Below are 40800 nucleotides of genomic sequence, written 5' to 3'. Positions count from 1 at the left end.
GTGACTTCGACCGGCTCCCACGCTCGCGGGGGTGGGGTTAGACCGGGTCGGTTACCGGGGCGGCGGGGCCGGCGGTGCCGGGGGAGGCGGTCGGGGGCTTGGGCTTGGCGTCGATGCCGGCCTCGGTGCGTTGCTGGGTGGTGATCGGGGTGGGGGCGCCGGTCAGCGGGTCGAAGCCGCCCCGGGTCTTCGGGAAGGCGATCACCTCGCGGATCGAGTCGGCCCCGGCCAGCAGCATGCAGACCCGGTCCCACCCGAAGGCGATGCCGCCGTGCGGCGGGGCGCCGTACTTGAACGCCTCCAGCAGGAAGCCGAACTTGTCCTGCGCCTCGGTGGGGGTGATGCCCAGCAGGTCGAAGACGCGCTGCTGCACGTCGCCCCGGTGGATACGGATCGAGCCGCCGCCGATCTCGTTGCCGTTGCAGACGATGTCGTACGCGTACGCCAACGCGCGGTCGGGGGCCTCCTCGAACCGGTCGACCCACTCGGCGTTCGGCGAGGTGAACGGGTGGTGCACCGCGGTCCAGCCCTCGTCGTCAGTGCGTTCGAACATCGGGGCGTCGACCACCCAGCAGAACGCCCAGGCGCTCTCGTCGATCAGCTTCGCCCGCTTGGCGATCTCGATCCGGGCCGCGCCGAGCAGCTCCTGCGCCTCCCGGGCGTTCGTGCTGGCGGCGAAGAACACCGCGTCACCGGGCTTGGCCCCGACCGCGTCGGCCAGCCCGCCCAGGTGCTCGGCGGACAGGTTCTTCGCCACCGGCCCGCGCGCCTCACCGGTCTCCGCGTCCAGCACCACGTACGCCAGGCCACGCGCGCCACGCGCCTTGGCCCAGTCCTGCCAGCCGTCCAGCTCCTTGCGGGTCTGCGCCGCACCGCCCGGCATGACCACCGCGCCGACGTAGCCGCCCGCGTCGATCGCCCCGGCGAAGACCCGGAAGGCGGTGCCGCGCAGGTAGTCGGTCAGCTCGGTCAGCTCCAGGCCGTAGCGCAGGTCGGGCTTGTCGGAGCCGTACCGGGCCATCGCGTCGTGCCAGGTGATCCGGGGAATCGGCCGGGAGATCTCATGGTCGGCCAGGTCCTTCCAGAGCGCCGAGACGATCGCCTCGCCGAGGTCGATCACGTCGTCCTCGGTGACGAAGGACATCTCGATGTCGAGCTGGGTGAACTCCGGCTGCCGGTCGGCCCGGAAGTCCTCGTCGCGGTAGCAGCGGGCGATCTGGTAGTACCGCTCCATGCCGCCGACCATGAGCAGCTGCTTGAACAGCTGCGGCGACTGCGGCAGCGCGTACCAACTGCCCGGCTGGAGCCGGACCGGGACCAGGAAGTCCCGGGCCCCCTCCGGGGTGGACCGGGTCAGCGTAGGGGTCTCGATCTCCAGGAAGTCCCGCTCGTGCAGCACGGTGCGGGCGAGCTGGTTGGCCCGCGAACGCAGCCGCAGGGCGTTGGCCGGGCCGCTGCGACGCAGGTCCAGGTAGCGGTAACGGAGCCTGATGTCGTCACCGGCCTCGATCTGGTCGTCCACCGGCAGCGGCAGCGGCGCGGCCTCGGAGAGCACCTCCAGCGCGCTGGCGGTCACCTCGATCTCGCCGGTGGGCAGCTCCGGGTTCTCGTTGCCCTCGGGTCGGCGGGTCACCTCGCCGGTGACCTTCACGCAGAACTCGTTGCGCAGCGCGTGCGCGTCCTCCTCGCGGAACACCACCTGGACCACGCCGGAGCCGTCGCGCAGGTCGACGAAGATGACACCGCCGTGGTCGCGCCGGCGGGCCACCCACCCGGCGAGCGTCACCGTGGTGCCGGCGTCCGTCGCGCGCAGGCTGCCGGCGTCATGGGTACGGATCACGACTTGCGTCTCCTCATCTGCGGTACGGCTGTGTCACCCGCATTGTGTCAGCCGCCCGGTCCGCCCGGTTGCGGGGTGAGCAAGGCCCCGGCCCACGCCCCCGGACACGCGGAGCGGGCCGCCGGTGTCCCGGCGGCCCGTTCGCGGGGGTGGATCAGATGATGCTGACGCCGTAGACGCTCAACGGCTCGGTGACCGGCTGGAAGTAGGTGGTGCCGCCGGAGGTGCAGTTACCGCTGCCGCCGGAGGTGAGGCCGACCGCGCTGGTGCCGCTGAACAGCGAGCCGCCGCTGTCGCCCGGCTCGGCGCAGACGTTGGTGCGGATCAGGCCGGAGACCGAACCCTCGGCGTAGTTCACCGTGGCGTTGGTGGCGGTCACCGAACCGCTCTTGACGCCGGTGGTGCTGCCGGAACGTCGCACGCTCTGGCCGACGTACGCGTTGACGGCACCGGTGACGTCCTGGTAGCTGCCGTTGTAGAGGGAGACGTTGCCGGTCGCGTTGGCGGAGTTGCTGTGCCGGACGATGCCGTAGTCGTTGCCCGGGAAGCTGGTGCCGGTACGGGTGCCCAGCACACTGGTCTGGCCGGAGTTCGAGTACCAGGTCGAGCCGATGTTGGTGCAGTGCCCGGCGGTCAGGAAGAAGGTCTGGCCGGCGCTGTTGCGGACGTTGAAGCCGAGCGAGCAGCGGCCGCCACCGGTGTAGATGGCCTGGCCGCCGGAGATCCGGGTGCCGAGCACGCCGGCCTCGGCCTCGACCCGGACAGCGCCGCCGGTGCGCGCGGCGGCGGCCTTGACCTTCGCCAGCTTGGCACCGGTGACGGTGCTGTCGACCGAGACGACGACCTGGTTGGTGACCGCGTCGGTCCACCAGGCGGTGCCGGGGATCTTCGCCGAGCGCTCCAGCTCGGCGGTGGCGGAGCGGAGCTGGGCGGCGCCCCGGGTGACCAGCTTCGGGGTGGCGCCGGCGGCGCGGACCTGACGGGCGGCCGCGGAGTCGGTGACCGCGACGACCATCTTGCCGCTGCCGTCGGCGAAGGTGCCGGCGGCACGGTCGCCGAGGCGGTCGGCCAGGCTGGCGGCGGCGTCGGGGGATGCGGGCGAGGCGGGGGCCGCCTGGGCTGGTGCGCCCAGCAGCGCGCCGGTGACCAGGGTGCCGGCCATGGCGACGGCGGCGACGTGGCGGAGTGAGGACCTCGTGGGTCGCATGCAACAACCTCCGGGAGGGGGTGACGGGCGGCGTCATGGAAACGCACCCGGGGACACCCGACCGACCTGGGAAAACCGGCCGAGTGAACTGAAGTATTCACATATTTAAGATCGTTATCAAGACATGGCTTTGCCCGGATTCACCCCGCCCGCCGATATGACGGGCAGGCAACACGGTGGACACATCCATGTCAGACCCCCACCAGCACGGCCCACCCCGCCGCCACGGCCTCCCCCACCCCCGCGAGCGTGGGAGCCGGTCGAAGTCACCGCCCCAGGTGAGATGCCCGTCGGTACCACCCGGCACTGACGACGGCCCAACGGTGACGACGGCGCCCCTTCCAGCCGCGAGGGTGCCATCGGATCCCGCCCGGAGACCGGCAAGGGGCAGCGGCGCACTGCTGGCGCAGCCACCTCCACCGCGCGGGTCGTCGCCGACAATCACCTCGCCTCCCGCCGCTCCGGCGAAACACGGCGAGTCCGGCGAAAAGCGACGCCACCCGCTCATCACACAAAGTCACCACAGCCCGACCCAACCACCCACCACTCGCTCCCTTTGCTCTGCTGCCCCGACAGCGACAGTCACGAGCGGTAGCCGCAGCTCGCGGTCACCGGAAGCAGCAGCACCAAGCTTTCCGCAGGCCAGATGATGTGGTGCCGCGATGACAGCAGAGCAAAGCGCGGTGAGGAGGAAAAGGACGGGCGACGCGTCGGTCACAATACGTAACAGCGCGGGCCAATCACCCTGTGTTATCTGCGGATGCGGGCAGGCGAGTTGTCCGGCGGGCGGCGGGCGGCGGGCACCCGCACCCACCCTTCCGGTGGCAGGCGCGGGTCCGGGCGGCCAACGGATGAACGTCGTTCAGGCGCGAGCGGCCAGCTTGGCCGCGCGGGCGTCGCGCTTCTCCTCGAACCGGGAGGCGGCCTGCTCCAGGCCGTCCAGGTGGGCGGCGATCTCGTCGCGGGCGGCCTCACCGTCGGCGTTCAGGCCGACGACGCTGAACACGTCCCACTGGCGCAGCACCGGGGCCACCACGTCGTCGCGGTGCTGACGCAGGTCGTAGATGCCGGCCAGCGCGATCGCCACCGACTTGCGGGTGAAGCCCTCGATGCCCACGCCGGGCATCTGGAAGTCGCCGAGCACCTCGGCGATCGCCCGCATCGTCTGGCTGGGGGCCACTTCCAGGGCCGCGCCGAGCAGGTTGCGGTAGAAGACCATGTGCAGGTTCTCGTCGGCCGCGACCCGGCTCAGCAGCGCCTCGCAGACCGGGTCGCCGGTGATCCGGCCGGTGTTGCGGTGCGAGATCCGGGTCGCCAACTCCTGGAACGACACGTACGCCAGCGAGCGCAGCATCGACGAGTCGTGCGAGTTGCTGTAACCGGCCGTCATGTGCACCATCCGGGCCCGTTCCAGGGCCACCGGGTCGACCGCCCGGGTCACCGTGAGGTAGTCCCGGATGGCGGTGCCGTGCCGCCCCTCCTCGGCGGTCCACCGGCCCACCCAGGTCCCCCACGCCCCGTCCGGCCCGAACAGGCTGGCGATCTGGTGATGGTACGACGGCAGGTTGTCCTCGGTGAGCAGGTTGACGATCAACGCGGTCCGGGCCACGTCGGGCAGCGTCGAGTCCCCCTCCGACCATGCCTCGCCGCCGAGCGGGCCGTCGAAGGTGCGTCCCTCGCTCCACGGCACGTACTCGTGCGGGAACCACTCCTTCGCCACCGACAGGTGACGGTCGAGGTTCTTGGCTACCACGGGTTCGAGTTCGTGCAGCAGCGCGGTCTGGTTCAGCTCGGTCACAGGGGCCTCCCTACGGTGGCGTAACTTACGCCACCGTAGGTCCCCGTCGGCGTACGCGCCAGTAACCGGGGGACTCAGCCGATGCGTGGCTTCAGGTCCTGGTGGGGCGGCATCCACTCCCCCGCCACGGCACCCGACTGCTCGCCCGAGCGGATGTCCTTGACCTGGTCGCCCTCGGCCCCGGGGAACCACACGTACGGAATGCCTCGGCGCTCGGCGTACCGGATCTGCTTGCCGAACTTCGCCGCGTTCGGCGACACCTCGGTCGGCACGCCCCGCGACCGCAGCGCCTCGGCCACGGCGTTGCTGGCCGCCCGCTCCTCCTCGACGCCGACCGCCACCAGCACACACGTCGGCACGTTGCGCGAGATCGACAACGCGTCGGCGCCGAAGAGCAGGCCGAGCAGCCGGGTCACCCCGATCGAGATGCCGACGCCCGGGTACGACACGGCACCGGCGCTGGCCAGGTCGTCGTACCGGCCCCCGGAGCAGATCGAGCCGAAGCGCTCGTATCCGAGCAACTGCGTCTCGTACACGGTGCCGGTGTAGTAGTCCAGGCCACGGGCGATCCGCAGGTCGGCGACGCAGAGCCCCGGCGCGTGCGCGGCGGCGGTCTCCACCACCGCCACCAGCTCGGCGATGCCCTCGTCGAGCAGCGGATCGGTCACCCCGAGGGCACGCACCGCGTCGGCGAAGGAGACGTCCGGGGCGGAGATCTCGGCCAGCGCGAGGCACGCCTTGGCCTGCGCCTCGCTCGCCCCGGCCGTCTCGGCCAGCAACCCGGCCACCTTCGCCGGACCGATCTTGTCGAGCTTGTCGACCGCGCGCAGCGCCGCCTCCGGATCCGTCAGCCCGATGCCCCGGTAGAAGCCCTCGCAGATCTTGCGGTTGTTGACCTGGATCCGCACCGGCGGGATGGGCAACGCGCGCAGCGCGTCCCCGATCACCAGCGGCATCTCCGCCTCGTAGTGCGCCGGCAGGGTGTCCCGGTCGACGATGTCGATGTCGGCCTGGAGGAACTCCCGGTAGCGCCCCTCCTGCGGGCGTTCACCCCGCCACACCTTCTGGATCTGGTAGCGGCGGAACGGGAACTGGAGCTTGCCGGCGTTCTCCAGCACGTACCTGGCGAACGGCACGGTCAGGTCGAAGTGCAGGCCGAGCGCGTCGTCACCGGCCGGGCCGTCCGCGTCGGCCTGCAACCGACGCAGCAGGTAGACCTCCTTCGAGGTCTCGCCCTTGCGCAGCAGTTGGTCCAACGGCTCCACCGACCGGGTCTCCAGCGGCGCGAACCCGTACAACTCGAAGGTGTGCCGGATCCGGTCGAGGACGAACTGCTCGATCATCCGCTGCGACGTGGTCCACTCCGGGAAGCCGGAGATGGGCGTGGGCTTGCTCATGGCGTACTCCTTGCGGGTCCGCGCGGGGTGCGCGGTGAGATCGACAGGCCCGCGCGCGGCGCGGACGAGACTAGAGGCCGCGGGTGGGCGCGGTCGGGCGTGCGCCGCCCGGACCCGCCACGTCGACGAGGTACGGGTTGCTCGCGCGCTCGCGGCCGATGGTGGTCGCCGGGCCGTGGCCGGGCAGCACGACGGTGTCGTCGGCCAGCGGGAGGACCTTCTCCCGCAGGCTGGTCAGCATCCGGGGCATGCTGCCGCCCGGCAGGTCGGTGCGGCCGATCGAGCCGGCGAAGAGCACGTCACCGGAGAGGCAGAGCTGCTCGGCCTCCCAGGGCGAGCCGGCGCCGGGCAGCCGGAACAGCACCGACCCGCCGGTATGGCCGGGTGCGTGGTCGACGGTGATCTCCAGACCGGCCAGCGCCAGCGTCGCCCCGTCGGTCAGCTCCGCGACGTCGTCGGGCTCGGTGTAGGGCAGCCGGCCGCCGAACAGCGCGGTGAGGTCCATCGAGAGCGCCTTGGTCGGGTCGGCCAGCAGCTCCCGGTCGTCCGGGTGCACGTACGCCGGGATGCCGCGCGCGCCGCAGACCGGGGCGACGGAGAAGGTGTGGTCGAGATGGCCATGGGTGAGCAGCACGGCGGCCGGGTGCAGGCGGTGCTCGGCGAGCACGGCGTCGAGCCGGTCGAGCACCCCGATGCCGGGGTCGACCACCACGCACTGCTCCCCCGGCGCGGTCGCCACCACGTAGCAGTTGGTGCCGAAGGCGTCCGCAGGAAAGCCGGCCACGAGCACGTCCACTCCCCTTCCGTTCGAGTCGTCCGTCTCCCGGGCAGCCTAGTCGCCACCGGTGATCCGGTGTCCGTTCCCACCCGTCCCACCCACCCCGGACGGCACAGTGACGCACTTTGATAAACCCAGGCCGGACCTCGTACACCACTTTCACAGCGGGTACCCGTACACTCTGCGGGCGTGTGGCGTGGCGCACCTGCGGGCACGGCGGGCGCGAACGGCCCGACCGCCGGTGACGACCAGGGTAGAGGAGGGGAGCTCGGGTGGCTTCCAGCAGGGACCGGCAGCGCAAGCTCGCGCGGGAGAAGCTCGACCGGCAGTTGGCCCGGCGGGCCGCCGCCGCTCGACGGCGTCGACAGATCCAGGCCGGGGTCGGCGCGGCCGTGGTGCTGGTGCTGATCGTGGCCGGCGCGGCCTGGGGGCTGGGCGCCTTCGACCGCGACCCCGAGCAGAAGGCCGCCGAGGACGTCTGCCTCTGGACGCCACAGGACGCGGGCGCCAACACCAACCTCAAGGACGTCGGCACCCCGGCTGCCAAGGGTCTGCCCACCTCGGGGGTGCGCACGATGACAGTCGACACCGACCAGGGCGGTCCGATCACCGCGGAGCTGGATCTCGCCGGGGCGCCCTGCGCCGGGGCGAGCATCGCCCACCTTGCCGGCGCGTCGTTCTACGACAACACCAGGTGCCACGAGATCACCGCCGAGGGAGCGCTGCGCTGTGGCGACCCGAGCGGCACCGGCCTGGGCGGCCCCACCTACACGTTCTACAACGAGAACGTGCCGACCGGGCCCGAGGCGAGCCCGTCGGCCAGTCCGGCCCCCGGTGAGCCGCCGGCCTACCCGAAGGGCACGGTCGCGATGATCGGCAACCCGCCGGGCGCCAACGGCAGCCAGTTCCTGCTCTTCTTCAAGGACTTCAACCCGGCCCAGCCGGCGTACCCGGTCATCGGCCGGGTCACCGGCGGGCTGGACGTGGTCGAGAAGATCGGTGCCCTGCCGACCGTGGACAACGGGGCGGGCGCCAAGGTCAAGCCGAAGACCGACGTGGTGATCCGCAAGCTGACCGTCGGCGAGGCGCAGGCCGGATCGGCGTCGGCCACCGGTTCCCCGGCGGCCAGCCCTCCGGCGGCCAGCCCCAGCGCCGGCTGAACCGGCCCACCACCCGTACCTGCGGCCACGCCGCGCCAGAGAACGCCCAGGAGGAGTGACCGTGACGTCCACGAGAGAGCGGCAGCGCGCGGCGGCGCGGGCCCGACTTGAGCGGGAGATGGCCGAGCGCTCGGCCAGGGCCCGCAAGCGCCGGCAGACGCAGGCGATCGTCGGGGCCGCCGCGATCCTGGTGCTCGTGGTCGCCGGCACCGTCTGGCTGGCGACCAGCCTCGGCGGCGATGACGACGACAGCAAACAGCAGGCCGCCGGCACCGAGGGCTTCTCGCAGTGCGCCTACACCGAGGCCCCGAAGGAGGGCCGACCGGCGCAGATCAAGGACGTCGGGCTGCCGCCGACCCAGCAGGCCAACAAGGGCACCCAGACGATGACCATGGAGACCAACCTGGGCCCGATCGTCGCCAAGATCGACCGGACCAAGGTGCCCTGCACGGCGGGCAGCTTCACCCACCTGGCCAGCAAGGGCTTCTTCGACAACTCGAAGTGCCACCGCCTGGTGACCGAGGGCATCAAGGTGCTCCAGTGCGGTGACCCGAGCGCGACCGGCAAGGGCTGGCGGCAGACCGACGGCACCGGCGGGCCGAGCTACGCCCTGGCCGAGGAGAACCTGCCGACCGACAAGCGGCCCCCCTACCCGGAGGGTGTCATCGCGATGGCCAACTCCGGGCAGGAGGGCAGCACCGGCAGCCAGTTCTTCATCGTCTACGGCGACTCGCAGCTCGACGCGAAATACACCGTGCTGGGCACCGTCACCACCGGCATGGACCTGGTCAAGCAGGTCGCCGCAGCCGGTGACGACAAGGCGTACGCCCAGCAGGCCGGGGGTGGCCACCCCAAGAAGGAGGTCACCATCACCAAGCTGACGATGAGCGACATCGAGGGCTGACCCCTCCGGTACGACGCAGCGCCCGCCGGCTGAGCCGGCGGGCGCTGTCGTGTCCCCGGTGGCGCTGCCGGTCCCCCGGTGGCGCTGTCGTGTCCCCGATGGCGCTGCCGTCGCCGGTGACGCTGTCGTGTCGCTGGTCCGGGGTCTGTCGTGGCGCTGGCCTGGCTGCCCGTCAGGCGCCGGAGGTGACCCGGTAGGCATCGAAGACCCCGTCGACCTTGCGGACGGCGGCCATCAGGTGGCCCAGATGCTTCGGGTCGGCCATCTCGAAGCTGAACCGGCTCACCGCCACCCGGTCCCGGGTGGTGGTGACCGTCGCCGACAGGATGTTGACCCGCTCCTCGGAGAGCACCCGGGTGACGTCGGCCAGCAGCTTGTGCCGGTCGAGGGCCTCCACCTGGATGGCCACCAGGAACGTGGAGGCGGAGGTGAGCTTCCAACTGACCTCCACCACCCGCTCGGCCTGAGCCCGCAGGTCCTCGGCGTTGGCGCAGTCGTCGCGGTGCACGCTGACCCCGCCGGAGCGGGTGACGAACCCGAAGACCGAGTCCGGGGGCACCGGCGTGCAGCACCGGGCCAGCTTGATCCAGACGTCGCTGACGCCCCGCACCACCACGCCGGGATCGCTGCTGTTCTGCCGGCTGTGCGGCGGACGGGTGGCGACGGCGGTCTCGGCGATGTCCTCCGCCGCGCCCTCCTCGCCGCCGTACGCGGCCATCAGCTTCTGCACCACCGACTGCGCCGACACCTGACTGTCGCCGACCGCCGCATAGAGCGAGGCGACGTCGGCGAGGTGCAGGTCCCGGGCGATCGCCATCAACGCGTCGGAGGTGAGCATCCGCTGCAACGGCATGCCCTGCTTGCGCATCGCCTTGACGATCGAGTCCTTACCGGCCTCGATCGCCTCCTCGCGCCGCTCCTTGTTGAAGTACTGGCGGATCTTGGTACGCGCCCGGGGGCTCTTGACGAAGCTCAGCCAGTCCTGCGTCGGGCCGGCCGTGTCGGACTTCGAGGTGAAGATCTCGATCACGTCACCGTTTGACAGCGTCGACTCCAACGGCACGAGCTTGCCGTTGACCCGCGCCCCGATGCACTTGTGCCCCACCTCGGTGTGCACCGCGTACGCGAAGTCCACGGGCGTCGAACCGGTCGGCAACGGGATGACGTCACCCTTGGGGGTGAAGACGTACACCTCCTGGCTGGACAGGTCGAACCGCAGCGCGTCGAGGAACTCCGACGGGTCGGCCGCCTCCCGCTGCCAGTCCAGCAGCTGCCGCAGCCACGTCATCTCGTCGATGTGCGCCGGCGGGCCGACGATCTGGGTGCCCTTGTGCTCCTTGTACTTCCAGTGCGCGGCGATGCCGAACTCGGCGGTGCGGTGCATCGCGTACGTGCGGATCTGCATCTCCACCGGCTTGCCGGTGGGCCCGATGACAGTCGTGTGCAACGACTGGTACATGTTGAACTTGGGCATCGCGATGTAGTCCTTGAACCGGCCCGGCACCGGCTGCCAGTTGGCGTGGATGACCCCCAGCGCCGCGTAGCAGTCCCGCACCGTGTCGACCAGGATCCGCACCCCGATCAGGTCGTAGATGTCGTTGAAGTCCCGCCCCCGCACGATCATCTTCTGGTAGATCGAGTAGAGGTGCTTCGGTCGACCTGTCGTCTCGGCCTTGATCTTGGCGGCCTTCAGGTCGGTGCCGACCTTCTGGGTGACCTGCTTGAGCAACGACTCCCGCTGCGGCTGGTGCTCCCCGATCAGCCGCAGGATCTCCTCGTAGCGTTTCGGGAACAGGGTGCCGAAGGCCAGATCCTCCAGCTCCCACTTGATGGTGTTCATACCGAGGCGGTGGGCCAGTGGCGCCAGGATCTCCAGCGTCTCCTTCGCCTTCTGCTCGCGCTTGGGCGCCGGCAGGAAGGAGAGCGTACGCATGTTGTGCAGCCGGTCGGCCAGCTTGATCACCAGGACCCGCGGGTCCTTCGCCATCGCCACGACCATCTTGCGGATCGTCTCCGCCTTGGCCGCGTCGCCCAGCTTGACCTTGTCGAGCTTCGTCACGCCGTCGACGAGCAGGGTGACCTCGGGCCCGAAGTCGGCCCGCATCTGGTCGAGGGTGTACTCGGTGTCCTCGATCGTGTCGTGCAGCAGTGCCGCCACCAGCGTGGTGGTGTCCATCCCCAGGTTGCCCAGGATGGTCGCCACCGCGAGCGGATGGGTGATGTACGGGTCGCCGGACTTGCGGTACTGACCGGAGTGCCAACGCGCGGCGGTGTCGAAGGCCCGCTGGAGCAGCCGGGCATCCGCCTTGGGGTGGTTCTCCCGGTGGCTGGCGATCAGCGGTTCGAGCACCTCGCTGACCTGGGAGCTCTGCCAGGGGGCGTTGAACCGGGCCAGCCGCGCCCGCACCCGACGCCCGGTCGGCGCGTTGGACAGCGCGAAACCGGCGCTCGGCGACGGGTCGTCGGCGGTCGACGACTCCACGGCCACGCCGTCGGGCGCGGCACCGGCGGCGTCGCCGACTCCCGCAGGGCTGGCCGGTGGATTGTTCTTCCGATCGGTCACCGCGCCGTCAGTGTCGCCTGTCGGGTGCACCGTGCCCTCCACCGGAGGGACGACATCGTGGGACACCGGCCTCCTCACCGATCGCCGGGACCACGCCGGCCGTGCGGCCGACGCCTTGTCTTCCAAACCGGCCTTCGCGCCGGCATGTTCCCATCGACCGTCGTCGGGCCGATGGCGTTGCCCGCCGGCCGTGCGGCCGACGACGTGCCCACCGACCGGACGGGTGATCGCCCGGTCAGCAATGGGCAATGCTACCCGCACGGTAGGTGCCGTGCCGCTCCGCCGGACGGTCCGTCCCTGGTCGCCGGGACGTCCCGGGCGTCAAACGGTCAGCAGGGCATGGACCGGACGCCCGGCGAGCCGCTCCCGCCCGCCAAGGAAACCCAACTCCAGCAGTACGGTGAAACCGGCCACCGTGCCGCCGGCGCGCTCGACCAGGTCGAGGGTCGCCTCGGCGGTGCCTCCGGTGGCCAGCACGTCGTCGACCACCAGCACCCGGTGCCCGGCGGTGAAGGCGTCCTGGTGCACCTCCAGCGTCGCCTCGCCGTACTCCAGGGCGTAGGAGGCCGAGTACGCCGGCCGGGGCAGCTTGCCCGCCTTGCGCACCGGCACCACACCCAACCCGGTGGCGTACGCGATCGCGGCGGCGATCACGAACCCCCGGGCCTCGATGCCGACCACGATGTCGAAGCTGTCCCGCCCGTGGTGTGCGACGATCCCGTCGATCACCTCACGGAACACGTCGCCGTCGGCGAACAGCGGCATCAGGTCCTTGAACATGACCCCGGGCTTGGGGAAGTCCGGCACGTCCAGCACCCGGCTGGCGACCAGCCGGGCCACCTCCGGGCCGCTGTCTCCCCGTACACCGGTGCTGTGGGTCTCGGTCACGGTGGTCGGCTCTCCTTCGATACGACGACGGCGTCCGTCATGCTGCTCGCACAGCATGGCGGACGCCGTCGACTCGACGTGTGGCGGGTCGCCCGTCGGTCAGCGCCGCTTCGCGCCGCCGGGCCGGTTACCCCCGCCGCCGCTGGGCCGGCCACCCCGGGCCCCTGTCGCCCGCTTGGCCGCCGGGCGGGAACCGACCTTCGGCGCGCTGCCGGCCAGGGCCGCCGCCTCCGGGTCGATCGGCTCGTCGACGGTCTCGTCACCGGCGGGCCGGGCCGCGCCGCGCGGGGTGATCTCGCCCCGGGCGACCGCGCCCCGGCGGGCCAGCACCCGCTTGGCGTGCGCCTCGATCCGCGGGTCCTGGTTCTTCAGCAGCACCAGCAGCGGGGTGGAGAGCAGGATCGAGGTCAGGAACGCCATCGCCATACCGACGAAGAGCACCAGGCCGAGGTCCTTCAGGGTGCCCGCGCCGAGCAGGCCGGCACCGATGAAGAGCAGACCGCCGACCGGGAGCAGGGCGACGACCGAGGTGTTCAACGACCGCATCAGGCTCTGGTTGAGCGCCAGGTTGGCCGCCTCGCCGTAGGTCTGGTTGTTGTTGGCGGTGATGCCCCGGGTGTTCTCCTGGACCTTGTCGAAGACCACCACCACGTCGTAGAGCGCGAAGCCCAGGATGGTGAGGAACCCGATGATCGTCGACGGGGTGACCTCGAAACCGACGAGCGAGTAGATGCCGGCGGTGAGGATCAGGTTCATGAACAGCGAGATGATCGCGGCGACCGCCATCCGCCACTCGAACCGCAGCACCAGGTAGACCGCCACCACCAGGACGAAGATGACCAGGCCGAGCAGCGCCCGGGAGGTCACCTGACTGCCCCACGCCTCGCTGACCTGGCTGCCGCTGATCTGGTCGGCGTTGATGCCGAACTCGTCGGCCATCTCGGCCTTGACCGCGTTGGCCTGCTCGGCGCTGAGCTGCGAGGTACGCAGCTCGTAGTACTGACCGCTGGTGCTGCCGACCTTCTGCGCGGTCACCACCTTCGCGCCGTCGCCCTCGGCCGCCAGCGCGTCGTTGACCTTGGCCTCGGCCTGGTCCAGGGTGCCGACGCTGGCCGGCACCTGGAACGAGTTGCCGCCGGCGAACTCGATGCCCAGGCTGAAGCCGCGCACCGCGAAGCTGAGCACGGCGATCAGCACCAGCACCCCGGCGACGGTGAACCACAGCTTGCGCCGGCCGACGATGTTGAGACCGGCCTCGCCCCGGTAGAGCCGAGACGCCAGACCACTCTTAGCCATCTCAGGCCTCCTTGACGCGCGAGTTGCGGGCGGTGCCCGGGTCGGCCGAACGGGCGGGCAGGGCCCGACCGAGGCCGCTGACCCGGGGCGACAGGAACGCCGGGGTCCGGGCGAACATCGTCATGATCGGGTGCCGGAAGAGGAAGACGACCACCAGGTCGAGCACGGTCGCCAGGCCGAGGGCGAAGGCGAAGCCCTTCACCGTGCCGACCGAGACGATGTAGAGCACCACGGCGGACATCAGGGTGATCGCGTTCGCCGAGATGATCGTCCGGCGGGCCCGAATCCAGGCCCGGGGCACCGCGCTGCGCGGGCTGCGCCCCTCCCGGATCTCGTCCTTGAGCCGCTCGAAGTAGATGACGAACGAGTCCGCCGCCACACCGAGCGAGACGATCATGCCGGCGATGCCGGCCAGGGTGAGGGTGAAGCCGATCGACCGGCCGAGCACCACCAGCGCGCCGAAGACCAGCAGCGCGGAGAGCACCAGGCTCAGGAAGATCACCGAACCGAGCAGCCGGTAGTAGAAGAACGAGTAGATGATGACCAGCAGCATGCCGATGCCGGCGGCCAGCAGACCGGCCCGCAGGTGGCTGTCGCCCAGCGTCGCCGTGACGTTCTGCTGCTCCTGCGGCACGAAGGTGACCGGCAGCGCGCCGTAGCGCAGCTGGCTGGCCAGCGCGTTCGCCGAGGTGTTGTCGAAGCTGCCGGTGATCTGCGAGTCGCCGGTCAGCACGCCCTGGATCTCGGGCGAGGAGACGATCTCGTTGTCCAGCACCACCGCCACCCGGCACTTGCCGTCCTGGCCCAGCGCCGTCTGGTCGCAGCCGCCACCGGTGTTGTTGAACGCCTCCCGGGTCAGCTCGGTCCACTTGGACTGACCGTCACCGGTGAAGTTCAGGCTGACCACCCAGGTGCTCGCCTGGTCGAGGACGGCGTTGGCGTCCTTGACGTCGGTGCCCACCACCTTGGCCTGGTCGAGCAGGTACTTCGCCGCGCCGCCCTCACAGGCGACCGCCTGCTGCTTCTCGTCCTTGATCGACGCGGGGGGCCGCTTGTCGAGCTGGGCGCAGGTGATGGTCGGCACGTTGAACTGCATCTGCGGGGTCAGCACCGCGACCTCCTGCGCGGAGAGCGTGCCGAACGGCTTGAACGTCTCCGCCAGGGCCGGGTTGGTGGCCAGGTCGGCCGGGGCCTGGAGCCCGCTCGCGGCGGCCCAGGCGGGCGCGCCCACCTTCTTCTCGACGGCCTTGCGCTGCTCCTCGATGCTCTGCGGCACCGGGGCCTCGGTGGTGCTGGGCGAGGCGGCGGGGGCGCTCGGCGAGGGCGACCCGGACGGGGTGGCGCTCGGCGCGGGGGCGCCGCCGCCCTGACCACCGGCGCTCGGCGAGCCGGTCACCTTGGGCGACGCGCCGCCGGAGGCCTTCGGCGAGGGGCTGCCCGACGGGCTCGGCGCGGCGCTGCCGGACGGGGCCGGCGTCGGGGTCGCCGGGGCGGCGACCGCGCCGCTGCCGTCGGCGGCCTTGAGTACCTTGCGGAAGCGCAGCTCCGCGGCGCTGCCGACGTCGGTGAGGTCACGGTTCTCACCGGGCAGGGAGATGACGATGTTCCGGTTGCCCTCGGTGACCACCTCGGCCTCGGCCACCCCGTAGGCGTTGACCCGGCTCTCGATGATCTGCCGGGCCTCCTCCAGGTTGGCCGACGTCGGGGGCTTGCCGTCGAGGCTGTTGGTCGCCTCCAGCGTCAGCCGGGTGCCGCCGATCAGGTCCAGGCCGAGCCGGGGCTCCAACCGGTCCTTCCAGCCGCCACTGGCGCCGCCCGAGAAGAACACCAAGGTAAAGAGGACGACGAAGATGAACCCGAGCACGGCGAGCTGCCGCCCGGGGCGCATCTGTCCCTGAGGTGGTGCCACGGCTGTCTGTCTCCCTGTAACGGTCGCGCCGCCGGTGCAGCGGCGGCGAGGTCGGAGCGGAATTCTCGCCCCGACGTGCTCTGCGCGGACCACTCCCGACCGGCGGCACGGCGCACCGCCGCCGACGTGGGGGCGTCGAGCGGACGGGGCGCGTGCCGACCCTGGAGACCGGCCCACCTATCCAGTTGTCCCGCCTGCCCGCTCGGTGCGGGCGGGCGCTCACTCCTTGACGGCCTCCGCGTCCTCGGCGACCGGCTCGTCGGCCTCCGGCCGCTCGGCCCGGGTGACCACCCGGGCGATGGCCGGACGGGCGTAACGGGTCTGCACGCCGGGGGCCACCTCCAGCAGCACGGTGTCGTCCTCGACGCCCACGACCGTGCCGTAGAGCCCGCCGATGGTGACGACCTCGTCACCGGGGCCGAGCGCGGACTGCATGGCCTCGGCCTCGCGGCGGCGCTTCTGCTGCGGCCGGATCATCATGAAGTACATGACCCCGAAGAGCAGGGCGATCATGATGATCGGCGTCAGGCTGCCGGCGCCTCCGCCGGACTGTGCTGCGTAAAGCACGGTGTGCGACCTTCCCATTGGCCCCCGTCACGGCGCGTAGGCACCGGAGCGGAGGCGGATATTCACATCCTGTACAGACCGCGGCGAGTCTAATCCCTGCACCTGGGAACGCCGAATGCGGCGCAGATCACGTTCAGATCACGGTGGATCGGGCGCGTTCGAGAACAGATCAGGCACAGCGGGGGCTTCCATGCCAAATGTACCATTTGGCGGCGTGCGGCCCAGGTGCCGCCAGGCAGCCTCGGTGGCCACCCGCCCCCGGGGCGTCCGCGCCAGCAGACCGGCCCGGACCAGGAAGGGCTCGCAGACCTCCTCCACCGTGTCCGGCTGCTCCCCCACCGCCACCGCGAGGGTGGACAGGCCCACCGGCCCGCCCCGGAACGAGTCGACGAGCGCGGTCAGTACCGCCCGGTCCAGCCGGTCCAGGCCCAGGGCGTCCACGTCGTACACGGTCAGGGCGGCGCGGGCGGTCTCCAGGGTGACCACGCCCTCGGCCCGGACCTCGGCGTAGTCCCGCACCCGGCGCAGCAGCCGGTTGGCGATCCGGGGCGTGCCCCGGGACCGGCCGGCGATCTCCACCGCCCCCTCCGGGGTGATCGGCACGCCCAGGATGCGCGCCGACCGGTGCAGCAGCGCCTCCAGGTCGGCCGGGGAGTAGAAGTCGAGGTGCGCGACGAAGCCGAACCGGTCCCGCATCGGGCCGGTCAGCAGGCCGGACCGGGTGGTCGCGCCGACCAGGGTGAACGGCTCCACGTCCAGCGGGATGGCGGTCGCCCCCGGCCCCTTGCCGACGATCACGTCGACCCGGAAGTCCTCCATGGCGCTGTAGAGCAGCTCCTCCGCCGGCTTGGCGATCCGGTGGATCTCGTCGATGAACAGCACGTCGCCCTCGGCGAGGCTGGTCAGGATGGCGGCCAGGTCGCCCGAGCGCTCGATCACCGGACCGCTCGTCACCCGGATGCCGGAACCCAGCTCGGCGGCCACGATATTGGCCAACGTCGTCTTCCCAAGGCCGGGAGGCCCCGACAGGAGGATGTGGTCCGGTGGGGCGCCGCGCCGCATAGCGCCCTGCAACAGCAGGTCGAGCTGGTCGCGCACCCGGTGCTGGGCGATGAACTCGTCCAGCCGCTTCGGCCGGACGCTGACCTCCGCGTCCCGCTCCGCGTCGTCGGCGTACGCCGAGACCAGGCCGTCGCCGGTCATCGGGTCCGGCCGAGCAGTCGGATGGCCTGCTTGAGCAGGACCGGCACCGGCGGGGTGGGGCCGTCCACGGTCTCCGCCACGGCGGCCACCGCCTGGTCGGCCTGCCCGGCCGTCCAGCCGAGCCCGACCAGTGCCTGGCGGACCTGGTCCGGCCAGGCACCGGCGGTCACCCCGGCCGCGCCGTCGGCGCCCACCGGCACCGGGCCGATCCGGTCGCGCAACTCCAGCACCAGCCGCTCGGCGCCCTTCTTGCCGATCCCCGGCACCCGGGTCAGGGCGGCGGTGTCGGCGTTGGCGATGGCCTTGCGGACCGCGTCCGGGGTGTGCACGGCCAGCACCGCCTGGGCCAGCCGCGGGCCGACCCCGCTGGCGGTCTGGAGCAGCTCGAACAGTTGCTTGGCGTCGTCGTCGGCGAAGCCGTAGAGGGTGAGCGAATCCTCCCGGACCACCAGGCTGGTGGCGAGCCGGGCCGGCTGGCCGACCCGCAGCTCGGCCAGGGTGCCGGGGGCGCACTGCACGGCCAGGCCGATCCCGCCGACCTCCACCACCGCGTGGTCCGGACCGGTCGCGGTCACGGTGCCGCGCACGCTGGCGATCATCGCGCTCCTCCTCGTCGTGCCCGGTCGGCGGCGACTGCCAACTTGGACCGGGTGCCGCCGCGCCACACGTGGCAGATGGCCAGGGCCAGGGCGTCGGCCGCGTCGGCCGGCTTTGGCGGCTCGGCCAGCCGCAGCAATCGGGTGACCATGGTGGTCATCTGCTTCTTGTCGGCCTGACCGGAGCCGGTCACCGCCGCCTTGACCTCGCTCGGCGTGTAGGTCTGCACCGGCAGCCCGGCCCGCGCCCCGGCCAGTACGGCGATCCCGCTGGCCTGGGCGGTGCCCATCACGGTGCGCACGTTGTGCTGGCTGAACACCCGTTCGACGGCGACCGCGTCGGGCCGGTGCTCGGCCACCAGGTCGGTCAGCGACCGGTCCAGGTGCAGCAGGCGCAGGGACAGGTCGTCGGCGGGATCGGTGTAGACGACGTAGTAGGCGACAAGCGTGCAGGGCCGCCCCGGCACGCCCTCGACCACGCCGACCCCGCACCGGGTCAGCCCCGGATCGACGCCCAGCACGCGCACGCCGCCTCCTCCCCGACCCTCGGCAGTACGTGTGTTCGACACCCTACTGCCGCACCCCGACGCGCCGGTGAGCGGACACGCCGTCCCCCGCCCGACCGGCACGGACGCGCTGCCGGCCACACAGTTCGGGGGTGGAGTATGTGTCGCCGACCCATGTGCCGCCGGTCGGTCAGCTCGTAACTTCTGCGCCATGACGGCAGAACCCGTGGCGCTCCCCCATGTCGTACACGTCGACCTCGCCGGTCGGCGCGCCCTGGTGACCGGTGGTGGCAGCGGCATCGGCCGGGCCTGTGCGCTGCGGCTCGCGGCGGCCGGCGCGGCGGTGCGGGTGGTGGACCGCAACGTCGAGGCGGCCAGGGCGGTGGCCGCCGAGGCGGGCGGGCGGGCGGAGGGGGTCGACCTGGCCGACCCCGAGGCGGTGGCGGGCCTCGACGCGGACGTCGACATCGTGGTCAACAACGCCGGGCTCCAGCACGTCGCCCCGGTGCCGGACTTTCCCGTCGAACGCTTCACCCACCTGCACCGGGTGATGGTCGAGGCGCCCTTCCAGATCATCCGCCGGGCGCTGCCGCACATGTACGCCCGCCGCTGGGGGCGGATCGTCAACATCTCCTCCGTGCACGGCCTGCGCGCCTCCCCCTACAAGGTGGCGTACGTGTCGGCCAAGCACGCCCTGGAGGGGCTGTCCAAGGTGGTCGCCCTGGAGGGCGCGGCACACGGGGTCACCGCCAACTGCATCAACCCGGCGTACGTGCGGACCGCGCTGGTGGAGGGTCAGATCGCCGACCAGGCGGCCCGGCACGGCATCGGCGAGGACGAGGTGGTCGAAAAGATCATGCTGGCCCGGGCCGCGATCAAGCGGCTGATCGAGCCGGCGGAGGTGGCCGAACTGGTGGCCTACCTGTGCGCGCCGCCGGCCGCCTTCATCACCGGCGCGTCGATCCCCCTCGACGGGGGCTGGACGGCGAGCTAGTGGGCACCCGGACAATGGGCGGCATGTCGTCGCCGGTCGAGTTCCTGGAGTTGCTCGCCCGGGAGGCGGCGGCTGTCGAGTTCGAGGGTCCGCTGGTGGCCGCCCGGGCCGCCGGGCTGCCCCCGGAGCGGCTGGCCGAGCTGGAGCAGGCCAAGCTGGTGGCGCTGCGGGTACGCGGCCTGCTGGAGCGTCGCCGCCGCCGGGAGAGCGAGCTGTCCGGGCTGTACGACACCGCCGGTGACCTGGCCGGGCTGCGCGACCTGGACGACGTGCTGCGGGCCATCGTGCACCGGGCCCGGCACCTGCTCGGCGCGGACGTGGCCTACATGACGCTCAACGACGACGAACGCGGTGACACCTACATGCGGGTCACCGACGGGTCGATCTCGGCGGCGTTCCAGCGGCTGCGGTTGGAGCTGGGCGACGGGCTGGGTGGCCTGGTGGCGCAGACCGGCACCCCGTACGTGACCGCAAACTACGCCGAGGACGAGCGGTTCCACCACACCGGTGAGATCGACTCCGGGGTGGGCGAGGAGGGGCTGGTGGCGATCCTCGGGGTGCCGCTGCGCCTCGGGTCGAGCGTCATCGGGGTGCTCTACGCGGCGAACCGGTCGGCCCGTCCGTTCGCCCGGGAGGAGGTGTCGTTGCTGGTCTCGTTGGCCGCGCACGCGGCGGTGGCGATCGACACCGCCCGGCTGCTGGCCGAGACCCGGGCCGCGCTGGCCGAGCTGTCGGCGGCCAACACCACCATCCGGGCGCACAGCAGTTCGGTGGAGCGGGCGGCGGCGGCGCACGACCGGATGACCGCGTTGGTGCTGCGCGGCGGCGGGATGCCGGACGTGGCGGCGGCCGTCACCGACGTGCTGGGCGGGGCGTTGCTGGCGCTGGACGCCGAGGGTCGGCTGCTGGCCCGGGTGGGCGAGCTCGGCGAGCCGGACCGGGCCGACCTGGTGGAGGCGGTGGCGGCCTCCCGTACCGAGGGGCGCAGCGTGCGGCGGGGCGACCGCTGGTACGCCGCCGTGGTGGCCGGCACCGAGAACCTGGGCGCGTTGGTGCTGCGTCCCGACGGTGACCTGGTCGACGCCGACCAGCGGATCCTGGAACGGGCGGCGCTGGTGACCGCGCTGCTGCTGCTGTTCCGGCGGACGGTCGCCGAGGCGGAGGGCCGGGTCCGGGGTGAGCTGCTCGACGACCTGATCGCCCGGCCGTTGCGGGACACCGACGCGCTGCGCAGCCGGGCCCGCCGGCTCGGGGTGGACCTGGACGCCCCGCACGTGCTGGTGGCGGTGGGTGACGACGCGTTCGCGGCGACCGGTTCGGCCCGGCTGCGGGTGTTGTCCTGGGCCACCACGTACGCCTCGACCCGCAGTGGACTCGCCGCGGCCCGCGACGGACGGGTGGTGCTGATGCTGCCGGGGGGCGACGCCGGGGGCAGCGCCCGCGCGGTGGCCCGGGACCTGTCCCGGGTGACCGGTCGGCCGGTGACCGCCGGGGCGAGCGGGCCGACGGTCGGTCCGACGGCGTTGGCGGCGGCCTTCACCGAGGCGGACCGCTGCCTCACCGCGCTGGGGGCGTTGGGCCGGGTCGGCGAGGGGGCGAGCACCGCGGAGCTGGGCTTCGTCGGGCTGCTCCTGGGCACCGTCGGCGACCAGGGGGAACGGGACGTGACCCGGTTCCTCACCGCGACCGTGGGGCCGGTGGTCGACTACGACGCGCGGCGGGGCACCGCGCTGGTGCGCACCCTGGAGGCGTACTTCGGGGTGGGTGGCAGCCTGGCCCGGGCGGCCGAGCAGCTGCACGTGCACGTCAACACGGTGACCCAGCGGCTGGAGCGGGTCGGGCAGCTGCTCGGGCCGGACTGGCAGCGGCCGGAGCGGGCACTGGAGGTGCAGCTGGCGCTGCGCCTGCACCGGCTGCGTACCCCCGGCTGAGCCCGGCCGGGCGCCGGTGGGGGCGGCTCAGCGTGGCCGCAGGCCGGCCAGCACCCCGTCGACGACCTTCTCCGGGAGGAGCCCGTCGTCCAGCTCCGGGTGCCAGCGCAGCAGGCGCTGGATCAGCATCGGCCCGGTGAGCAGCGCCATCGCCACCTCGATGTCGAGATCGGCCCGCAGCTCACCGGTGCCGACCCCACGGCGCAGCACCTCCCGCATCAGCTTCCGCCGGGGCTCGATGATGTTCTGGTAGAGCATGAAGTGGTCCGGGCTGCGGTTCACCTCGGGCACCAGGCACGGCATGATCCGGGCGGCCCGCGGGTCTATGTTGCGCCCTACCGCGCCGACCAGCAGCACCAGGTCGTCGCGGACGGAGTGCCCGGCGGGTTGCGCGGCGACCCCCTTGAGCCGGCGCAGCGCGTCCAGCAGCAGGGCTTCCTTGCCCGCCCAACGGCGGTAGATGGTGGCCTTGCCCACCCCGGCGCGGGCGGCGATCGCCTCGATCGACAGCGCCTCGAGGGTGCTGCCCTCGGCGAGCAGGTCGAGGGTGGCCTCGATGATGGCTTCGTCCGCACGGATGCTCCGCGGTCGCCCGGGCGACCGCGGAGCATCGGTGGTGGGGTTCGTCTCCGACATCGTCCCGCGGACCTATGTGGTCCCGGCCAGTTCCCGCTCCTCCACCGGCGTCGTGGTGGTGGCGGTGGCGGGCCGACCCGGCATCCAGCGCAGCACGATGAGGATGCCGAGGGCGGCCACCACCGTGGAGATCGCCGCCGCCCAGTGCATCGCCGAGACGAAGGAGTCGTTGGCCGCCGCGATCAGCTTCGGCGCCGCCGGGCCGAGCTGCGCCGCCGCCGCGTACGCCCCGGAGACGGACTCGTTGGCCGACTCCCGGGCGGGGGCCGGCAGGCCGTCGAGGGCCGAGGCGATGTCCTGCCGGTAGACCGCGGAGAGCACCGAACCGATGACCGCGACGCCCAGCGCACCGGCGATCTGACGGACGGTGTTGCTCACCGCCGACCCGACGCCGGCCTTCTCCCGGGGCAGCGCCGACATGATCGACTCGGTTGCCGGCGGCATGATGTTCGCCATCCCGACACCCTGGAGGAAGAAGGCCACCAGCACCACCCAGAGCGGCGTGTCGGCCTCGATGAAGGCGAAGGCGGCAAGCGACACGGCGGTCAGCACGAGGCCGACCGTGGCGACCGACCGGCCGCCGTAGCGACGCACCATCGCGGCGCTGCGGGGGGCGAAGACCAGCTGGGCACCGGCGAACGGCAGGAAGCACAGGCCGGTCTCCAGCGGGCTGTAGCCCCGGACCAGTTGCATGTAGAAGGAGCTGAAGAACATCACGCCCATCGCGGCGAAGAACACCAGGCCGACGATCGCCACCGGCGCGGCGAACCGGGGCACCCGGAACAACCGGACGTCCAGCGACGGGTGGTCGCTGCGCCGCTCGTGCGCGACGAACCAGGCGAGCACCGCCACCCCGCCGAGGATGGCGGCCCACACCGTCACCCGGCCGAAGCCGTGCTCACCGCCGTCGATGATGCCGTAGGTCAGCGCGATCAGCCCGACGACCGAGAGCAGCACGCCGAGCACGTCGACCCGGCCCGGTCGGGGGTCGCGGGACTCGGGCACCAGCAGGGCCACCAGCACCACCCCGACCGCCACCACCGGCACGTTGATCAGGAATACCGAACCCCACCAGAAGTGCTCCAGCAGCGCGCCGCCGAGGATCGGGCCGATCGCCACCGCCAGGCCGACCGCGCCGGCCCAGACGCCGATCGCGCGGCCCCGTTCCCGGGGGTCGAAGACGTTGGAGATGATCGACAGGGTCACCGGCATGATCGCCGCGCCGCCGACGCCCATCAGGGCACGGGCCGCGATCAGCTGGCCGGGGCTCTGCGCGTACGCCGACAGCAGCGACGACAGGCCGAACAGGACCAGACCGACGAGCAGGAACCGGCGGCGGCCGACCCGGTCGCCGAGGACCCCGAAGGTGAACAGCAGGCCGGCGAAGACGAGGGTGTAGGAGTTGATCGCCCATTCCAGCTCGCCCTGGCTGGCCCCGAGGCCGTGCACCGGGTCGGCCAGGGTGCGCAGGGCGACGTTGAGGATGGTGTTGTCGAGGACGACGACGAGCAGGCTGATCACCAGCACGCCCAGGATCGCCCACCGTCTCGGATGTCCGGTGTTCTCGTGCGGTTGCATGCGTCCGGCGCTCCCCCCGGTTCACCCGTCCCGTGCAATACGAGACGGGTAAGACTCGTAACGGCCCTCACCTTACGAGCGCGATGTTTCGATACGACACCGGTTCGTATCGGATGTGGTACGGGTCACCCCGCACCGGCGGAGGGCGGCGCGGGTCGGACCGGCACGCCGCAGGCGACCAGCGCGGCGGAGAAGCTGGTCAGCCGGGTCGACGGGGGCGGTAAGGGCTCGATCCACCCCGGGCCGGCGGCGTACACGCGTACCTCGGGGAAGTCGCGGCCGAAGCGGACCAGGCGGTACGCGCGGCCGGTGACCGGCGTCTGCGACCAGACCACCACGACCCGCGGGCGGGCCCGCAGGACGGCGGACCGCAGCGCCGCCCAGGGCAGGGCCGGCCCGAGGTGCACACAGCCCCGGCCCTGCTCGCGCAGCGCGGCGGCCACCGCGTGCAGACCCAGGCAGTGCAGCTCGTGCTCGGCCCCGGCGAGCAGCACGCCGTCGGTGCGCAACCGCCGACCGGGGTCGCGCCGGTGCACGTCCAGCCCGATCCGGACGCCCTCGGACACCGCGTGTTCGACGGCGATCTCGGCGGCGTCGCGCCCGCGCAACCCGGCCAGCAGCGGCACGCAGAGCCCCTCCCAGACCGCCGCCACCCCGACCTCGGCGGCGAACTCCAGCACCAGCGCGGCGACCAGGTTCGCGTCGAGGTCCTCGGCGGCCGCCGAGAGCCGCTTGCGCGCCGTCTCGACGGTCTGGACCGGCATCGGATCTGTCAACACCAGACGCACCCCCGGGTAGGTCACCACTACCAGGGGTTCGCCCGGACAGGGCCGAACGGATGCGCCGTCGGTGGATTTCTCGGCGCCGGCTCAGTCGGTGAGTGCCGCCACGGCCACGTCCACGTCCGCCTCGGTGGTGTAGAGGTGGAACGCGACCCGCACCTGCCCGGCGCGGACCGCCGCCCGCACCCCGGCCCGCGCCAACCGCTGCCGCGCGTCGGGCACCTCCACCGCGACGATCGCGCTGTGCCCCGGTGGTTGCCCCAGCCCGGCCAGGAACCGGTTCGCCAGCGCCACGTCGTACTCCCCGATCACCGCCGGGTCGAGCTCGGCGACCAGTTCCAGGGCCGGTGCGGTGCCCACCCAACTGAACCAGGCCGGGGAGATGTCGAACCGGCGGGCGTCGTCGGCCAACCGCAGCGGCGGACCGTAGTAGGTGGAGTGCGGGTCCTTGCCCGCGTACCAGCCGGCGGCGTCCGGGCGCATCCGCTCCCGCAGCGCCGGTGCCAGGTAGGCCAGCGCCGAGCCGCGCGGCGCCATCAGCCACTTGTACGCCCCGACCGCGACCGCGTCGGCAAGCGAGGCGTCGAACGGCAACCATCCACACGCCTGGGTGGCGTCCACCACCACCCACGCGCCGTGCGCGCGGGCCGCGGCCACGATCTCGGCGTACGGGGCGACGACCCCGTCGGCGGACTGCACCAGGCTGAACGCCACCAGGTCGGTGTCGGCGTCGATCGCGTCGCACAACCCGGCCAGCGGCACGGTGCGCACCCGCACCCCCCGTTCCTCCTGCACCAGCCAGGGGAAGAGGTTGGAGGTGAACTCGACCTCCGGGACGACCACTGTGGCCCCGGCCGGCAGGGCGGCGGCGACCGGCGCGAGCAGCTGCGACACGGTGCTGCCGACCGTGACGTCCGCCGCCGGCACCCCGACCAGCCCGGCGAAGGCCTGCCGGGACCGCTCGGTCGCCTCCCCCCACACCTCCCACGAGGTACGCCCCACCCGCCAGTCGGCCAGCGCGTCCTGCACCGCCGTCCAGACCGGCTCGGGTGGGAGCCCGTAGCTGGCGGTGTTCAACCAGCCGGGCTCCGGCTGCCACAGCTTGCGTGCCTGTTCCAGCTCCATGGTGTCGAGGCTAGTGACGACCCGGTCACCCGGTCAGCGCCAATCGGCCGGTGGTGGCCCCCGCCCGCCGTCGGCCCGCCCGCCGCCGTCGTATGTCGGTGCCGGGGTCGGGATCGGGTGCCGGCGCGGTCGGCCTTGACGGGCCGGCCTAGGTTGATGATCCACATCGCGACGAACCCCTGGAAGGGTGATGCCCCGTGCCGGTCGGCTTCACATTCGCCGTCATCCTCGCGATCGGGCTGGCGATCGCCGGCGCGGTGGCGCTCCTCGCCCGCCACCGGGACGTCAAGCGCATCGCCGCCCTGGTCGCGCTCGGCTGCCTGGCCGGCGCGCTGCTCTTCGGTGTGGGGGCCAGCGCGCACTCCGTGCCGATCCGTTCGGTCGGCATCGTCACCAGTTTCAACAAGCCGACCGGCGAGGTCACCGGCTCCGGACTGAAGTGGGTCGCCCCCTGGCAGAAGGTCGGCGAGTGGGACGCCGGCCGGCAGAAGTACGACCACATCGGCGGCGACCAGTGTGTCCGGGTCCGCACCGGCACCCTCGCCGACGCCTGCGTGGAGGTGCTGATCGAGTGGCAGGTCAAGCCCGAGAACGCGCCGAAGCAGTTCATGGACTACAAGGGCGACTTCGAGAGCTTCCGGGGTCAGCGGGTGGGGGTGCAGCTGGACAGCGCGGTCAACGACGCCTTCGCCGCGTACAACCCGCTGGAGAAGATCGACGCCCGGACGGGCAACCTGAACGTCGACCTCAAGCCGTTCGCCGAGGGCATCCGGGGCAACGCCGAGGGCCGTCTCTCCGGCGACGTCGACATCCTGTCCGTCACCATCACCCGGGTCAACCACGACGACAAGACCGAGGGCAACATCAAGGCCTTCCAGGACAAGCTCGCGCAGACCCGCAACCTCGAACAGGACCGCAAGAACGCCGACATCCAGAAGCAGATCACCGAGACCAACGCCAAGGTCGACAAGGTGTCCCGCTGTCTGGAGATCGCGGAGAAGAACGGCAGCACCCCCGGGCTGTGCATCAACCCGGGAATCGTCACCGGCGGCAAGTGACCCCGCCGGCTGACCATCGGCCGGCAGGTGACCACCGGCCGGGCGGTCAGCTCACGTTGGCCGGGCCGAGGACGCTCTTCAGGTCGCCCATCAGCGCGGTGGTGGCGGCCACCCGGAAGGGCCCGAGCCGCAGGGTGGTCACCTTGCCGCCGTTGAGCAGCTTGACGTGCACCTCGGTGTCACCGGGATGCAGCACCAGGGTCTCCTTGAGCCGTTCCACGAGCGGCGGGGTGCAGCGGTGCACCGGGATGGTCAGCGTCACCGGCTTGCTGCCCGGGGTGCTGCTGACGTCCGGCATGGACATGTCCATCGCCATGATCCGCGGGGTGTCGTCGCGCCGGTCCACCCGGCCCTTGACCACCACGATCGCGTCCTCGGCGATGTACTGCCCGATCACCTCGTAGGTGTTCGGGAAGAACAGCGTCTCCACCCCGCCGGCCAGGTCCTCCAGGGCGGCCGAGGCCCAGGCCCGGCCCTGCTTGGTGACCCGGCGCTGCACGCCGGAGAGGATGCCGGCCAGGGTGACCACGGCACCGTCGGGGACGGTGCCCTCCTCGGAGAGCGCGGCGATCGTGGTGTCGGCCGCCGCGCCGAGGACGTGTTCCAGCCCGAACAGCGGATGGTCGGAGACGTAGAGGCCGAGCATCTCGCGTTCGAAGGCGAGCTTGTCCCGCTTGTCCCACTCGGCGTCGCCGATCACCGGCATCGCCGTGGTGCTGCCGCCCGCGTCGGTGTCGCCGAAGCCGGCGCCGAACAGGTCGTACTGGCCGACGGCCTCCTTGCGCTTGACGTCGGCGAAGGCGTCGATGGCGTCGGCGTGCACGGTGAGCAGGCCCTTGCGGGTGTGCCCCAGTGAGTCGAAGGCGCCCGCCTTGATCAGGGACTCGATCGTCTTCTTGTTGCAGACCACCGCGTCGACCTTGGACAGGAAGTCGTAGAAGTCGGCGTACTCGCCCTTCTCGTCGCGGCACCGCATGATCGCCGCGACCACGTTCGCGCCGACGTTGCGCACGGCGGCCAGGCCGAACCGGATGTCCTGGCCGACCGGGGTGAACGGCCCGGCGGAGGTGTTCACGTCCGGCGGCAGCACCTGGATCCGCATCCGGCGGCACTCCGACAGGTAGAGCGCCATCTTGTCCTTGTCGTCACCGACGGAGGTGAGCAGCGCCGCCATGTACTCGGCCGGGTAGTGCGCCTTGAGGTACGCCGTCCAGTACGACACCAGGCCGTACGCCGCCGAGTGCGCCTTGTTGAAGGCGTACCCGGCGAACGGCACCAGGACGTCCCAGACCGCCTGGATCGCGGCGTCGGAGTAGCCGCGCTCGCGGCAGCCGTCCCGGAACGGGATGAACTCCTTGTCGAGGATCTCCTTCTTCTTCTTGCCCATCGCCCGGCGCAGCAGGTCGGCCTGGCCCAGGGTGTAACCGGCGAGGATCTGCGCGGCGCGCTGCACCTGCTCCTGGTAGACGATCAGACCGTGGGTGGGGGCGAGGATCTCCCGTAGCGGCTCCTCCAGCTCCGGGTGGATCGGGGTGATCTCCTGGAGGTTGTTCTTGCGCAGCGCGTAGTTGGTGTGCGAGTCGACGCCCATCGGGCCGGGCCGGTAGAGCGCCAGCACGGCGGAGATGTCCTCGAAGTTGTCAGGCTTCATCAGCCGCAGCAGCGAGCGCATCGGCCCACCGTCGAGCTGGAACACGCCGAGGGTGTCGCCCCGGGCGAGCAGTTCGTAGGCGGGCTTGTCGTCAAGCGGCAGGCCCAGCAGGTCGAGCTCCCGGCCGTGGTTGAGCTGGATGTTCTTGACCGCGTCGTCGATGATCGTCAGGTTGCGCAGGCCGAGGAAGTCCATCTTCAACAGCCCGAGCGACTCGCAGGTCGGGTAGTCGAACTGGGTGATGATCGCCCCGTCGGCGTCCCGGCGGGTCAGCGGGATGTGCTCGATGATCGGCTCGGCCGACATGATCACCCCGGCGGCGTGCACGCCGGTCTGCCGGATCAGCCCCTCGATGCCCTTGGCGGTGTCGATCACCTTGCGCACGTCCGGGTCGGACTCGTAGAGGCCGCGGATCTCGCCGGCCTCGGCGTAGCGGGGGTGCTTCGGGTCGAAGATGCCGGTGAGCGGGATGTCCTTGCCCATCACCGCCGGCGGCATCGCCTTGGTGATCCGGTCGCCGACCGCGTAGGGGAAGCCGAGGACCCGGGCCGAGTCCTTGATCGCGGCCTTCGCCTTGATGGTGCCGAAGGTGGCGATCTGGGCGACCTTGTCCTCACCCCACTTGTCGGTGACGTACTTGATCACCTCACCGCGCCGACGCTCGTCGAAGTCGATGTCGACGTCCGGCATCGAGACCCGCTCGGGGTTGAGGAACCGCTCGAAGATCAGGCCGTGCGGGATCGGGTCCAGGTCGGTGATGCCCAGCGCGTACGCGACGAGCGAGCCGGCGGCCGAGCCACGCCCCGGGCCGACCGCGATGCCCTGGTTCTTGGCCCACTGGATGAAGTCGGCGACCACCAGGAAGTACGAGGGGAAGCCCATCTGGTTGATCACGCCCAGCTCGTACTCGGCCTGCACCAGGTGGCCTTCAGGGATCCCGCCGGGATAGCGGCGGGCCAGCCCCTTGAACGTCTCCTTGCGGAACCAGGACTCCTCGGTCTCCCCGTCGGGCACCGGGAAACGCGGCATCAGGTTGTGGAACTCGAACATCCCGCTCGGGTCGACCTTCTCGGCCACCAGCAGGGTGTTGCGGCAGCCCTGCTGCCAGAACTCCGAGGAGTCCACCGCGCGCATCTGGTCGGCGGACTTGACGAAGTAGCCGCCGCCCTCGAAGCGGAACCGGTTGGGGTCGGCGACGTTGCTGCCGGTCTGCACGCAGAGCAGCACGTCGTGCGCCTCGGCCTGCGCCTCGTGGGTGTAGTGCGAGTCGTTGGTGACCACCGGCGGGATGTCCAGCTTCCGGGCGATGGTGATCAGGTCTTCCCGGACCCGCTGCTCGATGGAGAGCCCGTGGTCCATGATCTCCAGGAAGTAGTTCTCCTTACCGAAGATGTCCTGGTAGGTGGCGGCGACCTTGAGCGCCTCGTCGAACTGACCCAGCCGCAGCCGGGTCTGCACCGCGCCGGACGGGCAGCCGGTGGTGGCCATGATGCCCTCGGCGTGCTCGGCGATCAACTCCATGTCCATCCGGGGCCACTTGACGTAGTGCCCCTCCATGGACGCGCGGGAGTTGAGGGTGAACAGGTTCTTCAGGCCCTGTGCGTTGCGCGCCCACATGGTCTTGTGGGTGATCGCGCCGTTGCCGGAGATGTCGTCGCTCTTCTGCTCCGGCCGGCCCCACTTGACCCGCGCCTTGTGATAGCGCGACTCCGGCGCCACGTACGCCTCGACGCCGAGGATCGGGGTGACGCCGGCGGCCATCGCCTGCTTGTAGAAGTCGTTCGCGCCGTGCATGTTGCCGTGGTCGGTGATCGCCACCGCCGGCATGCCCAGCCGGTTGGCCTCGGCGAAGAGGTCCTTCAGCCGGGCCGCCCCGTCGAGCATCGAGTACTCGGTGTGCACGTGCAGATGCGCGAACGAATCACCCATGCGTGACGCCCCCCGGCGGTGTGGATCAAGCCAGCTGTCGAGTCGACCGGCCCACCCTACCGGCCGGTCCTGCGCCCTCGAAGCTGCCGCACCGGGTCGGTCCCGGCTGGTGCGACAGGGCCCGTCGGCGTCCGCACCGGGCCCGGGCCCGGCCGACGCGGACACCAGCCGGGACCACGCGGTGGACGCCTGGTGGACGCCGGTCAGGGCCGCACCGACCTGCCCAGCGTCCGGGGGCGGGGCCGTTCCGGATCGGGGCGTCGCTGAGCCGGCTCACCTCGGCCGGTCTGATCGACTGGACGGCCGTCGGGTGCGACGGTGTGGTCCAGGCCGGGGTCACCGGTGAGTGGGCCGGGGTGATCCTGGTGGCCTTCCGGGACAGCCGGCTGGTCGAGGTGGGTACCGCCACCGCCCCGCCCCGTTCACCGGCCGGGCGGCGGTGGGCATGTCCTTCGCCGAGTTGGCGCAGGTCCACGGCCCGCGGGGCGCCCTGATCCACAACGACGCCGGGGACGCCACGGCGTACCTGGTGCGGTTCGGCAACCGGGTCGGGCTGTTCACCGGACACCCGATCCGGCCGGGCGTCGGCTACTTCCAGGTCGGGCTGGCCGACCACGTCGAGCGGGCCTTCCGGCAGGGCCGCTCCTGCTGACACCCGTACGGGGCCGGGGCGTCGAGGGTTCCCGACGCCCCGGCTCGCATGGTGGCATCTCCCACATTGCTGTATGGCTCGACATTAGTGTGTGACACACACTATCGTGTGAAGCATGGTTAGGGACGAGATCCTGCGGACCCATCTCCAGGAGCTGCGGCGCGGGACGGTGGTGGTGGCCAGCCTGCTGGCCCTGCGCCAGCCCGGCTACGGCTACGCGCTGCTGCAACGCCTCACCGGGCACGGCTTCCCGGTCGACGCCAACACCCTCTATCCCCTGCTCCGACGGCTGGAGGAGCAGGAGCTGCTGACCAGCGAGTGGAACACCGAGGAGAGCCGGCCGCGCAAGTTCTACCGCACCAGCGCCGACGGGGAGACGGTCCTGGCCCGCCTGCTCGACGACCTCACCGCCGTACAGACCTCCGTGACCGGGCTGATCGAAGGAGCCGACCGATGAGCACCCTGACCGACCGCTACCTCGCGGCCACCCTGCGGGCGGTGCCGGCCCCCCGACGCGAGGAGATCGCCACCGAGCTGCGGGCCGCCATCGCGGACATGATCGACGACCGGGTCGGCGGCGGGCAGGACACCACCACCGCCGAACGTGAGGTGCTCACCGAACTGGGCCACCCCGAGCGGCTGGCCGCCCGCTACGCCGACCGCCGGCTCCAGCTCATCGGCCCCGCCTACTACCTGGTCTGGCAGCAGCTGCTCCGCCGACTGCTGACCGTCATCCCCGGCACGGTCGGCGTGATCGTCGGGGTGGTCCAGGCGACCGTCGCCGACAACCCGGGCGGGGCCATCGGCGCGGGCATCAGCGTCGCCTTCCAGACGGCCGTGCAGATCGCCTTCTGGGTGACCCTGAGCTTCGCGATCCTGGAACGCACCGACATCTCGCTGAAGCTGCCCGAGTGGACCGTCGACCAACTGCCCGAGATGCCGGCAAAGCGCGACATCCGGCTCCCCGACACCTGCGCCTCGATGGTGACGATCCTGCTCACCCTGACCTTCCTGGCCTGGCAGCACTTCCGCTCCTGGGTCCGGGGCACCGACGGCGAACGCATCCCGCTGCTCGACCCGGCGCTGTGGACGTCCTGGCTGCCGGTGCTGGCCGCCGTCCTGGTGGCCGGTCTGGCGCTGGAACTGGTCAAGTACCGCACCGGTCGGTGGACCTGGCCCCTGGTCGCGGTCAACGCCCTGCTCGACCTGGCCTTCGCCGGGCCGCTGATCTGGCTGGTGCTCACCGACCGGCTGCTCAACCCGGACCTGGTCGCCCGGTTCGCCTGGCTGCGCGACGGTGCCGGCCTCGACGCCACCACCCGGGTCACGGTCGTGGTGATCGTGGCGATCACGCTCTGGGACGTCGTGGAGAGCGCGGTGAAGGCGCGTCGATCCGGCGCGCGGACCGCCATCTGAAGTCCCGGTCCCGGTCCGGCGCACACGGGGGCCGCCTGACCGGGACCGGTCACCTCGACGGCACGACGGTGCCGGACCAGACCGCACCACACAGGAGCTCCCGCCGGACGGCCACGTCGCCCGGCGGGAACCGGTGCACCGGCCCGGTCGTCAGGCGTCCACCGCCGCAATGACCTCGTCCGGGACGTCGAAGTTGGCGTAGACGTTCTGCACGTCGTCGCAGTCCTCCAGCACGTCGATCAGCTTGAAGATCTTGCGGGCGCCGTCCTCGTCCAGCGGCACGTTGACGCTGGGGATCAGGGCGGACTCGGCCGACTCGTACTCGATCCCGGCCTCCTGCAGGGCGGTACGCACACCGATCAGGTCGGTCGGCTCGGAGACCACCTCGTAGGCCTCGCCGAGGTCGTTGACCTCCTCGGCGCCGGCGTCGAGGACCGCCATCATCACGTCGTCCTCGGTGGTGTCGGCCTTGGGGACGATCACCACGCCCTTGCGGGAGAACATGTACGACACCGAACCGGCGTCGGCGAGCGAGCCACCGTTGCGGGTCAACGCCGTGCGCACCTCGGTCGCGGCCCGGTTGCGGTTGTCGGTCAGGCACTCGATCAGCATCGCCACGCCGCTGGGGCCGTAACCCTCGTACATGATGGTCTGCCAGTCGGCGCCGCCGGCCTCCAGGCCCGAGCCGCGCTTGACCGCGCGGTCGATGTTGTCGTTCGGGACCGAGCTCTTCTTGGCCTTCTGGATGGCGTCGTAGAGGGTCGGGTTGCCGGCCGGGTCACCGCCGCCGGTCCGCGCCGCGACCTCGACGTTCTTGATCAGCTTGGCGAACATCTTGCCGCGCTTGGCGTCGATGACGGCCTTCTTGTGCTTGGTGGTCGCCCATTTAGAGTGGCCGGACATCTCGTACCTCCGTCTGTTGACTCACGCCTCGCGTCGGCTGGCCGCGCCGACTCCAGGCCAGGACCGGCCGCACTGGAGGGCTGCGACGGGCGGTGCCCGCGCCGAACCGCGGCAATCCTACCGAGAGCACCCGCCCCGCCGTCACACCCGGCACGTCAGCAGCACGAACCGCCCGCGAATCAACGGCCCTCGGTGGCCCGGACCAGGTCGGCGAAGTAGCGGTGCAGGCGCAGGTCGCCGGTCAGCTCCGGGTGGAAGGAGGTCGCCAGCAGGTTGCCCCGGCGGACGGCGACGATCCGGTCGACGGCCGGGCCACCGGTGATCCGGCCCAGCACCTCGACGCCGTCGCCGACCCGCTCGACCCAGGGGGCACGGATGAAGACCGCATGGAAGGGGCCGCCGTCGACCCCGGTGATCTCCACCGGGGCCTCGAACGAGTCGACCTGGCGGCCGAACGCGTTGCGCCGCACGGTCATCGCGATGCCGGCGAAGCCCCGCTGGTCGGGGCGGCCGTCAAGCACCTGGGTGGCCAGCATGATCATGCCGGCGCAGGACCCGTAGACCGGCATCCCGTCGGCGATCCGCTTGTCGATCGGCCCGCGCAGCGCGAAGATGTCCACCAGCTTGCTCATCGTGGTGGACTCCCCGCCGGGGACGACCAGCCCGTCGACCGCGTCCAACTCGGCCGGGCGGCGCACCGGACGGGCGTCCGCGCCGACCCCGGTCAGGGCGGTGACGTGCTCGCGGACGTCCCCCTGGAGCGCGAGCACCCCGATCACCGGTCCGCCCACGACCCCTCCTCCCGTCCCCGAGGGAACGACCACCGCGCCCGGGTCACCAACCGCGCTCGGCCAGCCGGTGCGGCTGGGGGATCTCGTCGACGTTGATGCCGACCATAGCCTCGCCCAGGCCCCGGGACACCTTGGCCAGCACGTCCGGGTCGTCGTGGAAGGTGGTGGCCTTGACGATCGCGGCGGCCCGCTGGGCCGGGTTGCCGGACTTGAAGATGCCGGAGCCGACGAAGACCCCCTCCGCGCCGAGCTGCATCATCATCGCGGCGTCGGCAGGGGTGGCGATGCCCCCGGCGGTGAACAGCACCACCGGCAGCTTGCCCGTCTCGGCGACCTCCTTGACCAGGTCGTACGGGGCCTGCAACTCCTTGGCCGCGACGAACAGCTCGTCGGCCGGCAGGGAGCTGAGCCGGGCGATCTCCTGACGGATCCTGCGCATGTGCATGGTGGCGTTGGAGACGTCGCCGGTGCCCGCCTCCCCCTTGGAGCGGATCATGGCGGCGCCCTCGGTGATCCGGCGCAACGCCTCACCCAGGTTGGTCGCGCCGCACACGAAGGGGACGGTGAACGCCCACTTGTCGATGTGGTTGGCGTAGTCGGCCGGGGTCAGCACCTCGGACTCGTCGACGTAGTCGACGCCGAGCGACTGGAGCACCTGCGCCTCGACGAAGTGCCCGATCCGGGCCTTGGCCATCACCGGGATGGAGACCGCCTCGATGATGCCGTCGATCATGTCCGGATCGCTCATCCGGGACACGCCGCCCTGGGCGCGGATGTCGGCCGGCACCCGTTCCAGCGCCATCACGGCGACCGCGCCGGCGTCCTCGGCGATCCGGGCCTGCTCGGCGGTGACCACATCCATGATCACACCGCCCTTGAGCATCTCGGCCATGCCGCGCTTCACACGGGCGGTGCCCATCACCTGGTCGGCACCGGTGTTCGGGGAGGTCGCTTCGGGCATGGTCCATCACTCCTCGGACGTGCTCGGGGGCTGGCTCCGGCTGATGCTACGACCCCTCGGACGCCGCTCCGACAGCCAATCGGCCCCACGGTGGCCTGCCCTGTGGCCCCCGTCACCCCGACCCGCACCGCCGCACCGCGCGGAGCCGCACCGCAAGCCGAGGGTCAGCCCGTCGGGACGTCGGCGGGCAGGGCCAGGGTGGGATCGTCGATGTCGAAGTAGCGCGGCCACGGATGACGGCCGCCCATCCGGCACAGCCGCACCAGCGGCCGGCTCCGCGCGGCGCGGGCGTCCCGCACCAGGTCGGTGTGCACCTGCCGGGACAGGGCCAACCGCCGGCTCGCCGCGATCACCGCCTCGCAGGTGGGATCGGCCGGGTCCAGCCGGACCGACCGCAGTTGCCGGGTGAGATCGTTCTCGGCCGCCTCCCGGTCCTCGGGAACGGCGTCCAGGGCGATCCGGGCCGCCGCGTACAGCTCCACGCCGTACCGCCTCTCGGCCAGCACCGCGGCGGCGGCGGCCCGACGCAGCAGGTGGGCGTCGAGCGCCCGGGCCGCCGACTCCGCCCGGGTCTGCAGCCGCTCGACCCGACCGGCCGTCCAGACCAGGTAGACCCCGGTCAGGGCGACGGCGACCGCGGCGGCCAGCATCGCCCACAGGTGCGGCATCGTGGTCACCCCGGACCACCCAGCCCCGTCCACTCCTGGTCGATGACCCGCCCGTCGGTGGCCTCGATGGCCGCCGCGTAGACCTCCACCACCCGGCGGGCCACCACCGGCCAGTCGTAGTGGGCCACCACCTGCTCGCCGCAGGCGGACAACGCGCGGCGCTGCGCCGGGTCGTCGAGCAGCTCCGCCAGGGCGGCTTGCAGGGCGGTCGGGTCACCGGTCGGGAAGAGCCGGCCGGCCCGTCCGCCGTCGAGCACCCGGCGGAACGCGTCCAGGTCGCTGGCGACCACTGTCGCCCCGGCCGCCAATGCCTCGGTGAGGATCATGCCGAACGACTCGCCGCCGGTGTTCGGGGCGACGTAGAGGTCGACGCTGCGCAGCATCCGGGCCTTGTCGACCTCGGAGACCAGGCCGAGGAAGGTCACCCGGTCGCGCAGCTCGACCGGGAACCGCCCGAACAGGTCGTCCGGGTCGCCCGGCCCGGCCACCAGCAGGCGCAACCCGGGCCGGTGCGGGGCCAGCGCGACGAAGGCGTCCCGCAGGATCGGGAAGCCCTTGCGGGCCTCGGTGAACCGGCCGAGGAAGCCCAGCGTCCCACCGCTGCCGGTGGTGCACTCCCCCGGCCAGCCGGGCAGCGGCTCGACCCCGGCGAACTTCGCCACCGCGACCCCGTTGGGGATCTCCACCGCCCCGCCGTCCAGGTGCTCGACCTGCACCTTACGGGCCAACGCGCTGACCGCGATCCGGGCGGTGATCCGCTCCAGCAGGATCTGGAGGACACCCTGCGCGGCGGCCAGCATCCGGGACCGGGTCAGCGCGGTGTGGAAGGTGGCCACCACCGGACCCCGGGCCGACAGCACCGCCATCATCGACAGGCTCGGGATCAGCGGCTCGTGCACGTGCAGCACGTCGAAGTCGCCCCGGGTGATCCAGCGCCGCACCCGGGTCGTGTAGAAGGGCCCGAAGGCGATCCGGGCCACCGAACCGTTGTACGGCAGCGGCACCGTCCGGCCGGCGGCGACCACGTACGGCGGCAGTGTCGACTCCTCGTCGGCGGGGGCCAGCACGCTCACCTCGTGCCCCAGCCCGAGCAACGCCTCGGCCAGGTCCATGACGTGGTTCTGGACCCCGCCCGGGACGTCGAAGGAGTACGGGCACACGATGCCGATCCGCACTGGCGCCCCCTCCCTCAGACCGCACCGGCGCTGGCCGGAGGCGGCGGCGCGGTGGACCCGCCGTCGGTGGAGCCCCGCTGGTCCAGCCACATCCGCTGCAACATGTGCCAGTCTTGCGGATGACGGGCGATGCCGGCCGCCAGACAGTCGGCGATCCGCTGGGTGAGCACCCGGACCCGCTCGTCCAACGGTGCGCTGTCCGGCTCGGGCACCGTCAACGGGCCCTCCAACTGCGCGCGCGGCATCTCCGGTTCGTACCACAGCGACGCCACATAGAGCGGGGCCCCGGTGCGGATGGCCAGCAGGGCGGGCCCGGCCGGCATCCGGGTCCGGCCGCCGAAGAAGTCCACCTCGATGCCCCGGGCGGACAGGTCCCGGTCGGCCAGCAGCGGCACCACCGTGCCGGCACGCAGCCGGTCCACAAGCACGTCGAAGGTGGGCCGGGCACCACCGTGGGTCGGCAGGATCTCCATCCCGAGGCCCTGGCGGAAGGCGAGGAACCGCTCGTAGACGCCCTCCGGCTTGAGTCGTTCGGCGACCGTGGTGATCGGCAGGCCACTGGCCGCCACCCAGGCGCCGGCGGCGTCCCAGTTGCCGGCGTGCGGCAGCGCCACCACCGCGCCCCGGCCGGCCGCCACGTCGGCGACGAGCATCTCCGACCCGCCCAGGTGGAACCCGTCGAGGATCTGCCGGCGGCTCAGCGAGGGCAGCCGGAACGCCTCCATCCAGTACCTGGCGTACGACCGCAGGCCGCGCCTGACCAGCGCGTCCAGCTCCGCCTCGGGCAGCTCGGGGCCGACCACCCGGCGCAGGTTGGCGCGCAGTCGGGTGGCGCCCGTGCCGCCGGCGCGGTGGGCGCGGTCGGCACCCGCCCGGAAGGCCGCGGCGACCACGGGCCGGGGCAACGCGCGGGCCAGCCGCCAGCCGGCGACGTAGCCGAGTTCGGTGAGGTTCACTCCCGGCCGACCAGTTGCGCCTGCCGGTACACGTGGGCCACCCGCTGCCCGACCGTGAAGATCGACACCGCGGCGAGCAGCCAGAGTGAGATTTCCAGGGCGGGCCCGACACCGAGGCCGGTCAGCAGGCCACCGACGCCGACTATCAGCAGTCGCTCGGTACGCTCGGCGACGCCCACGTTGCCGGTCATCCCCAGGCCCTCGGCGCGGGCCTTGACGTAGGAGACCAGCCCGCCGACGGCCAGGCAGATCAACGCGGCGGCCACCCCGGAGTGGTCACCCTCGGTGGCCAGCCAGTAGGCGACCGCGCCGAAGACCGCGCTGTCGGCGACCCGGTCCATCGACGAGTCGAGGAACGCGCCGAACCGGGTCGAGCCGCCACTCATCCGGGCCATCGTCCCGTCGAGCATGTCGGTAAGCGCGAAGAACGTCACGATCAGCGCTCCGGCGACCAGTTGACCGCGGGCGCCGAAACCGAGCGCGCCGACGAGCACGCCGACGGTGCCGGTCACGGTGACCGCGTTGGGGGACACGCCGGCGCGGAGCAGACCGCGCGCGACCGGCTCCACGACGCGGGTCATCCCCGCGCGGGCCGTCACTTGGAAGATCTTCGCCATGGCGGTCCCACGATAACGGCAGGCAGCGGCGGGCGATACGGCCGGTCGTCCGACCCGCCCGACGAGGCCCGTGCCGGGTCCGTCGGCAGGTGTGGGAGCGCAGTGAAAGTGAGCCAGCTCACCACCTGGCCCATTGACCGCCCGCCGGTCGGCGGACCACCGGAGGATATCGCCGCGGCATCCGACCGGGCCGCTTCCCGTCGCGTGCGGCGGTCGCCACCCACCACCGACTGAGGGAGGTGCGCCGCGATGGCGCAGAAGAACCACGAGAAGGGGGCCACCGGCGACGCGCCGGTGGTGACCGCGCCCGACCGGGTGCGCAACGTGGTGCTCGTCGGGCACTCCGGGGCCGGCAAGACGACACTGGTCGAGGCGCTGCTCGCGGCAAGCGGCACGATCGACCGGGCCGGCACCGTCGCCGCCGGCACCACCGTCTGCGACCACGACCCCGCCGCGGTACGCCAGCAGCGCTCGGTCGGCCTGGCCTGCGCCCCGCTGGTGCACGCCGGGGTCACTGTCAACCTCCTGGACACCCCCGGGTACGGCGACTTCGTCGGTGCCCTGCGGGCCGGCCTGCGGGCCGCCGACGCGGCGCTGTTCGTGGTCTCCGCCGTCGACGGGATGGACGCCGCCACCGCCGCCCTCTGGGAGGAGTGCGCCGCGGTCGACCTGCCGCGCGCCGTCGCGGTCACCCGGCTCGACCACCCGCGCGCCGACTTCGACGAGGCGGTGGCGCTGTGCCAGCGGGTCTTCGGGGACAACGTGCTCCCGCTGCACCTGACGATGCTCGGCGACGACGGTGAGTCGGTGGCCGGGCTGCTGGCGCTGATCACCCGGCAGGTCCACGACTACTCGGCCGGGCTGCCCGCCGTCGTCCGGGAGCCGGAGCCGCAGCACCTGCCGGCCATCACCGAGTCCCGGGGTGAGCTGATCGAGGGGATCATCGCCGAGAGCGAGGACGAGACCCTGATGGACCGCTACCTCGACGGCGAGGAGATCGACACCGGGGTGCTGATCGCCGACCTGGAGAGGGCGGTCGCCCGGGGTCATTTCCACCCTGTGGTACCGGTCTGCGCGGCCACCGGCGTCGGGCTGGACGTGCTGCTCGACGGGCTGGTGTCGGCGTTCCCGTCACCGCTGGAGCACGAGGTGCCGGCGGTCACCGGGCTGGACGGCTCCCCCCGCCCCCCGCTGGACTGCGACCCGGACGGCCCGCTGGTCGCCGAGGTGGTCGGCACCACCGTCGACCGGCACGCCGGCCGGGTCTGCCTGGTCCGGGTCTTCTCCGGCACGCTGCGCCCCGACCAGACGGTGCACGTGGCCGGGCACCCGACGGCCGACCGTGGCCGCTCCGCCGACCAACGGATCGGGCACGTCCACCGCCCGCTCGGGGCGGACCTGCGGGAGGTACCCGCCTGCGTCGCGGGTGACATCTGCGCGATCACCGGCGTGCGTGGCACGGAGACCGGCGACACCATCTCGGCGCCGGACGAGCCGCTGTTGATCGCGCCCTGGGAGATGCCGGAGCCGCTGCTGCCGGTGGCGGTCGTGGCCCGGCGTCCGAGCGACGAGGACGCCCTGGCCCGCGACCTGGGCCTGCTGACCGCCGGCGACCCGACGCTGCGGCTGGAGCGCAACCCGCAGACTGAACAACTGGTGCTCTGGTGCACGGGCGAGGCGCACGCCGACGTGGTGCTCGACCGGCTCCGGGCCGGCGGGGTGGAGCTGGACACCGAGCCGGTGCGGGTGCCGCTGCGGGAGACCTTCACGGTGGCCGCCACGGGGCACGGCCGGCACGTGACGCAGTCCGGCGGGCACGACGGGTACGCCGTCTGCGACATCGAGGTGGAGCCGCTGCCCCGGGGCGGGGGCTTCGAGTTCGTCGACCGGATTGCCGGCGGGGCGGTGCCGCACCACTTCGTACCGTCGGTGGAGAAGGGCGTCCGGGCGCAGTTGACGCGCGGCCTGGTCGCCGGGCACCCGGTGGTGGACCTGCGGGTGACCCTGGTCGACGGCAGGGGGCACGGCGTCGACTCCTCCGACGCCGCGTTCCAGGCCGCCGGCGCGCTCGCCCTGCGCGACGCCGCCGAGCGGGGCGGGCCGACGCTGTTGGAGCCGGTCGACGAGGTGCGGATCCGGGTCGCCGACTCCTCGGTCGGTGCGGTGCTGGGCGACCTGTCCGGCCGTCGGGGCCGGGTACTCGGCACCGAGGCCGACCCCGACGCCGAGGGCCGCACCCTCGTCCGGGCCGAGGTCCCCGCCCTGGAACTGCTGCGTTACGCCGTGGAGCTGCGGGCCCTGACCGCCGGCACCGGCACCTTCCGCCGCACCTTCTCCCACTACACCCCCACCCCGAAATAACCCC

General features: G+C 72.1%; 34 protein-coding genes. 9 read left to right on the top strand and 25 right to left on the bottom strand.

Annotated elements, in window-relative coordinates; translation table 11 throughout:
- Positions 1-37: 37 nt before the first annotated feature.
- The 5 genes from aspS to AC0AIB_RS23985 all read right to left on the bottom strand — a co-directional run bounded on the left by aspS (position 38) and on the right by AC0AIB_RS23985 (position 7032).
- Positions 38-1840, bottom strand: a complete 1803-nt coding sequence (gene aspS / locus AC0AIB_RS24005) for an aspartate--tRNA ligase (protein WP_465097525.1) — start codon at positions 1838-1840, stop codon at positions 38-40.
- A gap of 154 nt (positions 1841-1994) precedes the next feature.
- Complete coding sequence (locus AC0AIB_RS24000) at positions 1995-3047, bottom strand: S1 family peptidase (RefSeq protein ID WP_328348518.1); 1053 nt, start codon at positions 3045-3047, stop codon at positions 1995-1997.
- An 862-nt stretch (positions 3048-3909) separates the two neighbouring features.
- On the bottom strand, positions 3910-4845 hold the full coding sequence (locus AC0AIB_RS23995; RefSeq protein ID WP_465097524.1) for an acyl-ACP desaturase: 936 nt from the start codon (positions 4843-4845) through the stop codon (positions 3910-3912).
- 74 nt (positions 4846-4919) lie between these two features.
- Complete coding sequence (hisS, locus tag AC0AIB_RS23990; protein ID WP_465097523.1) at positions 4920-6242, bottom strand: histidine--tRNA ligase; 1323 nt, start codon at positions 6240-6242, stop codon at positions 4920-4922.
- Between the two features lie 70 nt (positions 6243-6312).
- A complete protein-coding gene (locus tag AC0AIB_RS23985) occupies positions 6313-7032 on the bottom strand; it encodes an MBL fold metallo-hydrolase (RefSeq protein WP_328348841.1) in 720 nt (239 codons plus the stop codon).
- A gap of 260 nt (positions 7033-7292) precedes the next feature.
- Between AC0AIB_RS23985 and AC0AIB_RS23980 the strand changes: the two genes are divergently transcribed.
- Together AC0AIB_RS23980 and AC0AIB_RS23975 are read left to right on the top strand one after the other, a co-directional pair.
- Positions 7293-8180, top strand: coding sequence for a peptidylprolyl isomerase (locus AC0AIB_RS23980; protein ID WP_328348521.1), 888 nt, complete (start codon positions 7293-7295; stop codon positions 8178-8180).
- 61 nt (positions 8181-8241) lie between these two features.
- Positions 8242-9084 (top strand): peptidylprolyl isomerase, encoded by an 843-nt coding sequence (locus AC0AIB_RS23975; RefSeq protein ID WP_328348522.1) that lies wholly within the window; start codon positions 8242-8244, stop codon positions 9082-9084.
- A 172-nt stretch (positions 9085-9256) separates the two neighbouring features.
- Here the strand turns inward: AC0AIB_RS23975 and AC0AIB_RS23970 are convergent, their stop codons facing one another.
- The 8 genes from AC0AIB_RS23970 to ruvC all read right to left on the bottom strand — a co-directional run bounded on the left by AC0AIB_RS23970 (position 9257) and on the right by ruvC (position 18633).
- Positions 9257-11689: a RelA/SpoT family protein gene (locus AC0AIB_RS23970; RefSeq protein WP_465097526.1), complete on the bottom strand. Its 2433-nt coding sequence runs from the start codon at positions 11687-11689 to the stop codon at positions 9257-9259.
- 279 nt (positions 11690-11968) lie between these two features.
- On the bottom strand, positions 11969-12535 hold the full coding sequence (locus AC0AIB_RS23965; RefSeq protein WP_328348523.1) for an adenine phosphoribosyltransferase: 567 nt from the start codon (positions 12533-12535) through the stop codon (positions 11969-11971).
- Positions 12536-12634: 99 nt separating this feature from the next.
- Entirely contained in the window at positions 12635-13831 is a 1197-nt protein-coding gene (secF, locus tag AC0AIB_RS23960; protein ID WP_328348524.1) for a protein translocase subunit SecF, read from the bottom strand.
- Between the two features lies 1 nt (position 13832).
- Positions 13833-15740, bottom strand: coding sequence for a protein translocase subunit SecD (gene secD, locus AC0AIB_RS23955; RefSeq protein WP_328348525.1), 1908 nt, complete (start codon positions 15738-15740; stop codon positions 13833-13835).
- 219 nt (positions 15741-15959) lie between these two features.
- Positions 15960-16325 (bottom strand): preprotein translocase subunit YajC, encoded by a 366-nt coding sequence (gene yajC / locus AC0AIB_RS23950; protein WP_442930773.1) that lies wholly within the window; start codon positions 16323-16325, stop codon positions 15960-15962.
- Between the two features lie 120 nt (positions 16326-16445).
- Entirely contained in the window at positions 16446-17510 is a 1065-nt protein-coding gene (gene ruvB, locus AC0AIB_RS23945) for a Holliday junction branch migration DNA helicase RuvB (protein WP_067307871.1), read from the bottom strand.
- Positions 17507-18109 carry a Holliday junction branch migration protein RuvA gene (gene ruvA, locus AC0AIB_RS23940; RefSeq protein ID WP_067307819.1) on the bottom strand — a complete coding sequence of 201 codons (603 nt, stop codon included), beginning with the start codon at positions 18107-18109 and terminating at the stop codon, positions 17507-17509. Before ruvA ends, ruvB begins: the two co-directional genes overlap by 4 nt.
- The gene (gene ruvC / locus AC0AIB_RS23935; RefSeq protein ID WP_328348527.1) at positions 18106-18633 is read right to left on the bottom strand and encodes a crossover junction endodeoxyribonuclease RuvC; all 528 of its coding nucleotides are present in this window, start codon (positions 18631-18633) and stop codon (positions 18106-18108) included. Before ruvC ends, ruvA begins: the two co-directional genes overlap by 4 nt.
- A 190-nt stretch (positions 18634-18823) precedes the next feature.
- Between ruvC and AC0AIB_RS23930 the strand changes: the two genes are divergently transcribed.
- Positions 18824-19606 carry a 3-hydroxybutyrate dehydrogenase gene (locus tag AC0AIB_RS23930; protein ID WP_328348528.1) on the top strand — a complete coding sequence of 261 codons (783 nt, stop codon included), beginning with the start codon at positions 18824-18826 and terminating at the stop codon, positions 19604-19606.
- 14 nt (positions 19607-19620) lie between these two features.
- On the top strand, positions 19621-21537 hold the full coding sequence (locus AC0AIB_RS23925) for a helix-turn-helix domain-containing protein (protein WP_328348843.1): 1917 nt from the start codon (positions 19621-19623) through the stop codon (positions 21535-21537).
- 27 nt (positions 21538-21564) lie between these two features.
- On the opposite strand, the gene AC0AIB_RS23920 is transcribed toward AC0AIB_RS23925, so the two are convergent.
- The 4 genes from AC0AIB_RS23920 to AC0AIB_RS23905 all read right to left on the bottom strand — a co-directional run bounded on the left by AC0AIB_RS23920 (position 21565) and on the right by AC0AIB_RS23905 (position 25658).
- Positions 21565-22173 (bottom strand): TetR/AcrR family transcriptional regulator, encoded by a 609-nt coding sequence (locus AC0AIB_RS23920; RefSeq protein WP_465097522.1) that lies wholly within the window; start codon positions 22171-22173, stop codon positions 21565-21567.
- A 12-nt stretch (positions 22174-22185) separates the two neighbouring features.
- Positions 22186-23751 (bottom strand): MFS transporter, encoded by a 1566-nt coding sequence (locus AC0AIB_RS23915; protein WP_328348530.1) that lies wholly within the window; start codon positions 23749-23751, stop codon positions 22186-22188.
- Positions 23752-23876: 125 nt separating this feature from the next.
- A complete protein-coding gene (locus AC0AIB_RS23910; protein WP_328348531.1) occupies positions 23877-24530 on the bottom strand; it encodes a transcriptional regulator in 654 nt (217 codons plus the stop codon).
- A 90-nt stretch (positions 24531-24620) separates the two neighbouring features.
- Positions 24621-25658 (bottom strand): aminotransferase class V-fold PLP-dependent enzyme, encoded by a 1038-nt coding sequence (locus tag AC0AIB_RS23905; protein ID WP_465097521.1) that lies wholly within the window; start codon positions 25656-25658, stop codon positions 24621-24623.
- A gap of 197 nt (positions 25659-25855) precedes the next feature.
- Here AC0AIB_RS23905 and AC0AIB_RS23900 point away from each other — a divergent pair, with 197 nt between their 5' ends.
- The gene (locus AC0AIB_RS23900) at positions 25856-26716 is read left to right on the top strand and encodes an SPFH domain-containing protein (protein ID WP_328348533.1); all 861 of its coding nucleotides are present in this window, start codon (positions 25856-25858) and stop codon (positions 26714-26716) included.
- Positions 26717-26762: 46 nt separating this feature from the next.
- On the opposite strand, the gene dnaE is transcribed toward AC0AIB_RS23900, so the two are convergent.
- The gene (gene dnaE / locus AC0AIB_RS23895; RefSeq protein ID WP_465097520.1) at positions 26763-30296 is read right to left on the bottom strand and encodes a DNA polymerase III subunit alpha; all 3534 of its coding nucleotides are present in this window, start codon (positions 30294-30296) and stop codon (positions 26763-26765) included.
- A gap of 445 nt (positions 30297-30741) precedes the next feature.
- Between dnaE and AC0AIB_RS23890 the strand changes: the two genes are divergently transcribed.
- The 3 genes from AC0AIB_RS23890 (at position 30742) to AC0AIB_RS23880 (ending at position 32364) form a co-directional block, all read left to right on the top strand.
- Positions 30742-30948, top strand: a complete 207-nt coding sequence (locus AC0AIB_RS23890) for a hypothetical protein (protein WP_465097519.1) — start codon at positions 30742-30744, stop codon at positions 30946-30948.
- Positions 30949-31063: 115 nt separating this feature from the next.
- Entirely contained in the window at positions 31064-31405 is a 342-nt protein-coding gene (locus tag AC0AIB_RS23885; RefSeq protein WP_328348536.1) for a PadR family transcriptional regulator, read from the top strand.
- The gene (locus AC0AIB_RS23880; RefSeq protein WP_328348537.1) at positions 31402-32364 is read left to right on the top strand and encodes a permease prefix domain 1-containing protein; all 963 of its coding nucleotides are present in this window, start codon (positions 31402-31404) and stop codon (positions 32362-32364) included. The genes AC0AIB_RS23885 and AC0AIB_RS23880 overlap by 4 nt, the downstream gene beginning before the upstream one ends.
- A 150-nt stretch (positions 32365-32514) precedes the next feature.
- On the opposite strand, the gene AC0AIB_RS23875 is transcribed toward AC0AIB_RS23880, so the two are convergent.
- From AC0AIB_RS23875 to pgsA, 7 genes are all read right to left on the bottom strand, one after another.
- Positions 32515-33267, bottom strand: a complete 753-nt coding sequence (locus tag AC0AIB_RS23875; protein WP_328348538.1) for a YebC/PmpR family DNA-binding transcriptional regulator — start codon at positions 33265-33267, stop codon at positions 32515-32517.
- 179 nt (positions 33268-33446) lie between these two features.
- A complete protein-coding gene (gene pdxT / locus AC0AIB_RS23870) occupies positions 33447-34058 on the bottom strand; it encodes a pyridoxal 5'-phosphate synthase glutaminase subunit PdxT (protein WP_465097518.1) in 612 nt (203 codons plus the stop codon).
- A 43-nt stretch (positions 34059-34101) separates the two neighbouring features.
- Complete coding sequence (gene pdxS / locus AC0AIB_RS23865) at positions 34102-35019, bottom strand: pyridoxal 5'-phosphate synthase lyase subunit PdxS (protein ID WP_328348540.1); 918 nt, start codon at positions 35017-35019, stop codon at positions 34102-34104.
- A gap of 164 nt (positions 35020-35183) precedes the next feature.
- Positions 35184-35687, bottom strand: coding sequence for a hypothetical protein (locus AC0AIB_RS23860; RefSeq protein WP_328348844.1), 504 nt, complete (start codon positions 35685-35687; stop codon positions 35184-35186).
- Positions 35688-35692: 5 nt separating this feature from the next.
- On the bottom strand, positions 35693-36862 hold the full coding sequence (locus AC0AIB_RS23855) for a glycosyltransferase family 4 protein (protein WP_328348541.1): 1170 nt from the start codon (positions 36860-36862) through the stop codon (positions 35693-35695).
- Between the two features lie 14 nt (positions 36863-36876).
- The gene (locus AC0AIB_RS23850) at positions 36877-37818 is read right to left on the bottom strand and encodes a phosphatidylinositol mannoside acyltransferase (protein WP_328348542.1); all 942 of its coding nucleotides are present in this window, start codon (positions 37816-37818) and stop codon (positions 36877-36879) included.
- Entirely contained in the window at positions 37815-38435 is a 621-nt protein-coding gene (gene pgsA / locus AC0AIB_RS23845; protein ID WP_328348543.1) for a phosphatidylinositol phosphate synthase, read from the bottom strand. Before pgsA ends, AC0AIB_RS23850 begins: the two co-directional genes overlap by 4 nt.
- A 249-nt stretch (positions 38436-38684) precedes the next feature.
- Between pgsA and AC0AIB_RS23840 the strand changes: the two genes are divergently transcribed.
- A complete protein-coding gene (locus tag AC0AIB_RS23840) occupies positions 38685-40796 on the top strand; it encodes an elongation factor G-like protein EF-G2 (RefSeq protein ID WP_465097517.1) in 2112 nt (703 codons plus the stop codon).
- Positions 40797-40800: the final 4 nt, after the last annotated feature.

Source organism: Micromonospora sp. DSM 43699, from assembly GCF_055517075.1.
Note: the sequence above shows the minus strand (reverse complement) of the source record. Positions and strands in the feature narration are given on the sequence as shown.

Bases quoted from the DNA above. Each gene is read 5' to 3' on its own strand.
- AC0AIB_RS24000 (WP_328348518.1), bottom strand. From the start codon at position 3,047: ATGCGACCCACGAGGTCCTCACTCCGCCACGTCGCCGCCGTCGCCATG.
- hisS (WP_465097523.1), bottom strand. From the start codon at position 6,242: ATGAGCAAGCCCACGCCCATCTCCGGCTTCCCGGAGTGGACCACGTCG.
- secF (WP_328348524.1), bottom strand. From the start codon at position 13,831: ATGGCTAAGAGTGGTCTGGCGTCTCGGCTCTACCGGGGCGAGGCCGGT.
- yajC (WP_442930773.1), bottom strand. From the start codon at position 16,325: ATGGGAAGGTCGCACACCGTGCTTTACGCAGCACAGTCCGGCGGAGGC.
- ruvB (WP_067307871.1), bottom strand. From the start codon at position 17,510: ATGACCGGCGACGGCCTGGTCTCGGCGTACGCCGACGACGCGGAGCGG.
- ruvA (WP_067307819.1), bottom strand. From the start codon at position 18,109: ATGATCGCCAGCGTGCGCGGCACCGTGACCGCGACCGGTCCGGACCAC.
- AC0AIB_RS23930 (WP_328348528.1), top strand. From the start codon at position 18,824: ATGACGGCAGAACCCGTGGCGCTCCCCCATGTCGTACACGTCGACCTC.
- AC0AIB_RS23925 (WP_328348843.1), top strand. From the start codon at position 19,621: ATGGGCGGCATGTCGTCGCCGGTCGAGTTCCTGGAGTTGCTCGCCCGG.
- AC0AIB_RS23920 (WP_465097522.1), bottom strand. From the start codon at position 22,173: ATGTCGGAGACGAACCCCACCACCGATGCTCCGCGGTCGCCCGGGCGA.
- AC0AIB_RS23915 (WP_328348530.1), bottom strand. From the start codon at position 23,751: ATGCAACCGCACGAGAACACCGGACATCCGAGACGGTGGGCGATCCTG.
- AC0AIB_RS23905 (WP_465097521.1), bottom strand. From the start codon at position 25,658: ATGGAGCTGGAACAGGCACGCAAGCTGTGGCAGCCGGAGCCCGGCTGG.
- dnaE (WP_465097520.1), bottom strand. From the start codon at position 30,296: ATGGGTGATTCGTTCGCGCATCTGCACGTGCACACCGAGTACTCGATG.
- AC0AIB_RS23890 (WP_465097519.1), top strand. From the start codon at position 30,742: ATGTCCTTCGCCGAGTTGGCGCAGGTCCACGGCCCGCGGGGCGCCCTG.
- AC0AIB_RS23885 (WP_328348536.1), top strand. From the start codon at position 31,064: ATGGTTAGGGACGAGATCCTGCGGACCCATCTCCAGGAGCTGCGGCGC.
- AC0AIB_RS23880 (WP_328348537.1), top strand. From the start codon at position 31,402: ATGAGCACCCTGACCGACCGCTACCTCGCGGCCACCCTGCGGGCGGTG.
- AC0AIB_RS23875 (WP_328348538.1), bottom strand. From the start codon at position 33,267: ATGTCCGGCCACTCTAAATGGGCGACCACCAAGCACAAGAAGGCCGTC.
- pdxS (WP_328348540.1), bottom strand. From the start codon at position 35,019: ATGCCCGAAGCGACCTCCCCGAACACCGGTGCCGACCAGGTGATGGGC.
- AC0AIB_RS23860 (WP_328348844.1), bottom strand. From the start codon at position 35,687: ATGCCGCACCTGTGGGCGATGCTGGCCGCCGCGGTCGCCGTCGCCCTG.
- pgsA (WP_328348543.1), bottom strand. From the start codon at position 38,435: ATGGCGAAGATCTTCCAAGTGACGGCCCGCGCGGGGATGACCCGCGTC.
- AC0AIB_RS23840 (WP_465097517.1), top strand. From the start codon at position 38,685: ATGGCGCAGAAGAACCACGAGAAGGGGGCCACCGGCGACGCGCCGGTG.